The 57,671-nt window shown below is 34.0% G+C and carries 53 protein-coding genes, 6 tRNA genes and 3 rRNA genes (1 of these 62 running past the window's edge); 37 read left to right on the forward strand and 25 right to left on the reverse strand.

Annotated features, from left to right (window positions below):
• From dnaA to scpA, 11 genes are all read left to right on the forward strand, one after another.
• Entirely contained in the window at nucleotides 1-1,428 is a 1,428-nt protein-coding gene (gene dnaA, locus P2W65_RS00005; RefSeq protein WP_091492283.1) for a chromosomal replication initiator protein DnaA, read from the forward strand.
• Between the two features lie 8 nt (nucleotides 1,429-1,436).
• Entirely contained in the window at nucleotides 1,437-1,904 is a 468-nt protein-coding gene (locus tag P2W65_RS00010) for a low molecular weight protein-tyrosine-phosphatase (protein ID WP_289662590.1), read from the forward strand.
• A gap of 61 nt (nucleotides 1,905-1,965) precedes the next feature.
• Nucleotides 1,966-2,679, forward strand: a complete 714-nt coding sequence (locus P2W65_RS00015) for an SAM-dependent methyltransferase (RefSeq protein ID WP_289662591.1) — start codon at nucleotides 1,966-1,968, stop codon at nucleotides 2,677-2,679.
• Nucleotides 2,680-2,699: 20 nt separating this feature from the next.
• Complete coding sequence (locus tag P2W65_RS00020) at nucleotides 2,700-3,137, forward strand: energy transducer TonB (protein ID WP_289662592.1); 438 nt, start codon at nucleotides 2,700-2,702, stop codon at nucleotides 3,135-3,137.
• A gap of 35 nt (nucleotides 3,138-3,172) precedes the next feature.
• Nucleotides 3,173-4,300 carry a methionine aminotransferase gene (locus P2W65_RS00025; RefSeq protein ID WP_289662593.1) on the forward strand — a complete coding sequence of 376 codons (1,128 nt, stop codon included), beginning with the start codon at nucleotides 3,173-3,175 and terminating at the stop codon, nucleotides 4,298-4,300.
• A 76-nt stretch (nucleotides 4,301-4,376) separates the two neighbouring features.
• On the forward strand, nucleotides 4,377-5,258 hold the full coding sequence (locus P2W65_RS00030; protein WP_179002403.1) for an SDR family oxidoreductase: 882 nt from the start codon (nucleotides 4,377-4,379) through the stop codon (nucleotides 5,256-5,258).
• Nucleotides 5,259-5,512: 254 nt separating this feature from the next.
• Nucleotides 5,513-6,121, forward strand: a complete 609-nt coding sequence (udk, locus tag P2W65_RS00035; RefSeq protein WP_091492289.1) for a uridine kinase — start codon at nucleotides 5,513-5,515, stop codon at nucleotides 6,119-6,121.
• A gap of 157 nt (nucleotides 6,122-6,278) precedes the next feature.
• Nucleotides 6,279-6,611, forward strand: coding sequence for an FtsB family cell division protein (locus P2W65_RS00040; protein WP_091492291.1), 333 nt, complete (start codon nucleotides 6,279-6,281; stop codon nucleotides 6,609-6,611).
• Between the two features lie 14 nt (nucleotides 6,612-6,625).
• On the forward strand, nucleotides 6,626-7,990 hold the full coding sequence (locus P2W65_RS00045; RefSeq protein ID WP_289662595.1) for a methylmalonyl-CoA mutase subunit beta: 1,365 nt from the start codon (nucleotides 6,626-6,628) through the stop codon (nucleotides 7,988-7,990).
• A gap of 38 nt (nucleotides 7,991-8,028) precedes the next feature.
• Nucleotides 8,029-8,217 (forward strand): hypothetical protein, encoded by a 189-nt coding sequence (locus P2W65_RS00050; protein WP_289662597.1) that lies wholly within the window; start codon nucleotides 8,029-8,031, stop codon nucleotides 8,215-8,217.
• A 12-nt stretch (nucleotides 8,218-8,229) separates the two neighbouring features.
• Entirely contained in the window at nucleotides 8,230-10,368 is a 2,139-nt protein-coding gene (gene scpA, locus P2W65_RS00055) for a methylmalonyl-CoA mutase (RefSeq protein ID WP_289662598.1), read from the forward strand.
• A 38-nt stretch (nucleotides 10,369-10,406) separates the two neighbouring features.
• Here scpA and P2W65_RS00060 read toward each other — a convergent pair whose 3' ends face one another.
• From P2W65_RS00060 to P2W65_RS00070, 3 genes are all read right to left on the reverse strand, one after another.
• Nucleotides 10,407-11,048 (reverse strand): peptidoglycan-binding protein LysM, encoded by a 642-nt coding sequence (locus P2W65_RS00060; RefSeq protein ID WP_179002407.1) that lies wholly within the window; start codon nucleotides 11,046-11,048, stop codon nucleotides 10,407-10,409.
• A 483-nt stretch (nucleotides 11,049-11,531) separates the two neighbouring features.
• A complete protein-coding gene (mltG, locus tag P2W65_RS00065; protein ID WP_289662601.1) occupies nucleotides 11,532-12,572 on the reverse strand; it encodes an endolytic transglycosylase MltG in 1,041 nt (346 codons plus the stop codon).
• 10 nt (nucleotides 12,573-12,582) lie between these two features.
• Nucleotides 12,583-13,116 carry a GNAT family N-acetyltransferase gene (locus tag P2W65_RS00070; RefSeq protein ID WP_179002409.1) on the reverse strand — a complete coding sequence of 178 codons (534 nt, stop codon included), beginning with the start codon at nucleotides 13,114-13,116 and terminating at the stop codon, nucleotides 12,583-12,585.
• Between the two features lie 325 nt (nucleotides 13,117-13,441).
• On the opposite strand from P2W65_RS00070, the gene P2W65_RS00075 reads away from it, so the two are divergent.
• Together P2W65_RS00075 and P2W65_RS00080 are read left to right on the forward strand one after the other, a co-directional pair.
• Nucleotides 13,442-14,842 carry a trypsin-like peptidase domain-containing protein gene (locus tag P2W65_RS00075; protein WP_289662602.1) on the forward strand — a complete coding sequence of 467 codons (1,401 nt, stop codon included), beginning with the start codon at nucleotides 13,442-13,444 and terminating at the stop codon, nucleotides 14,840-14,842.
• A gap of 213 nt (nucleotides 14,843-15,055) precedes the next feature.
• The gene (locus P2W65_RS00080; RefSeq protein ID WP_289662603.1) at nucleotides 15,056-16,504 is read left to right on the forward strand and encodes a glyceraldehyde-3-phosphate dehydrogenase; all 1,449 of its coding nucleotides are present in this window, start codon (nucleotides 15,056-15,058) and stop codon (nucleotides 16,502-16,504) included.
• 59 nt (nucleotides 16,505-16,563) lie between these two features.
• Here the strand turns inward: P2W65_RS00080 and P2W65_RS00085 are convergent, their stop codons facing one another.
• Entirely contained in the window at nucleotides 16,564-17,022 is a 459-nt protein-coding gene (locus P2W65_RS00085) for an Lrp/AsnC family transcriptional regulator (RefSeq protein WP_008467950.1), read from the reverse strand.
• Between the two features lie 201 nt (nucleotides 17,023-17,223).
• Between P2W65_RS00085 and ald the strand changes: the two genes are divergently transcribed.
• Nucleotides 17,224-18,342 (forward strand): alanine dehydrogenase, encoded by a 1,119-nt coding sequence (ald, locus tag P2W65_RS00090; protein ID WP_289662607.1) that lies wholly within the window; start codon nucleotides 17,224-17,226, stop codon nucleotides 18,340-18,342.
• 127 nt (nucleotides 18,343-18,469) lie between these two features.
• On the opposite strand, the gene pafA is transcribed toward ald, so the two are convergent.
• From pafA to P2W65_RS00120, 6 genes are all read right to left on the reverse strand, one after another.
• Nucleotides 18,470-20,089 (reverse strand): alkaline phosphatase PafA, encoded by a 1,620-nt coding sequence (gene pafA, locus P2W65_RS00095; RefSeq protein WP_289662609.1) that lies wholly within the window; start codon nucleotides 20,087-20,089, stop codon nucleotides 18,470-18,472.
• Between the two features lie 346 nt (nucleotides 20,090-20,435).
• A 5S ribosomal RNA gene (rrf, locus tag P2W65_RS00100) occupies nucleotides 20,436-20,545 on the reverse strand.
• Between the two features lie 128 nt (nucleotides 20,546-20,673).
• A 23S ribosomal RNA gene (locus tag P2W65_RS00105) occupies nucleotides 20,674-23,555 on the reverse strand.
• A 134-nt stretch (nucleotides 23,556-23,689) separates the two neighbouring features.
• Nucleotides 23,690-23,763 (reverse strand) — tRNA-Ala (locus P2W65_RS00110).
• 101 nt (nucleotides 23,764-23,864) lie between these two features.
• A tRNA-Ile gene (locus P2W65_RS00115) sits at nucleotides 23,865-23,938 on the reverse strand.
• 126 nt (nucleotides 23,939-24,064) lie between these two features.
• Nucleotides 24,065-25,578 (reverse strand): 16S ribosomal RNA (locus P2W65_RS00120).
• The 16S, 23S and 5S rRNA genes sit together here with 2 tRNA genes alongside, the layout of an rRNA operon.
• A gap of 1,074 nt (nucleotides 25,579-26,652) precedes the next feature.
• On the opposite strand from P2W65_RS00120, the gene thrS reads away from it, so the two are divergent.
• From thrS to P2W65_RS00175, 11 genes are all read left to right on the forward strand, one after another.
• A complete protein-coding gene (gene thrS / locus P2W65_RS00125) occupies nucleotides 26,653-28,599 on the forward strand; it encodes a threonine--tRNA ligase (RefSeq protein WP_289662610.1) in 1,947 nt (648 codons plus the stop codon).
• A gap of 22 nt (nucleotides 28,600-28,621) precedes the next feature.
• Nucleotides 28,622-29,170: a translation initiation factor IF-3 gene (gene infC, locus P2W65_RS00130; RefSeq protein ID WP_434783363.1), complete on the forward strand. Its 549-nt coding sequence runs from the start codon at nucleotides 28,622-28,624 to the stop codon at nucleotides 29,168-29,170.
• A gap of 97 nt (nucleotides 29,171-29,267) precedes the next feature.
• Nucleotides 29,268-29,465 carry a 50S ribosomal protein L35 gene (gene rpmI / locus P2W65_RS00135; protein ID WP_026727505.1) on the forward strand — a complete coding sequence of 66 codons (198 nt, stop codon included), beginning with the start codon at nucleotides 29,268-29,270 and terminating at the stop codon, nucleotides 29,463-29,465.
• Between the two features lie 181 nt (nucleotides 29,466-29,646).
• Nucleotides 29,647-29,991, forward strand: a complete 345-nt coding sequence (gene rplT / locus P2W65_RS00140) for a 50S ribosomal protein L20 (RefSeq protein ID WP_008464948.1) — start codon at nucleotides 29,647-29,649, stop codon at nucleotides 29,989-29,991.
• Nucleotides 29,992-30,146: 155 nt separating this feature from the next.
• Nucleotides 30,147-30,719 (forward strand): Crp/Fnr family transcriptional regulator, encoded by a 573-nt coding sequence (locus P2W65_RS00145; RefSeq protein ID WP_289662619.1) that lies wholly within the window; start codon nucleotides 30,147-30,149, stop codon nucleotides 30,717-30,719.
• A 79-nt stretch (nucleotides 30,720-30,798) separates the two neighbouring features.
• Nucleotides 30,799-31,233, forward strand: a complete 435-nt coding sequence (locus P2W65_RS00150; protein WP_289662621.1) for a carboxymuconolactone decarboxylase family protein — start codon at nucleotides 30,799-30,801, stop codon at nucleotides 31,231-31,233.
• Nucleotides 31,234-31,404: 171 nt separating this feature from the next.
• The gene (locus tag P2W65_RS00155) at nucleotides 31,405-33,129 is read left to right on the forward strand and encodes a tetratricopeptide repeat-containing sensor histidine kinase (RefSeq protein WP_289662622.1); all 1,725 of its coding nucleotides are present in this window, start codon (nucleotides 31,405-31,407) and stop codon (nucleotides 33,127-33,129) included.
• Between the two features lie 92 nt (nucleotides 33,130-33,221).
• Nucleotides 33,222-34,913: an ATP-binding protein gene (locus tag P2W65_RS00160; protein WP_289662624.1), complete on the forward strand. Its 1,692-nt coding sequence runs from the start codon at nucleotides 33,222-33,224 to the stop codon at nucleotides 34,911-34,913.
• 9 nt (nucleotides 34,914-34,922) lie between these two features.
• On the forward strand, nucleotides 34,923-35,591 hold the full coding sequence (locus P2W65_RS00165; protein ID WP_289662626.1) for a DNA-binding transcriptional response regulator: 669 nt from the start codon (nucleotides 34,923-34,925) through the stop codon (nucleotides 35,589-35,591).
• A gap of 75 nt (nucleotides 35,592-35,666) precedes the next feature.
• Nucleotides 35,667-35,900, forward strand: coding sequence for a hypothetical protein (locus P2W65_RS00170; RefSeq protein WP_289662628.1), 234 nt, complete (start codon nucleotides 35,667-35,669; stop codon nucleotides 35,898-35,900).
• 69 nt (nucleotides 35,901-35,969) lie between these two features.
• Nucleotides 35,970-36,773, forward strand: a complete 804-nt coding sequence (locus P2W65_RS00175; protein WP_289662630.1) for an endonuclease/exonuclease/phosphatase family protein — start codon at nucleotides 35,970-35,972, stop codon at nucleotides 36,771-36,773.
• Between the two features lie 2 nt (nucleotides 36,774-36,775).
• On the opposite strand, the gene P2W65_RS00180 is transcribed toward P2W65_RS00175, so the two are convergent.
• The 10 genes from P2W65_RS00180 to tgt all read right to left on the reverse strand — a co-directional run bounded on the left by P2W65_RS00180 (nucleotide 36,776) and on the right by tgt (nucleotide 47,080).
• Nucleotides 36,776-38,035, reverse strand: coding sequence for an asparagine synthetase B (locus P2W65_RS00180; RefSeq protein ID WP_289662631.1), 1,260 nt, complete (start codon nucleotides 38,033-38,035; stop codon nucleotides 36,776-36,778).
• 350 nt (nucleotides 38,036-38,385) lie between these two features.
• Nucleotides 38,386-39,051: a response regulator transcription factor gene (locus P2W65_RS00185; protein WP_289662632.1), complete on the reverse strand. Its 666-nt coding sequence runs from the start codon at nucleotides 39,049-39,051 to the stop codon at nucleotides 38,386-38,388.
• A 116-nt stretch (nucleotides 39,052-39,167) separates the two neighbouring features.
• Entirely contained in the window at nucleotides 39,168-39,959 is a 792-nt protein-coding gene (locus P2W65_RS00190; RefSeq protein WP_289662633.1) for a sensor histidine kinase, read from the reverse strand.
• Between the two features lie 30 nt (nucleotides 39,960-39,989).
• Entirely contained in the window at nucleotides 39,990-40,625 is a 636-nt protein-coding gene (locus tag P2W65_RS00195) for a hypothetical protein (protein ID WP_289662635.1), read from the reverse strand.
• A gap of 16 nt (nucleotides 40,626-40,641) precedes the next feature.
• Nucleotides 40,642-40,995: a hypothetical protein gene (locus tag P2W65_RS00200; RefSeq protein WP_289662636.1), complete on the reverse strand. Its 354-nt coding sequence runs from the start codon at nucleotides 40,993-40,995 to the stop codon at nucleotides 40,642-40,644.
• A 136-nt stretch (nucleotides 40,996-41,131) separates the two neighbouring features.
• Nucleotides 41,132-42,676, reverse strand: a complete 1,545-nt coding sequence (dnaB, locus tag P2W65_RS00205; RefSeq protein WP_289662637.1) for a replicative DNA helicase — start codon at nucleotides 42,674-42,676, stop codon at nucleotides 41,132-41,134.
• A gap of 140 nt (nucleotides 42,677-42,816) precedes the next feature.
• A complete protein-coding gene (locus P2W65_RS00210; RefSeq protein ID WP_091497480.1) occupies nucleotides 42,817-43,770 on the reverse strand; it encodes an acetyl-CoA carboxylase carboxyltransferase subunit alpha in 954 nt (317 codons plus the stop codon).
• A 112-nt stretch (nucleotides 43,771-43,882) separates the two neighbouring features.
• The gene (locus tag P2W65_RS00215; protein WP_289662639.1) at nucleotides 43,883-44,773 is read right to left on the reverse strand and encodes a DMT family transporter; all 891 of its coding nucleotides are present in this window, start codon (nucleotides 44,771-44,773) and stop codon (nucleotides 43,883-43,885) included.
• Nucleotides 44,760-45,848, reverse strand: coding sequence for an LptF/LptG family permease (locus P2W65_RS00220; RefSeq protein WP_179006426.1), 1,089 nt, complete (start codon nucleotides 45,846-45,848; stop codon nucleotides 44,760-44,762). Before P2W65_RS00220 ends, P2W65_RS00215 begins: the two co-directional genes overlap by 14 nt.
• A gap of 101 nt (nucleotides 45,849-45,949) precedes the next feature.
• On the reverse strand, nucleotides 45,950-47,080 hold the full coding sequence (gene tgt / locus P2W65_RS00225; RefSeq protein WP_179006428.1) for a tRNA guanosine(34) transglycosylase Tgt: 1,131 nt from the start codon (nucleotides 47,078-47,080) through the stop codon (nucleotides 45,950-45,952).
• Nucleotides 47,081-47,522: 442 nt separating this feature from the next.
• Here tgt and P2W65_RS00230 point away from each other — a divergent pair, with 442 nt between their 5' ends.
• From P2W65_RS00230 to P2W65_RS00240, 3 genes are all read left to right on the forward strand, one after another.
• Nucleotides 47,523-47,825 (forward strand): hypothetical protein, encoded by a 303-nt coding sequence (locus P2W65_RS00230; RefSeq protein ID WP_179006430.1) that lies wholly within the window; start codon nucleotides 47,523-47,525, stop codon nucleotides 47,823-47,825.
• A 258-nt stretch (nucleotides 47,826-48,083) separates the two neighbouring features.
• Nucleotides 48,084-48,932, forward strand: a complete 849-nt coding sequence (locus P2W65_RS00235; protein ID WP_289662642.1) for a transketolase — start codon at nucleotides 48,084-48,086, stop codon at nucleotides 48,930-48,932.
• A gap of 79 nt (nucleotides 48,933-49,011) precedes the next feature.
• Nucleotides 49,012-49,965, forward strand: a complete 954-nt coding sequence (locus tag P2W65_RS00240) for a transketolase family protein (protein WP_091497466.1) — start codon at nucleotides 49,012-49,014, stop codon at nucleotides 49,963-49,965.
• A gap of 74 nt (nucleotides 49,966-50,039) precedes the next feature.
• On the opposite strand, the gene P2W65_RS00245 is transcribed toward P2W65_RS00240, so the two are convergent.
• Entirely contained in the window at nucleotides 50,040-51,017 is a 978-nt protein-coding gene (locus P2W65_RS00245) for a hypothetical protein (protein ID WP_289662644.1), read from the reverse strand.
• A 308-nt stretch (nucleotides 51,018-51,325) separates the two neighbouring features.
• A complete protein-coding gene (gene bamM, locus P2W65_RS00250; RefSeq protein WP_289662645.1) occupies nucleotides 51,326-52,504 on the reverse strand; it encodes a BamM family beta-barrel-assembly machinery protein in 1,179 nt (392 codons plus the stop codon).
• A gap of 79 nt (nucleotides 52,505-52,583) precedes the next feature.
• Here bamM and P2W65_RS00255 point away from each other — a divergent pair, with 79 nt between their 5' ends.
• Both P2W65_RS00255 and P2W65_RS00260 read left to right on the forward strand, forming a co-directional pair.
• Complete coding sequence (locus P2W65_RS00255; protein WP_289662646.1) at nucleotides 52,584-52,976, forward strand: RNA-binding S4 domain-containing protein; 393 nt, start codon at nucleotides 52,584-52,586, stop codon at nucleotides 52,974-52,976.
• Between the two features lie 132 nt (nucleotides 52,977-53,108).
• Nucleotides 53,109-53,609, forward strand: coding sequence for a phosphoribosyltransferase domain-containing protein (locus tag P2W65_RS00260; RefSeq protein ID WP_289662647.1), 501 nt, complete (start codon nucleotides 53,109-53,111; stop codon nucleotides 53,607-53,609).
• Here the strand turns inward: P2W65_RS00260 and P2W65_RS00265 are convergent.
• Nucleotides 53,601-54,119, reverse strand: a complete 519-nt coding sequence (locus P2W65_RS00265) for a shikimate kinase (protein WP_289662648.1) — start codon at nucleotides 54,117-54,119, stop codon at nucleotides 53,601-53,603. The genes P2W65_RS00260 and P2W65_RS00265 overlap by 9 nt on opposite strands.
• Before the next feature lie 126 nt (nucleotides 54,120-54,245).
• Here P2W65_RS00265 and P2W65_RS00270 point away from each other — a divergent pair.
• The 3 genes from P2W65_RS00270 (at nucleotide 54,246) to P2W65_RS00280 (ending at nucleotide 54,558) form a co-directional block, all read left to right on the forward strand.
• Nucleotides 54,246-54,318: transfer RNA gene (locus P2W65_RS00270), tRNA-Lys, on the forward strand.
• A gap of 40 nt (nucleotides 54,319-54,358) precedes the next feature.
• Nucleotides 54,359-54,431 (forward strand) — tRNA-Lys (locus P2W65_RS00275).
• 44 nt (nucleotides 54,432-54,475) lie between these two features.
• Nucleotides 54,476-54,558: transfer RNA gene (locus P2W65_RS00280), tRNA-Leu, on the forward strand.
• Nucleotides 54,559-54,663: 105 nt separating this feature from the next.
• On the opposite strand, the gene P2W65_RS00285 is transcribed toward P2W65_RS00280, so the two are convergent.
• The gene (locus P2W65_RS00285; RefSeq protein ID WP_289662649.1) at nucleotides 54,664-55,071 is read right to left on the reverse strand and encodes a hypothetical protein; all 408 of its coding nucleotides are present in this window, start codon (nucleotides 55,069-55,071) and stop codon (nucleotides 54,664-54,666) included.
• 303 nt (nucleotides 55,072-55,374) lie between these two features.
• Between P2W65_RS00285 and P2W65_RS00290 the strand changes: the two genes are divergently transcribed.
• Nucleotides 55,375-55,447, forward strand: a tRNA-Lys gene (locus P2W65_RS00290).
• 146 nt (nucleotides 55,448-55,593) lie between these two features.
• The gene (locus tag P2W65_RS00295) at nucleotides 55,594-55,989 is read left to right on the forward strand and encodes a DUF5367 domain-containing protein (protein ID WP_289662651.1); all 396 of its coding nucleotides are present in this window, start codon (nucleotides 55,594-55,596) and stop codon (nucleotides 55,987-55,989) included.
• A gap of 101 nt (nucleotides 55,990-56,090) precedes the next feature.
• Here P2W65_RS00295 and P2W65_RS00300 read toward each other — a convergent pair whose 3' ends face one another.
• Nucleotides 56,091-56,780: a hypothetical protein gene (locus P2W65_RS00300; RefSeq protein ID WP_289662652.1), complete on the reverse strand. Its 690-nt coding sequence runs from the start codon at nucleotides 56,778-56,780 to the stop codon at nucleotides 56,091-56,093.
• A gap of 171 nt (nucleotides 56,781-56,951) precedes the next feature.
• On the opposite strand from P2W65_RS00300, the gene P2W65_RS00305 reads away from it, so the two are divergent.
• Together P2W65_RS00305 and P2W65_RS00310 are read left to right on the forward strand one after the other, a co-directional pair.
• A complete protein-coding gene (locus P2W65_RS00305; RefSeq protein WP_289662654.1) occupies nucleotides 56,952-57,455 on the forward strand; it encodes a tetratricopeptide repeat protein in 504 nt (167 codons plus the stop codon).
• A 211-nt stretch (nucleotides 57,456-57,666) separates the two neighbouring features.
• Nucleotides 57,667-57,671, forward strand: the beginning of a protein-coding gene (locus P2W65_RS00310; protein ID WP_289662656.1) for a MerR family transcriptional regulator. It continues 895 nt past the right edge of the window; the window shows 5 of its 900 coding nt (coding positions 1-5); the start codon lies at nucleotides 57,667-57,669; its stop codon lies beyond the right edge, outside the window.

Below are 57,671 nucleotides of genomic sequence, written 5' to 3' on the forward strand. Positions count from 1 at the left end.
ATGACTAAAACTGCTCAATCGGTATGGGAAAACTGTTTGTCCTTTATAAAGGATAATATTCAAGACCAAGCATATAAAACTTGGTTCGAACCAATCAAATCAGTTGAGCTAACCGACAACGCATTATATATTCAAGTTCCAAGTAAATTTTTCTACGAATGGCTCGAAGAGCATTACGTAAAATTATTGAAAGTTGCGCTTACCAAAGAACTGGGAAAAAACGCAAAGTTACTCTATAAAATTAAAATGGAGAACACTTATGGAAATAAACAGCCGTTTACCGAGCAGCTGCCAAGTTCCAACAGAGTTCCAATGAAACCACAAGAGGTTGACGCTCCATTTAAAAATTTAAATCCTGAATTAAAAAATCCGTTTGTAATTCCTGGAATCAGAAATTTAAAAATTGAGTCTCAGTTAAATCCGAACTACAGTTTTGATAATTTCTTAGAAGGAGATTCAAACCGTTTGGCTCGTTCTGCAGGTATGGCTGTTGCCAATAAACCTGGAGGAACTTCATTTAATCCGTTATTGATTTTTGGAGGAGTTGGTTTAGGAAAAACGCACTTAGCGCATGCTATAGGCGTAGAAGTAAAAGATAAATACCCTGAAAAAACGGTTTTATACATTTCTGCTGAGATTTTCACACAACAATATATTGATTCGGTAAAAAAGAATAATCGTAATGATTTCATTCACTTTTACCAATTAATTGACGTTTTAATTATTGACGACGTTCAGTTCTTATCAGGTAAATCAGGAACTCAGGATGTATTCTTCCATATTTTCAACTATTTACATCAAAACGGAAAACAAGTAATCTTAACTTCAGACAAAGCTCCTGTTGACATGCAGGATATCGAACAAAGATTATTGTCCCGTTTTAAATGGGGATTATCTGCAGAATTACATCAGCCAGATTACGAAACGCGTATTTCGATCTTAAAAAACATCTTATATCGTGATGGTGTAGAAATGCCGGAAGATATTTTAGAATATGTTGCTCGTAACATTAAAAGTAACGTTAGAGAGCTTGAAGGAGCTATTATTTCGTTAATTGCTCAATCTTCTTTCAACAAAAAAGAAGTTACGATTGAATTAGCAAAAAGTGTTGTCGAGAAATTTGTTAAAAATGTAAAAAGAGAAATCTCTATCGATTATATCCAAAAAATCGTTTCAGATTATTTCCAATTAGATATCGAGACACTTCAATCTAAAACCCGAAAGAGGCACGTGGTACAAGCAAGACAATTAGCGATGTTTTTTGCTAAAAAATTCACTAAGGCTTCTTTAGCTAATATTGGTTCACAAATTGGAGACCGTGATCACGCCACTGTTCTTCATGCTTGTAAAACAGTCGATAACTTAGTTTCTACAGACAAACAATTTAAAAAGTTTGTGGAAGACATTAATAAAAAACTAACGCTTTAAGACGCATCATGCCTGTAAAAATCTTAATGGTTTGTTTAGGGAATATCTGTAGATCTCCTTTAGCAGAAGGAATTTTAGCTTCTAAATTACCTAAAGATAAATTCTTTGTCGATTCGGCAGGAACAGGTTCCTGGCATGTTGGACATTGTCCAGACAAACGCTCTATTGAAGTTGCAAAAAAATACGGCATCAATATCAGCGAACAAAAAGGAAGACAAATCAAAACCAGTGATTTTGATGAGTTTGATTACATCTATGTAATGGACAATTCCAATTTTAATGATGTAACTCACCTTGCCAAAAGACCTGAACACAAAAATAAAATTCATTTAATTCTTAATGAATTATTTCCAGACGAAAATGTAGATGTTCCAGATCCTTATTTTGGTGCTACAAACGGATTTGAAAATGTTTATCAAATGCTTGACGAAGTAACCGATATCATCGCGGATAAACTAATCAAAAAACACGCTTAACTTCAATTCAATTGTTTCTAAAACAGAAATGATTGAATTTTTTAATTTTAATCCAATACACATGAAACTTCTAGGAAAACTATATTTAATTCCAACTACAATGGGCGAAAGCGATCCAATGGACGTTTTACCACAAACTGTAAGAAGAACTATAGAAGTTATTGACCATTATATTGTTGAAAATGATAAAACTGCCAGAAAATCAATCAAAGCGGTTTATCCTGAAAAAAAACAATCTGAATTGGTGCTTTTTACCCTTAATAAACGTACCGAAACCAGCGAACATTTAGAATTCATAAAACCTTTATTAGAAGGAAAAAATATGGGTTTAATGAGTGAAGCTGGCTGTCCGGGCGTTGCAGATCCTGGTGCTGTCATTGTAAAACTGGCGCATGAAAAAGGAATTCAGGTTGTACCGTTGGTTGGGCCTTCTTCTATCCTATTGGCTATGATGGCTTCCGGAATGAACGGGCAAAGTTTTACTTTTAATGGTTATTTACCAATTGATAAAGACGAAAAGAAATCAGCAATTCGTCATTTTGAGAAATTATCTTATGACAAAAATCAATCGCAACTATTCATTGAAACTCCATACAGAAATAATAAACTGATTGAAGATCTTTTGCAGATTTTAAATCCATCAACACATTTGTGCATTGCTGCTGATATTACTTTACCAACAGAATTTATCAAAACAATGAAAATTTCGGATTGGAAGAAGTTAAAAATTGATATTGATAAACGTCCTGCGATTTTTATTATTCATAAAATGTAGACTAAACTTAAAACCACCTTATGAAAAAGCTTTTAATTTTAGTTTTGATTAGTTTTACACAAAGTGTATTTTCTCAAAGAGAAATCAGAAGAGCTCCCGAACCTCAGAAAGATCTAAATGGAAATATTATTCCTCCTAACGAAATCGACATTTATAATCCTGTCGGGATTGACGTAAAGCCTGAATTCCCTGGAGGGACACAAAAATTTCATCAATTTATAGATGAAAACTATAAAAAACCAAACAAGAAACCAACTCCTCAAGGAAAAGTATTTGCCACTTTTATTATTGAAATAAATGGTTCATTAAGTGATATAAAAATCCTCCGAGATATTGGATATGGCACTGGGGAGGAATTAGTTAGAGTTCTAAAATTATCTCCTAAATGGAAACCTGGAAAACTAAACCATAAAGAAGTCAGAACTTTGTATTCATTAGTATTTCCTGTGCAACAATAAGATTACAATTTAGCTTCCTCACTTATCCAATAACTATGAGTAAACTCCCTAACGTAACCACAAGCATTTTCACGGTAATGTCAAAAATGGCAGCCGAATACAATGCCATAAATCTTTCGCAGGGATTTCCAAACTTTCCTGTAGACGAGAGATTAACCGATATTGTAGCGAGATTAGCAAAAGAAAACGTTCACCAATATACACCAATGGCAGGTTATCCTCCATTGATGAACAAAATTGCAAAACTAACTCAGGAATCTTATAACAAAATCATCAATCCTGACTTAGAACTTTTGATAACAGCGGGTGCGACACAGGGAATTTTCACTACGATTCTGGCTTTAGTAAAAGAAAATGATGAAGTAATTATTCTAGATCCAAGTTATGATTCTTACGAATCTCCTGTTTTATTATGCAAAGCAAAACCTGTTCGGGTTGCCCTAAACGATGATTATACGCCAAATTGGGAAAGAATTGAAAAAGCTTGTTCTGAAAAGAGTAAGATGATCATCATCAATAATCCGCATAATCCGACGGGAAAAATTTTAACGGAAGCCGATTTTCTCGAATTAGAAAAAATCCTTTCCAAATATCCAGAAATCATTATTTTATCTGATGAAGTATATGAATACATCACTTTTGAAGAAAAACACATTTCTGCACACACCAAAAGTTTTCTTTTAGACCGCTGTGTAACGGTTTCCTCTTTTGGAAAATCATTTCATATCACAGGCTGGAAAATTGGTTACACGATTGCACCTGAATATTTAATGAAAGAAATCAAAAAAGTACATCAATTTTTAGTTTTCAGCGTCAATAGCATTTCGCAGTTTGCTATCAACGAATATTTAGATGTTGTTGACGTAAATTTGTTAGGGAAATTCTATCAGGAAAAAAGAGATTATTTCCAGAAACTGCTTCAAAACAGCCGATTCGAATTAAAACCCTGCGAAGGAACTTATTTTCAAGTCGCTTCTTATGCTGCCATTTCTGAGCAAGATGATGTTACTTTCTGCAAAAATTTAATAATTAATCATGGCGTTGCAGCAATCCCTATTTCAACTTTCTATTCGGATCATAAAGACCAAAAATTAATACGTTTTTGTTTTGCTAAAGATGACTTCACATTAGAGTCCGCAGCAAAAAAAATATGTGATATATAAAATTTATTGAAATTTTATAACATTATTATGCGTGCATCCTATTTTATTTAATTAATATTGCAAAAAAAGAAAAAGTATGAGCTATACAGATAAAATGTTGCGTGATGATGCTTTAAAAGGCAAAGTCATTGTCGTTACAGGCGGCGGAAGCGGTTTAGGCAAAGCTATGACCAAATATTTTCTCGAATTAGGAGCTCAAGTAGCGATAACTTCTAGAGATTTAGAGAAGTTAAAAACTACAGCTGCCGAACTGGAAAGCCAGACTGGAGGTAAATGTTTGCCTCTGCAATGTGATGTTCGTCATTACGAAGAAGTAGAAAACATGCTTCAGGAAACTTTAAAAGTTTTCGGTAAAGTTGATGTTCTTTTAAATAATGCGGCAGGAAATTTTATTTCCCCAACAGAAAGATTATCTGCAAATGCATTTGATACTGTGATAGATATCGTACTAAAAGGTTCTAAAAACTGTACACTAGCTTTTGGAAAACATTGGATCGACACCAAACAAACTTCGGCAACGATTTTAAATATTGTAACCACTTACGCTTGGACAGGATCTGCTTACGTAGTTCCTAGTGCCACTGCCAAAGCAGGAGTTTTAGCCATGACAAGAAGTCTTGCTGTAGAATGGGCAAAATACGGAATTCGTTCCAATGCCATTGCCCCTGGCCCATTCCCTACAAAAGGAGCTTGGGACAGATTATTGCCAGGAGATCTTGCTGAAAAATTTGATATGGCTAAAAAAGTACCATTAAAAAGAGTTGGAGATCATCAGGAATTAGCCAATTTGGCCGCTTACCTGGTTTCAGATTTTTCGTCTTACATCAACGGAGACGTAATTACAATTGATGGAGGAGAATGGCTGAAAGGCGCAGGACAATTCAATTTATTAGAAGCAATTCCAGAAGAACTTTGGGATCAGCTGGAAATGATGATAAAAGCAAAAAAGAATAAATAATTACAAGTGCTTACTAAATTCAGAATATTTTTTTAAAACTATACTGATTGCACGAAATCCCGAAGGTTTACTTTCGGGATTTTTTTATGCTTTTTAACCATATAAGTGATATAAGTTCAATGAAGTAAAAAAATGTTTAAAAATCTGATTGCTTAAATTTACTTCCATTACTTATATGGTTTAAAACAAACAATATGTTTAGCAATTCAGTTAAATTATTATTTTTGCGTAACAAATAATCAAACAAATATTTTATGCTCATTATTGGAATTGCAGGAGGAACTGGAAGTGGAAAAACGACAGTAGTACACCAAATCATGAATGAATTACCACATACAGAAGTTGGCGTAATTTCTCAAGATTCTTACTATAAAGAAACAACTAACTTGTCTTTTGACGAAAGAGCATTAATTAATTTTGACCATCCACGTGCGATCGATTTTGATTTGTTGGTAAATCATCTTAAAGCTTTAAAGGCAGGAGAAACAATTGACCAACCTGTTTATTCTTTTGTACAACATAACAGAACAGATGATACGGTTTCAACTCATCCAAGAAAAGTAATGATTGTCGAAGGAATTTTAATTCTAACGAATCCAGAATTACGCGATATGTTCGATATTAAAATTTTCGTTCACGCCGATTCTGACGAAAGATTAATTCGTCGTTTAAAAAGAGATATTTCAGAACGCGGAAGAGATATCGATGAAGTTTTAAACCGTTACCAAACTACCTTAAAACCTATGCACGAGCAATTTATTGAACCATCTAAGGCTTTTGCAGACATCATTATCCCGAATGACAAATACAATACAGTAGCAATTGATGTAGTTCGCGCTGTAATTAATCAGCGAATTTCATAATTTTTATCGTAAATTTAAACCATAATAATTAGGAGCTGTTTCCCGCTATTCGTTTCAATCTTTTGTGTCTCGTTAAAGAAACGAGACACAAAAGGATTTTCACTACTATCGGGGCTAGAAAAGACCAATCATATTCAAAAGAAATATTCGTTTAAAGATGAAATTTAAAAATCCATACAAAGACAAAAAATGGTTCAAATACCTAGGCAACAAATACGTTTGGGTTTTGCTCTTTTTTGTCGTTTGGATGTTATTTTTAGACAATTACTCCTATTTTGATCATCGTTTCTTAGATGAACAAATACATGAACTTGAGGATAATAAAAAATATTATCAAGAAGAAATCAAAAAAGATCAGGAACAGATCAAACAATTAAAAAATCCTGAACAAATTGAGAAATACGCCCGTGAAAAGTATTTCATGAAAAAAGACAGCGAAGATATTTATATCATTCAATTTGAAGGAGACACAATTCAAGAAAAAGAATAATCAAAAAAACTACAATGGCCACTAACCTATTCGACGATTTTAATCCGATTTCATCCAAACAATGGAAACAAAAAATTCAGTTTGAATTAGATGGAGCCGATTACAACCAAACTGTTATTTGGAATTCTCCAGAAGACATTCAGGTAAAACCATTTTATCACAGCGACGAATTTTCGAAGGTTGCCACTGTCAACACAAAAGCTTCTGATTTTAAAATCTGCCAGAATATCTTTGTTTTTGATGTTGACAAATCTATAGAAAGAGCTTTAAACACTTTAGAAAGAGGCGCAGAAAGTATTCGTTTTACCATTCAAAATGATAAAATTGATGTGCAAAAACTATTGGAAAATCTTCCTTTGGAAGATAAAACTGTTTACTTTCATTTAAGCTTTATTTCAATCGATTTCGTAAAATTATTAGATACCATTTCGATTCAGAAAAAGGCTGTTTTTTACTGCAATTTTGATCCAATCGGACAATTGGCTCGTGAAGGAAATTGGTTTATAACTTCGGAAAAAAATAATTTTGAAACTTTAGATTTACTTTTTAAAAATACAACTAACTTAAATCTCTTAAGTGTTGATTTAGGTTTATGTCAAAATTCTGGTGCCAATATTACGCAACAAATAGCTTACAGTCTAGCGCATGCTAACGAATATTTAAATCGTTATTCAGATTTTACAAAACCAATTGTTTTTCAGATTTCAGTTGGAACGAATTATTTCTTTGAAATTGCTAAACTTCGTGCGCTTAGAATGCTTTTTGATTTAATTGCCGGAGAATACAATTCTAAAATAAAATGTCATTTTTTGGTTACGCCAACAAAACGCAATAAAACAATTTACGATTACAATGTGAATATGCTTCGTACTACAACCGAATGTATGTCGGCAATTTTAGGAGGTGCTGATGCTATTGCTAATTTACCTTACGATGCTTTATATCATAAAGACAACGAATTTGGAGATCGAATTGCTAGAAATCAGCTTTTGATTTTAAAACATGAAAGTTATTTTGACAAAGTAAATAATCCAGCTGATGGAAGTTATTATATCGAAAGTTTAACAATGCAGCTGGCTGAAAAAAGCTTGAGTTTATTTAAGGAAATTGAATCCAATGGAGGTTTCTTAAAACTTTTAAACGACGGCACAATCAAAAAGAAAATTCAAGAAAGCGCCAATAAAGAGCAGGAACTATTCGATTCTAAAAAGGAAATTCTTTTGGGCACAAATAAATATCCAAACAAAGAAGACCGAATGAAACATGATTTGGAATTGTTTCCTTTTGTAAAAATAAAACCGAGAAAAACATTAATTACACCAATTATTGAGAAAAGATTGGCAGAGAAAATGGAGCAGGAAAGATTAGAATTCGAATAGAATCAAAATCAAGTCATTGAATATAAATTTAGCGCATTATGAAAAGACTTAAAAAAATCATATCAGTTGAAAACGATTCAATAACTAAAACTGAATACAAAATTCCTAAATGGCAAATTGCTGAAGTTAGGAAACGAACAGAAGATTATTTAAAAAACCCAAATAATGTCTCTAGCATCGATGAATTTTTAGAAGAAATCGAAAGAGATTTAAACGTATTTAAATAACAATATTTACAATTGAGAAAAGACCTTAAACATATAAAGTTAGAAGTGAAAAGTGAAAAGTTAGATGAACTGACGAATAACTCAGTACTTATAACTCAAAACTTCATCACTGCCGAAGGAATCGAAATCAAAAAAGACTATTCTGAAAAAGATATAGAAGAATTAGAATTTCTTGATTTCGGAGCTGGTTTTGCACCGAATTTACGCGGGCCTTATGCTACAATGTACGTAAGACGGCCGTGGACTATTCGTCAATATGCAGGATTCTCTACAGCCGAAGAAAGCAATGCTTTTTACAGAAAGAATTTAGCAGCAGGCCAAAAAGGACTTTCCATCGCATTTGATTTACCAACACACCGCGGTTACGATTCCGATCACGAAAGAGTTGTTGGCGATGTTGGAAAAGCAGGAGTAGCCATTGATTCTGTTGAAGATATGAAAATACTTTTCGATCAGATTCCGCTTGATGAAATGTCGGTATCGATGACTATGAATGGAGCCGTTTTACCTATTATGGCTTTCTATATTGTTGCTGCGGAAGAACAAGGTGTAAGTCCAGAAAAACTAGCAGGAACAATCCAAAACGATATTTTAAAGGAGTTTATGGTTAGAAATACATATATCTATCCGCCAACTCCTTCCATGAAAATAATTGCTGATATTTTTGAATTTAGCAGCAAAAAAATGCCAAAATTTAATTCTATTTCCATCTCGGGTTATCACATGCAGGAAGCTGGAGCAACTGCTGATATTGAATTAGCTTATACTTTAGCCGATGGTCTAGAATATATTAGAACCGGATTATCGACAGGAATGACTATTGATGAATTTGCTCCGAGATTATCTTTCTTTTGGGCAATTGGCATGAATCATTTTATGGAAATTGCTAAAATGAGAGCCGGCAGAATGATTTGGGCGAAACTATTACAACAGTTCAATCCTAAAAGTGATAAATCGCTGGCTTTAAGAACGCACTGTCAAACCAGCGGCTGGAGTTTAACCGAACAAGATCCTTTTAACAATGTAGCCAGAACTTGCATTGAAGCCACTGCAGCTGTTTTTGGAGGAACACAATCTTTACATACAAACGCTTTAGATGAAGCCATTGCACTTCCAACCGATTTCTCGGCAAGAATTGCCCGTAATACTCAAATTTTTCTTCAGGAAGAAACTAAAATTACCAAAACAGTAGATCCTTGGGCAGGAAGTTATTATGTAGAAAACTTAACCAATGAAATCGTTGAAAAGACTTGGAAATTAATTGAAGAAGTAGAAGAATTAGGCGGAATGACCAAAGCTATTGAAGCTGGAATTCCAAAACTTCGAATCGAAGAAGCTGCAGCAAGAAAACAAGCTCGTATTGACAGCGGACAAGACATTATTGTTGGCGTAAATAAATATCGTTTAGAAAAAGAAGACCCGTTAGATATTCTGGATGTAGATAATCAGTCCGTTCGAAGACAGCAGATAGAACGACTGGAAGAAATAAAACGAACACGAGATACTGAAAAAGTAAATAATTCACTGGAAAAATTAATCCTTTGTGCGCAAACGGGAGAAGGCAATTTATTAGAAAATGCCATTGAAGCGGCCAGAAACAGAGCAACATTAGGCGAAATCAGTAATGCATTAGAAACTGTTTTTGGTCGTTTCAAAGCGCAAATTAAATCTTTTAGCGGTGTGTATAGTGCAGCAATAAAAAATGACGAGAATTTTGAAAAAGCAAAACAACTAGCTGATGTTTTTGCTAAACAAGAAGGAAGACGTCCTAGAATTATGATTGCAAAAATGGGACAAGATGGTCACGATCGTGGTGCAAAAGTAGTCGCTACAGGTTATGCCGATGTAGGTTTTGATGTGGACATTGGGCCGTTGTTTCAAACTCCTGCTGAAGCTGCAAAACAAGCTGTCGAAAATGATGTTCATATTTTAGGTGTTTCATCTTTAGCCGCTGGTCACAAAACATTAGTGCCACAAGTAATAGAAGAACTAAAAAAACATGGACGAGAAGATATAATGGTTATTGTCGGCGGTGTAATTCCGTCGAAGGACTATCAATTCTTATTTGATGCAGGCGCTTCGGCTGTTTTTGGCCCAGGAACTAAAATAAGTGAAGCAGCAATAAAGATTTTAGAAGCTTTAATAGATTAAAAAGAAAATCCCTTTTCAAGGGGATTTTCTTTTTTCATTTAGTCGTTAACTGTGGCATTATTATCTGCTTCTATAAAAGACAGATCATAACCCGCAAAATCTCTCATATAGCTTTTCAAAGAAGTTCCGAAAGCATCTCTAAAATGTCTGCCTCCGTTATTCTTGAAAAAATTCTTTACAGAACCCGCACCACCTAAATGCGCTGCAGCTAAAATTCCAGATTCGGTAATTTCAATACCATTAATAATTTTACCTTCATACTTTTTAATTTCGTAGCGCAAAATCCATTTGTTTTTAGCTAACAAAGTAAGAAAGGCTTTTTCTTGTAGAGCAGGATCTTTTAAAAAGGCTTTGTTATCATTAATTCCAATTGCTCTTAAAGCTTTAGAACCAAATTGATATTTACCCATATAACCAAGAGTGTTTACTAGTCTGTACTGCCCTTGTGATTCTTTAAAAGCAACTGCTTCTTTAAATCCTATAAGACGATTTCCTGTGAATGGGACATTGGTAATCTTTGGATAATCCTCTTTTTCTTTCGATGGAAAAATATATTCAGATCCATCTGTTTTTTCAATTAAAAACCAAGGTTTGGTTTCATGGTTTGAGGGAATAAATCCCAAACTTAAAAATGTAATAATAACGACTAAACTCGCATAAAAATACCATTTCTTTATCATAAATTGTTTTTCTTCAAAACGCTGTCACCCTCTTGAAATTTCTACGTTGCAAAGATAAGACATTTTCAAAATATGCTTAAAACCAGCATTTTAACATTTTTGACCAAAAATTGAGATTCGCTTTCATCCCAGTTATATTAATGGATTCCAAAAGATTTTGAGATAAGATTTTCTCCTCTAAAAATTGGAAATTAGGGACAAAAAAAATTGAATTTTATATTAATTTTAAGCAAAAAAGGCTAAAAAGAAAGAAATAGATTACAATATTTTAATCATTTTTTAATCAAATTTTGAAAGCCTCATTTTGAATTTTATAAAATTCATCATTAAAAAATGGTTATTTTTTCATTACGATAAACTAAAAAATAGTCAAAATACTAATTTGACAAAATTTAATACTTACCTCCTATATATTTAAAAAAAAGGAATAAAAAAACCGAAGTAAATTGTACTTCGGTTTTGATACTATTTTTGACGTAAAAATTATCTTGTCACTCCCTGACTAGCAATCCAGTCAGAATATTTTTTTGCATTTACATTATGCTCTGCCAAAGTTGCTGCAAATTCATGATATCCAAAACGATCAACGCTTGCGCAGAAATAGATATAATCATTCTTTTCTGGATTTAAAACCGCCTCTAATGCTGTAATATCTGGCATCGCAATTGGCCCAGGAGGAAGTCCTTTATTCATATAAGTATTATATGGAGATCTCATTACCAAATCATTATAAAAAACTCTTTTAATTACTTGATCAAAATTATTATCTCGAAGTTTCAAGGCATAAATAACAGTTGGATCTGCTTGCAAAGGCATTTCTAAACGTAAACGGTTTAGGTAAACACCTGCAATACGAGGTCTTTCGTCTTTTTTAACCGACTCTTTGTGCACAATTGAAGCTAAAATTGTAGCCTGAACTGGAGTTAATCCTTGCGCCTTAGCTTTAGCTATTCTTTCTTCTGTCCAGAAATTATGATATTCTTTAATCATTTTATCACGGAACTTTTCTGCAGAAGTATTCCAATAAATTTCATAAGTATTTGGAATAAACATAGCAAAAACGTTTTCTTCATTAAAGCCATTTGCTGCAAGGAAAGTAGAATCTTTAATGGCTTTCAATAAAGACAAACTGTCCGCTTCGATTTCTGAACCAATTCTTCCTGCAAAATTTTCTAAACGTTCCTGATTGTTAAATACTAATTTAACTGGAACATTCGAACGCATTGCTCTTACCAAATCAATATTGTTCATGTCTTTCTTTAAAAGAAAACGGCCCGATTTTACATTTTCCGGATAATCTCTCTTCTCTGCAACTAACTCAAAATTATCAAAGTTTTTTACATACGGAGCTAAGATCTTTTTTACATCTGCATAGTTAGCACCAGTTGGTACATGAACGTACAATTCTTTTTCCTCGAATTTAGTATTCGAACTAAAAATTTTACTGATTAAAATAAAACCATAAATCAATAAAACTGAAATTATGGCTACGGCACTTATTGTGATTATTTTCTTTAGACTCAAAGCTTAAAATTTAAATTTGTTTATTAATTAGTTGAAAAACGGCTTCATCTTGATATTTATTATGAAGCAAAATCCAATCTTTCTTTATTCCGATTTTTTCAAAACCAAATTTAGTAAAAAGTGCGATACTAGCTGCATTTTCAACTCCTATATTTGCATACAGCTGATGAAGGTTTAAATTATAAAAAGCGTATTTAATTAAAAGCTCTAAAGCCTCAGAACCAATATTTTGCCCTTTATTTTCTTCTTTCTGAATTACAATCCCAATACCTGCCCTGTTATTTCTCGGATCAAAATCGAATAAATCTATCAATCCAAGCGCAGGAAAATCTTCATCTTGACAGATTGCCAAACGAAGTTGTTTTGCCTCATAAATATCCTGATGCGCATTTTCTAAATACTGTTTAATTAAAAAACGACTATATGGGGTTTGTGTATTGCTCACTTCCCAAATGTTCTGATCATTTTCAATGGTATAAATAAACTCTAAATCTTCTGGTTCTAGAGCCCGCAAATAAATCGTTTCTCCTTTTAATGTTATCATCTATAATATTTCTTTTTTTTACTGAAAAAGACAAATTTTTAATCAATTTGCCAATTTGTTTCCTTTGAAGATATAATCAATAAATACATAATTGTATCAAAATAAAAACAGCAATACTCTTAAATTATTACAAATGCAATTATTAATTATAAAACTACAGCTACATTCCGCTCATTTTAAAAGACAAAAATACGAACTAATAATTAAGGAAATGTTAATCATTGTTAAAGAGCGTTAAACCGTTTTTACAAATAATTTTTTGAAGTAATTTTACGTTAAATAAAACAGGAACATAAATTCTAATAACTTAATTACATATTTTAATATGAAAAGATTTTCAGCCTTATTTTTAGTGTCATTATTGAGTGGTGCTATTACTCTTGGTGCTTACAAGTTATTATTTGAAAGCAACAATTCTTTTTTTGGAAAAGGAAATTCTGTTGTAACTCTTGCCCCAAACTCTTGTGGAAAAAATGTTGGTTTAGGAGCTGAAACAGTCGATTTTACCGAAGCCGCCGACAAAACAATCCACACTGTTGTTCACGTTAAAAACGTTTCGCGAAGAACTGTTAGTAACCCAATGCTTGAATTTTTCTATGGTTATGGCGGACAGCAACAGCAAGAACAGGTAGGAACTGGTTCTGGCGTCATTATCTCTGAAGACGGATACATTGTTACGAACAATCACGTAATTAAAGATGCTACAGAAATTGAGATTACTTTAAACAACAAAAAATCATACAAGGCAAAACTAATTGGAACTGACTCTAAAATGGATATTGCTTTGTTGAAAATCAATGCTGACGAAAAACTTCCTTACACTGCGTTTGCAAATTCTGATAGTGTAAAAGTAGGAGAATGGGTATTAGCAGTTGGAAATCCGTACAATTTAACTTCAACGGTAACTGCCGGAATTGTTTCGGCGAAAGCCAGAAATTTAGACCAAAGTGGTATTCAGTCATTTATTCAAACTGATGCTGCTGTAAACCCAGGTAATAGCGGTGGAGCGTTAGTAAATGCCAGAGGAGAATTAATCGGAATTAATACAATGATTTCTTCTATGACGGGTTCATACGTTGGATATTCTTTTGCAGTCCCTTCTAATATTGCTCGAAAAATTATCGAAGATATTATGGAGTACGGAAATGTTCAAAGAGGGATTTTAGGTGTTGAAGGTGGCGAATTGAATGCAACGGCTTCTAAAGAATTAGGCGTAACTGAAACTCAAGGTTTCTATATCAATAGAGTTTCTAAAAATTCTGGTGCAGAAAAAGCTGGTTTAGGTAAAGGCGATATTATTGTAAAACTAGATGATCAAAATATCTCTACTTACGCAGATTTATCAGGATATATTAATACTAAACGTCCAAATGATGTGGTAAAAGTAACTTATATCAAAGACGGAAAAACAAAAACAGTTCCTGTAACTTTAAGTAAAAATGAATTTTACAGTGCCGAATTTAAAGGAATTGAATTAGAAAACATTGATGCTGCTGATAAGAAAAAATTCAGAATTGATTATGGTGTAAAAATCAAAAACATTACGAATGAAAACTTGATGCAATATCAAAATGAATTGCAAGGAAATATCATTCTTAGCATCGACAATGTAAAAGCTACGAATGTTGAAACTGTTTCTAAATTATTGAGTAAAAAAGACGAAGGCCAAAGTGTTCGAATCGAAATGATCAATAGAAACGGAGAGATTTTTAGAATTATTATTTAATTCACATTATTTAGTCGCAGTTACAGTTTACAGTCTGAATGTAAACTGTAACTGCGACTGAAAACTTAAAAAAAAAAGCCATCTTAAGAAATTAAGGTGGCTTTTTCATTTTCAAAAATAAATGCTAAAATAGTTTACGAAATCGATTGAAATAGATACTTTTGCGCCAAATTATAAAATAAGTGAGCGTTTTATTATTTCAATTTAACAATTATGAACAACAAATCTTTGTACCAAAAAGAGGTATCCTTACAAGTCGACCGAAGAAGAGCTGGTGTCGAATTAATCAAAATCATAAGCGATTTATGGTATGACAAATCAATAGAAATGGTTTTATTTAAAAATCAGCTCTTAGATAAAAATGTCAGCGATATTATCAATCTTCATCAATATGCTGGCGAATTTGTCGGTAAACCAATTACCATTTTCGACTCTGTTGAAATTGCGAAGGTTGTTTTATCTTTAGATCTTCCACCTGCGAAAATTGATCTCGGCAAATTAACTTACGAATATGGTTTAGAAGATGAAAAATATCCTGACGCAAGATATTTTGTTATTGATAAATTGAAAAAAGCAAAAACATCAAAAGAAATCCATCCGAAAGATGTGATTCTTTATGGTTTTGGAAGAATTGGACGTTTATTAGCAAGAGAGCTAATGTCAAAAACAGGAAAAGGAAATCAATTGCGTTTGAGAGCTATTGTAACACGTGATAAAAATGATGCAACAAGTTTGGAGAAACGAGCTTCTCTTTTGCGTTATGATTCCATACACGGGGACTTTCATGGATCTGTAATTGCTGATCCTAAAAATAATGCTTTAATTATCAACGGAACAACGGTTCATATTATAACAGCAAATTCTCCGGAAGAAATAGATTATACTCAATACGAAATTAATGAAGCCTTATTGATTGATAATACGGGAGCCTATACAACTGAAGAAGCTTTAAGGAGACATTTAGAATCAAATGGTGTTGAAAAAGTGTTGCTGACCGCTCCGGGTAAAGGCGTACCGAATATTGTTTATGGTGTAAATCAAAACGATTATAATCCTGATGAAGTTGATATTTTTTCTGCTGCATCCTGTACTACAAATGCCATAACTCCTGTTTTAAAAGTAATCGAAGATACTTTAGGCGTTGCAAAAGGGCATTTAGAAACCATTCATTCTTATACAAATGATCAGAATTTGGTAGATAATATGCATAAAAAGTACCGTCGTGGAAGAGCTGCAGCTCTAAATATGGTGATTACGGAAACAGGCGCAGGAAGTGCTGTTGCAAAAGCATTGCCTTCATTGGAAGGGAAATTGACTTCAAATGCTATTCGTGTTCCTGTACCAAACGGATCATTGGTAGTTTTAAATCTAGAAGTAAAAAAAGCGACATCAATCGCCGGGATTAATAAAATTATGAAGAAATATGCTCTGGAAGGAGAATTGGTCGAGCAAATTAAATATTCATTGAACAATGAGCTGGTATCCTCTGACATTGTAGGAACTTCTGCTCCATCCATTTATGACAGTAATGCTACGATTGTTTCGAAAGACGGGAAAAATATTGTATTGTATATCTGGTATGACAACGAATTCGGTTATAGTCATCAGGTAATTCGTCTGGCAAAATATATTGCCAAAGTAAGACGTTATACTTATTATTAATTCAACTAAACTAACTCAATTGAAAACCATCAAGACTTCTTGGTGGTTTTTTTATTCATTTAAATGGGTAAAACGGTGGTACTTTTTACTTCAGAAATTACAAAGACAGTATTTATCAAAGAAACCTCAGGTAATACAGATAATTTTTTTTGATGAAAATGATGATAACTTTCCATATCAGGAATTATAATCTTAAGCATATAATCAAAATTTCCCGATACATAATTACATTCCACAACCTCTGGCAGATTTAAAATCGACTGATTAAATCCTTCTGAAGTATCGTAAGTCTGTTTTGTTAAGGTAACCTGACAATAAACCGTCAGATTATTTCCTAATTTTTTCTTATCTAAAAGAGTAACATATTTCTCTATAATTCCATCTTTTTCAAGACGTTTTACCCGATCATGAACAGGAGTCAAAGACAAGTTTATTTTGTTTGCGATATCTTTTAAAGTGTAGTGCGCATCTTCCTGTAAAAGACGTAGGATTTTTTTGTCAATTTCATCTAAAGCCATAACGAAAACGTTTTATTAAAAACAGTCAGATTCAGTCATTTTTTCTTTTTGAAGAATATTTTTTTACCCCAAAAAGAATATTTTTCTGTAAAAGTAAAAAATAAAATAATATTTTCTTATTTATCAAGCATTAAACCATAATTTCTTCTCTATCTGTAGATTTGTAAAAACAATTTCAATAAAACAAAAAAATATAACAAAATGATAATAGGTGTTCCAAAAGAAATAAAAAATAATGAGAACAGAGTTGCTTTAACTCCTGCAGGTGTATCAGAAATGAAAAAACACGGACATACAGTTTACGTTCAAGCAACTGCTGGGTTAGGAAGTGGTTTTTCTGATGAAGAATACGCTCAAGCTGGTGCAGTAGTTTTACCAACTATTGAAGAGGTTTACGCAATTGCAGAAATGATTATTAAAGTAAAAGAGCCTATTGCTTCTGAATACCCATTAATCAAAAAAGATCAATTATTATTTACATACTTCCACTTTGCATCTTCTGAAGAATTAACTCATGCAATGTTAGAAAAAGGAGCTGTTTGTTTGGCTTATGAAACTGTAGAAAAAACAGACAGAAGTTTACCTCTTTTAGTTCCAATGTCTGAAGTTGCAGGTCGTATGGCCATTCAACAAGGAGCAAAATACCTTGAAAAACCATTAAAAGGAAGAGGAATTCTTTTAGGTGGTGTACCAGGTGTTCCGCCAGCAAAAGTACTAGTTTTAGGTGGAGGAATCGTTGGGACTCAAGCTGCAAAAATGGCTGCAGGTTTAGGAGCGCAAGTAACAATTATGGACTTAAGCTTACCTCGTTTGCGTCAATTAGACGATATCATGCCAGCTAACGTTAATACAGAAATGTCGAATCACTACAACATTACAAGAGCAATTAAAGATGCTGATTTAGTTGTTGGAGCTGTTTTAATTCCAGGAGCAAAAGCACCACACTTAATTACTCGTGACATGCTTAAATTAATGCGTCCAGGAGCTGTTGTTGTAGACGTTGCAGTTGACCAAGGTGGATGTATCGAAACTTGTACTCCAACAACACACGAAAACCCAACTTTTATAATCGATGATATCGTTCACTATTGTGTAGCTAATATGCCAGGAGCAGTTCCTTACACTTCTACATTAGCTTTAACTAATGCAACTTTACCTTATGCTGTACAATTAGCAAACAAAGGATGGGAAAAAGCATGTGCTGAAAATGAAGAATTGAAAAAAGGATTAAACATAGCTAATGGTAAAATCTTATATAAAGGAGTTGCTGAAGCTTGGAATCTTCCTTTTAACGAAGAAATAGTATTAGCAAACGCATAGGCTAATACTAAATAAGTGCTACAAATCACTATTAAAAAGGTTTTTCTTAATTGAAAAACCTTTTTTTTTTGGTATAAAAAAACCTGTTCTGAAAAAGAACAGGTTAAATAAATTTATTTAAAGAATACTATTTTTTCGAATCCAAAACTTCTTGCATCACTTTTGCTTCAGTTCCATTAGGAAAAGTAACTTTTATTTTTTGTGCGATTGTTGGAGCAATCTCAGTGATTCCTTTTTTATCATAAGACTCTCCTTTTTTAATTCCCCAACCATAAAAAATTGCTGGAACATGAGTATCATAACTCCAAATTGTACCATGAGATGTACCTGTCGCAGTATATTCAATATCTCCTGGTTTATCCACAATTACCAAATCACCATTTTGCGTAACATCATATCCTTTAGCAACAAAATTTAGAGCATAATCATTTCCTGCGTTAGCTAAAATCTCTTCCTCCGTGTAAACTCTTTTAACTTGTGGCTGAGAAATTAAAAATTCTTTGAATGCCTTTTTAACTTGAGCCAATTCCAACCCTTTATCTTTAATAATTTGTTTATTGAAGAAAACATTGAAATTCGAGTAATTCTGAATTAAATCCACTCCAAAAGTCTTAACTGAAAAATCCTGTAAACTTTTCTTAACCTCTTTAGAAGGATAATTATCTACATTATATTTACGATCTTTCAAGTAAATTACGTTTTCTGCTCCAGCATGATCAGCTGTTAGGAATAATAAATAATTTCCTTTGCCAACTGTTTTATCCAAATAAGCTAAAAAGTCAGCTATAGTTTCATCTAATCTCAAATAAGTATCCTGAAGTTCCATAGATCTTGGCCCAAGTAAATGACCAACATAATCTGTAGAAGAAAAACTAACCGTTAAAAAATCAGTGATATTATCCTTCCCTAATTCTTCTTTTTCTATAGCTCTTTTAGCAAATTCCGCCAAAAGATCATTTCCATAAGGTGTTGCACGAATAATTCCTGCATCATTCTTCTCATACATAGATTTCAGATCGTATGGAAAAACTGGTGCTGCACTTCCATACAATTTACCTTCATACGGATTATTATCTGGCAGACTTTCATTATAAACTGAAGCAGGTTTAAACAAATCCCAACCTTTATTTATGTATTTAAGGTAGTTTTTTTCATTATTGAATTCAGATACCCATTCAGGCAATTTTTCTCCATAAAAAGTACTAGAAATAAACGATCCCGTTTTGCTGTACCAGAAAGCCCAATTAGCAAAATGTCCTGCTGGTAAAATTGCACCACGGTCTTTTAAGCTCATTCCAATAACTTTTCCATTAAAGTTGGTCGCCATTCGAACTTCATCAGTAATTGTAGTGCTTTGAAGATTTTTAGGAGACATAGCGCCTTCCTCTGCAGTACCATCTCCAACAGTTTTTACACCGGCATCATCGGTACAATACATTTCTTTACCCAAAGTTCTGCTGAACCATTCATTGCCAACAATTCCGTGTGTAGCGGGAGTTGTACCAGTATATATAGAAGCATGCCCAGGTGCAGTATAAGTTGGCATATAATTGTAATGCATGTTTTGAAAAACAAAACCATTATTCATTAACTTCTTAAAACCATTTGGGGAAAAATCATCTGAAAATCGATATAAATATTCCATTTTCATTTGATCAACTACTATACCTACAACTAATTTGGGACGTTGTTGAGCACTTAAATTTGTGATAACAAAAAGTGCCAACAGTAAAATACTTTTTCTCATATTTAAATAAATAATTTAAACACAAAAATACTCATTCAAATTCTAAAATTCTAAAGTATCGATACCTAAGACCAACAATTGACCATAATTTAACAAAAATTGAATACTATATTTTAGAATAGAATTAGAGCTGAAGTAAAAAAAGATGCAGCAGAACAATCATGGCGTCTCCCTCCGTGCCGGGCTGTCTGCTGTATCTTTTGTTTTTTAAAGAAAAAAACAAAAGGATGCCGCTTCCATCCCTGACGCATCCAGTTTAAAAAGAACTTTCGGGGATTTCAGCATTAAAACAAAAAAGTGTTATAAACAAAAAAACCCCGTTTCGTAAGAAACAGGGTTTTCAAAAGAAAGGCGGCGACATACTCTCCCACAATGATGCAGTACCATCTGCGCAGGCGGGCTTAACTTCTCTGTTCGGGATGGGAAGAGGTGAGCCCCGCCGCAATAACCACCTTAAGGTTTTCAGTAATTAATATCTAATTACCTTCCGCGTGCGGACAATATTTTAACATACTGAGATAAAGAAACATAAGTTTTTTAAGAAAGTTCCTTCTCTCCCGTCTGGGACGGGAGAGAAAAATTATGTACATAAGCTTACGGATTATTAGTACTACTCGACTATGACATTACTGCCTTTACATCTATAGCCTATCAACGTGGTCATCTTCCACGATCCTTAAAAGAAATCTCATCTTGTGGTGGGTTTCGCGCTTATATGCTTTCAGCGCTTATCCCTTCCAAACGTAGCTACTCTGCGGTGCCCCTGGCGGGACAACAGATACACCAGCGGTTTGTCCAATTCGGTCCTCTCGTACTAGAATCAGATCCACTCAAATTTCTAACGCCCGCAGTAGATAGAGACCGAACTGTCTCACGACGTTCTGAACCCAGCTCGCGTGCCACTTTAATGGGCGAACAGCCCAACCCTTGGGACCTTCTCCAGCCCCAGGATGTGACGAGCCGACATCGAGGTGCCAAACCCCCCCGTCGATATGAGCTCTTGGGGGAGATCAGCCTGTTATCCCCGGCGTACCTTTTATCCTTTGAGCGATGGCCCTTCCATGCGGAACCACCGGATCACTATGCTCTACTTTCGTACCTGATCGACCTGTATGTCTCTCAGTCAAGCTCCCTTATGCCATTGCACTCTACGCACGGTTACCAAGCGTACTGAGGGAACCTTTAGAAGCCTCCGTTACTCTTTTGGAGGCGACCACCCCAGTCAAACTACCCACCAAGCAATGTCCCCCGATACTCGGGGTTAGGCCTCAGATAAACAAAGGGTTGTATTTCAACAATGACTCCAGAGCGCCTGGCGACGCCCCTTCAAAGTCTCCAACCTATCCTACACATCATTTATCCAAGGTCAATACTAAGCTATAGTAAAGGTGCACAGGGTCTTTTCGTCCCACTGCGGGTAAACGGCATCTTCACCGTTACTACAATTTCACCGAGCTCATGGCTGAGACAGTGTCCAGATCGTTACACCATTCGTGCAGGTCGGAACTTACCCGACAAGGAATTTCGCTACCTTAGGACCGTTATAGTTACGGCCGCCGTTTACTGGGGCTTCAATTCAATGCTTCTCCGAAGATAACATCTCCTCTTAACCTTCCAGCACCGGGCAGGTGTCAGGCCCTATACTTCATCTTACGATTTTGCAGAGCCCTGTGTTTTTGATAAACAGTCGCCTGGACCTCTTCACTGCGGCCACGCCTGAGCGTGGCGACCTTTCTCCCGAAGTTACAGGTCTATTTTGCCTAATTCCTTAGCCATGAATCTCTCGAGCACCTTAGGATTCTCTCCTCAACTACCTGTGTCGGTTTACGGTACTGGTACTAATTACCTGAAGTTTAGAGGTTTTTCTTGGAAGCCCTTAGGCGCACTATCTCTTTGTCCGAAGACTCCGAGTACTATCGTATTTCACCAAAACCTGCGGATTTGCCTACAGGTCTTATAGCTAGGTACTTCAACGAACTATTCCGTCAGTCCGCGGCGCTTTCATCACTCCGTCACCCCATCACAGTAATTAGTAGTACGGGAATATTAACCCGTCGGCCATCGACTGTCCCTTTCGGGTTCGCCTTAGGTCCAGACTAACCCACAGCTGATTAGCATAGCTGTGGAAACCTTAGTTTTTCGGTGTGCGGGTTTCTCGCCCGCATTATCGTTACTTATGCCTACATTTTCTTTTCTGACCGGTCCAGCATACCTTACGGCACACCTTCTGCCCTGTCAGAATGCTCCCCTACCACTTGCAGTAAACTGCAAATCCATAGCTTCGGTAATATGTTTATGCCCGATTATTATCCATGCTCGTCCGCTCGACTAGTGAGCTGTTACGCACTCTTTAAATGAATGGCTGCTTCCAAGCCAACATCCTAGCTGTCTGGGCAGACAAACCTCGTTCTTTCAACTTAACATATATTTGGGGACCTTAGCTGATGGTCTGGGTTCTTTCCCTCTCGGACTTGGACCTTAGCACCCAAGCCCTCACTGCTGGCAAACATTATACAGCATTCGGAGTTTGTCAGGAATTGGTAGGCGGTGAAGCCCCCGCATCCAATCAGTAGCTCTACCTCTGTATAACTATGTCCAGCGCTGCACCTAAATGCATTTCGGGGAGTACGAGCTATTTCCGAGTTTGATTGGCCTTTCACCCCTACCCACAGGTCATCCGAAGACTTTTCAACGTCAACCGGTTCGGTCCTCCACTGTGTGTTACCACAGCTTCAACCTGCCCATGGGTAGATCACACGGTTTCGCGTCTAACACTGCCGACTAAAGCGCCCTATTCAGACTCGCTTTCGCTGCGGATCCATACCTGAAGTACTTATCCTTGCCGGCAACGTTAACTCGTAGGCTCATTATGCAAAAGGCACGCCGTCACCCCACTTAAGGGCTCCGACCGCTTGTAAGCGCATGGTTTCAGGATCTATTTCACTCCGTTATTCACGGTTCTTTTCACCTTTCCCTCACGGTACTGGTTCACTATCGGTCTCTCAGGAGTATTTAGCCTTAGCGGATGGTCCCGCCGAATTCAGACAGGGTTTCACGTGCCCCGCCCTACTCAGGATACTGCTGTCCATTACACTTGTTGCCCATACGGGGCTGTCACCCTCTACGGCGTTCCTTTCCAGAAACTTCCGGTTCCTTGTGCATGAAGTAGCGCAGTCCTACAACCCCACCCATGCCGTAACATGGATGGTTTGGGCTAATCCGCGTTCGCTCGCCACTACTTACGGAATCACTTTTGTTTTCTTCTCCTCCGCCTACTTAGATGTTTCAGTTCAGCGGGTTTGCCCACCTATCGGTGTGCTATATCTTCAATATAGCGGGTTGCCCCATTCGGATATCTGCGGATCAGTCTGTGTGTGCCAGTCCCCGCAGCTTTTCGCAGCTTATCACGTCCTTCATCGCCTCTGAGAGCCTAGGCATCCCCCATGCGCCCTTATTTTGCTTATTGTACCAATCCTGTTAATTAAAACAGGACCGTTTTTTTTGTTTTTATTATTGCTAATAAAAACGCTTTCTACTTTCTTATTATTTTCTTATCTCAATATGTCAATGAACTTTTATTTACTTCTCTGAGTAAATTCGTGGAGAATAACGGAGTCGAACCGTTGGCCTCCTGCGTGCAAGGCAGGCGCTCTAGCCAGCTGAGCTAATCCCCCGTTTTTTCAGTATGCAGTTAACAGTTTTCAGTTAACAGTTCAAAACGGTTCACTAAAAGTGCAACTCAACCTCTAAAATTTCCTTTTCCTAAGCCAAATAGTAGTCCCGGGCAGACTCGAACTGCCGACCCCTACATTATCAGTGTAGTACTCTAACCAGCTGAGCTACGAGACTCTGTTTTACTTAAGTTTTATCATTTTTTTAAATTAACAGCAAGAGTAATACAATCTTAAATCCAAAACCTTATTTAAGGCATCTTATTTCCCTGACGTGCATCAATGCTAACGGTCAGGGCTCTAGAAAGGAGGTGTTCCAGCCGCACCTTCCGGTACGGCTACCTTGTTACGACTTAGCCCTAGTTACCAGTTTTACCCTAGGCAGCTCCTTGCGGTCACCGACTTCAGGCACCCCCAGCTTCCATGGCTTGACGGGCGGTGTGTACAAGGCCCGGGAACGTATTCACCGGATCATGGCTGATATCCGATTACTAGCGATTCCAGCTTCACGGAGTCGAGTTGCAGACTCCGATCCGAACTGTGACCGGCTTTATAGATTCGCTCCTGGTCGCCCAGTGGCTGCTCTCTGTACCGGCCATTGTAGCACGTGTGTAGCCCAAGGCGTAAGGGCCGTGATGATTTGACGTCATCCCCACCTTCCTCACAGTTTGCACTGGCAGTCTTGTTAGAGTTCCCGACTTGACTCGCTGGCAACTAACAACAGGGGTTGCGCTCGTTATAGGACTTAACCTGACACCTCACGGCACGAGCTGACGACAACCATGCAGCACCTTGTAGACTGTCTTGCGAAAGTTCTGTTTCCAAAACGGTCAGTCTGCATTTAAGCCTTGGTAAGGTTCCTCGCGTATCATCGAATTAAACCACATGCTCCACCGCTTGTGCGGGCCCCCGTCAATTCCTTTGAGTTTCAAACTTGCGTTCGTACTCCCCAGGTGGGATACTTATCACTTTCGCTTAGCCACTGAAGTTGCCCCCAACAGCTAGTATCCATCGTTTACGGCGTGGACTACCAGGGTATCTAATCCTGTTCGCTACCCACGCTTTCGTCCATCAGCGTCAATCCATCAGTAGTAACCTGCCTTCGCAATTGGTATTCCATGTAATCTCTAAGCATTTCACCGCTACACTACATATTCTAGTTACTTCCTGATAATTCAAGTCCTGCAGTATCAATGGCCGTTCCATCGTTGAGCGATGGGCTTTCACCACTGACTTACAGGACCGCCTACGGACCCTTTAAACCCAATGATTCCGGATAACGCTTGGATCCTCCGTATTACCGCGGCTGCTGGCACGGAGTTAGCCGATCCTTATTCTTACGATACCGTCAAGCCTCTACACGTAGAGGTGTTTCTTCTCGTACAAAAGCAGTTTACAATCCATAGGACCGTCATCCTGCACGCGGCATGGCTGGTTCAGGCTTGCGCCCATTGACCAATATTCCTCACTGCTGCCTCCCGTAGGAGTCTGGTCCGTGTCTCAGTACCAGTGTGGGGGATCTCCCTCTCAGGACCCCTACCCATCGTTGCCTTGGTAAGCCGTTACCTTACCAACTAGCTAATGGGACGCATGCTCATCTTTCACCGTTGTGACTTTAATAGTGTGTTGATGCCAACTCACTATACTATGAGGTATTAATCCAAATTTCTCTGGGCTATCCCTCTGTGAAAGGCAGATTGCATACGCGTTACGCACCCGTGCGCCGGTCTCTGCACCCGAAGATGCATACCCCTCGACTTGCATGTGTTAAGCCTGCCGCTAGCGTTCATCCTGAGCCAGGATCAAACTCTTCATCGTATATTTTTATATTATTTATGCGATGCCTTATCTACCGGTTCTTTCCGAATCTTACGATTCTATTACTCTTATTCTTTTCTGTTCTGAAATCTCTTTCAGAACGGCTGTCAATTCAATATGTCTACGAACGTGTATTTCTTTCTATCTCCGCCTGTATCTCAAAGCGGGTGCAAAACTAAAAATTCTTTTTGTTTCCTGCAAGGAAAATTTGAAAATTTTTGAAACTTTTTTTTCGTTTCATTTCTTCAGCATTCCCTTCCAATCTTTCAGTGAACTTCCCGTATTTGCGGGGTGCAAATGTAAAACGCTTTTCCCAATCCTGCAAGACTTTTTTAATCTTTTTTTTCGAAAATCTCTTTTCTCTTTCTGATCAGTCTCCTGCCGGTATTGCTGTGAACGTCTTCGCTTCTGCGGGTGCAAAAGTAGAACCTTTTTCCGCTTCTGCAAGCTTTTTATCCGCCTTTTTTTGTTCTTTTTACAATCTTTTTCTTAACTCACTCATAACAGCTGATTTATATGGAAAATTTTTTTGACGCTTTGTCAGTTTTTTCTGCTTTCCTTTCGTTTTTATCCATTTTCAGCCTGTTTGTCTATATAGTTTTTGAGGAGTTTTCAGCCTTAAAGGCAGTTTCCTGAAGAGAAATCAAAGTTTGAAGTTTTCCTTTCTGACAATTGTAATCTCACAAAGACGCTGAGATGCCAAATTTTTCTTCTAAAAACAGGTGTCATAGCCCCGATAGAAGTGGAAATCCTTTTGTGCCGGGGTTCGGCACAAAAGATTGGAACGGATAGCGGGATTAAGCTCCTTATTAAAATTCTAAACTTAAAAGGACTTCAACTTAGCCCGGCCTGACATATTAGCTTTTTCTATTATGCATTATAGTATACTTCTCTACTTATATATATCTATAAAAAATAAACCCGGCTGGTTTTGAAAACCTGCCGGTTGTGGGAATGAAACCGCTTCTTATTTATAATATGTTTAGGTTCTTACATAATAAAGCAATCTTATACATATATATATTGTATGTATTTTTGTAATCATGTATATTTGCATTCACAAAATTATAAACAATGATCAAGATTACTTTACCCGATGGGTCAATTAGAGAGTTCGCTCAAGGCGTAACTCCAATGGAGGTCGCTAAAAACATTAGCGAAGGTTTTGCAAGAAATGTTATTTCTGCATCTTTTAATGGTACAACTATTGAAACCGAAACTCCATTAACGACCGATGGTAATCTTATTTTATATACTTGGAATGATGCTGAAGGTAAAAAAGCTTTCTGGCATTCGACTTCACACGTAATGGCTCAAGCTCTTGAGGAACTATACCCTGGAATTAAATTAACTCTTGGACCTGCAATTGCAAATGGATTCTACTATGATGTTGATTTTGAAGATCAGAAAATTTCTGAAGCTGATTTTAAAAAGATCGAAGACCGTATTCTTGAAATCTCAAGAGGGAAATACGATTTTAAAATGCGTCCTGTAAGCAAAGCGGAAGCTTTGGAGATGTACAAAGACAATGTTTACAAAACCGAATTGATTTCAAACCTTGAAGATGGAACAATTACTTTTTGTGATCATGCAACTTTTACTGATTTATGTCGTGGTGGACATATTCCGAATACTGGAATCATTAAAGCAGTAAAAATCATGAGTGTTGCTGGCGCTTACTGGAGAGGTGACGAGAAAAACAAACAGCTGACTCGTGTTTACGGAACTTCTTTCCCTAAACAAAAAGACTTAACTGAATACCTTGAACTTCTTGAAGAAGCAAAACGCCGTGATCACCGTAAATTAGGAAAAGAGCTTGAATTGTTCGCTTTTTCTCAAAAAGTTGGCCAAGGTTTACCATTGTGGCTACCTAAAGGAGCTGCACTTAGAGAGCGTCTAGAGCAATTTCTAAAAAAGGCTCAAAAGAAAGCAGGTTATGAGCAAGTTGTTAGTCCCCATATTGGTCAGAAAGAATTATACGTTACTTCTGGTCACTATGCAAAATATGGCGCCGATAGTTTTCAGCCAATTCATACTCCAGCTGAAGGTGAAGAGTTTTTATTAAAACCAATGAACTGTCCTCACCACTGTGAAATTTACAATGTAAGACCTTGGTCATATAAAGATCTACCGAAACGTTATGCTGAATTTGGCACTGTTTATAGATATGAGCAATCTGGAGAATTGCATGGATTAACTCGTGTTAGAGGATTTACGCAAGATGATGCACATATTTTTTGTACTCCAGAACAATTAGACGAAGAATTCAAAAAAGTAATTGACCTTGTATTATATGTATTTGGTTCATTAGGTTTTGAGAACTTCACTGCTCAAATCTCATTAAGAGATCAGGAAGACAGAGAAAAATATATCGGTACAGATGAAAACTGGGAGAAAGCCGAAAACGCTATTATCAACGCGGCAAGAGACAAAGGTCTTAATACTGTTGTAGAATATGGCGAAGCTGCATTTTATGGCCCTAAACTTGATTTCATGGTAAAAGATGCATTAGGAAGGCAATGGCAATTAGGAACAATTCAGGTAGATTACAACCTTCCTGAACGTTTTGATTTGACATATAAAGGTGCTGATAATGAATTACACCGACCAGTTATGATCCACAGAGCTCCTTTTGGATCGATGGAAAGATTTATAGCTATTTTACTAGAGCACACAGCAGGAAATTTCCCACTTTGGCTAATGCCTGAACAAGCTATTATCTTGTCTTTGAGCGAGAAATACGAAAATTATGCTAAAAAAGTTTTAGATTTGCTAGAAAATCACGAAATTCGCGCCCTAATTGACAATCGAAACGAAACAATCGGCAAGAAAATTAGAGATGCAGAAATGCAAAAAATCCCATTTATGCTGATTGTAGGCGAGGAAGAAGAGAAAAATGGCACAATTTCTATTCGTCGTCACGGACAAGAAGGAAAAGGTAATATCACCGTTTCTATCGAAGAATTTGCTTCGATTGTAGACGAAGAAATAAAAAAGACATTAAAAGTATTTACAGTTTAACTTAAATTAGAAAGTCATAGCAATAAGAAGCAACAGAGGTTTTCAACCTCGAGTAGAAAAAAAAGATGCACACAGAATAAACAATCTTATTCGTGTTCCAGAGGTACGTCTTGTAGGTGAAAATATTGAGCCTGGCGTTTTTAAAATCGCAGATGCGTTACGTTTAGCTGACCAATTTGAATTGGATTTAGTTGAGATATCGCCAAACGCGGAACCGCCAGTTTGTAAGATCATGGATTACAAGAAATTTGTTTATGAACAAAAGAAAAGAGACAAAGCTTTAAAGGCAAAATCTTCTCAAGTTGTTGTTAAAGAAATTAGATTTGGGCCTCAGACTGATGAGCATGATTATGAATTTAAAAGAAAGAACGCTGAAAAATTCTTAAAAGAAGGATCAAAATTAAAAGCTTTTGTTTTCTTTAAAGGACGTTCGATTATTTACAAAGATCAAGGTCAGATTCTGTTATTACGTCTTGCTCAAGATTTAGAAGAACATGGTAAAGTTGAAGCTATGCCAGTTTTGGAAGGAAAGAGAATGATTATGTTCATTGCTCCTAAAAAGAAAAAATAGTCTCAGTTTACAGTCTCAGTGTTCAGTTAGAACCTGAGACTTTAAACTTGAAACAAAAAATATAAGTAAGTAAGAATAAATTAAAACACTAGGAAAAATGCCTAAAATGAAAACAAAATCTAGCGCTAAGAAACGTTTTAAAGTTACTGGCTCTGGAAAGATTAAAAGAAAGCATGCTTTTAAAAGTCACATCTTGACTAAAAAATCTAAAAAACGTAAATTAGCTTTGACACACTCAGCGCTAGTTCACCAAACAGATATGAAAAGCATTAAACAACAATTAAGAATTATCTAATTATTGTAAAATGTAAAATGTATAATGTAAAGTTGTTTTTGGCAATATTACAATATACCACACTACAATATACAACATAAAGAATTCTTTAGGTTAAAAAAAAATTTATATAACCTTGGAGTATGGCTTTAAGTTCCTTTGATTCAATTCAGGACGCCTGCTACAAAAACACATTAAAATTATGCCAAGATCGGTAAATTCAGTTGCTAAAAGAGCAAGAAGAAAAAAAATAATGAAGCAAGCCAAAGGTTTCTTTGGAAGACGTAAAAACGTTTGGACAGTTGCTAAGAATGCAGTAGAGAAAGCGATGAGCTACGCTTACCGCGATAGAAAACAAAACAAAAGAAATTTCCGTTCATTATGGATTCAACGTATCAACGCTGGAGCTAGATTAGAAGGAATGTCTTATTCTCAATTCATGGGGAAAGTTAAAGCTAACGGAATCGAATTGAACCGTAAAGTTCTTGCTGATTTAGCTATGAACCACCCAGAAGCTTTCAAAGCTATTCTTAATAAAGTAAAATAAACGTTTTATAAACTCAATTTAAGATTACTTACTTATTATAAAAAAGCCATTCGATATTTTTCGAATGGCTTTTTACTTTTATAATATCTCTATCTAAACTTCTTTGTAGATATAATTAAATAATAAAGTAAATTTACTTCAAAGCAAATCTTCACATGCAGAACGCAATTCTCAACCATATTCAAAAGTTTATTTCCTTAGAACCTTCAGAAATTGATATACTAGAATCATGTTTAAGCACTTCAAAAATTAAAAGAAAAGATCATGTTTTACAAGAAGGGCAAATATGCAATACGATGTATTTTATTGTAAAGGGCTGTATGAGACAATATATCATTAATACGAGAGGAACAGAACAAACGCTTCAATTTGGTGTCGAAAATTGGTGGATCACTGACTATTTAAGTTACCACAACCATACTCCTTCTCATTTTTATATTCAGGCTGTTGAAACAACAGAAGTAATTGCAATTGAAAAATCTGTTTTGGAATCTATATTAGTTCAGATTCCAAGTCTTGAAAGATACTTTAGAATTGTTGCTCAAAAAGCATTTGGAGCTGCGCAAATGAGGATTAAGTTTTTGTTTACAATGTCTGCTGAAGAACGATATAATCATTTTAAGAATCAACAACCTGATTTTGTTCAGCGTGTTCCTCAATATATGCTTGCCTCCTATCTGGATTTTTCTGCCGAATTTATGAGTAAAATCAGAGCTGGAAAAGTGTAAAACGTATTTCTTGAAGTAGTTCAAGTTTTTAAGAGTATTGATTACTGACCTTTGTAATGAACTTTTAAAACATATAAAAATGAAACCAAGAATTGTTATCCCGAATGTTGCTCCAGAAGCGTATCAAGCATTAATGAACTTAGAAAAATATATTGCTTCAACTTCATTGACTCCCGTTCATAAAGAATTAATCAAAATCCGTGCTTCACAAATTAATGGCTGTGCATTCTGTATTAACATGCATACCGCTGATGCTAGAAAACATGGTATTTCTGAACAAAGAATTTACTTGATAAGTGCATGGCGTGAAGCTGATTTTTATACAGAAGAAGAAAAAGCAATTTTAGCTTTAACGGAACAGGTGACCTTAATTGGAAATCACGTTTCTGATGATGTTTATGAAAATGCAGCTAAATTATTTGACGAAAAATATCTTGCCGAAATACTATTAGCGATCATTACAATTAACTCTTGGAACAGATTAGCAATTACTACTGGAATGCGTGCATCATAACATTATAAAGAGAATATTTACAAGCAATTAGAACTCAAAAGCCCTTATTCCTAAAGGGCTTTTTTGTATTTATATAAAAATTAGAAATTAAAAAAAATCAATTTTTAAAAATATTTCAAATTACCGTATTTATACTGTTTTAAAACTTGTAAAATTATTTACTTTTGGCGCATGATACCAAAAAGAATACGGTTTTACTTCTACCTATTTATTACTTTTTCAGCAGTTTTTTCTTGCCAGAAAAATACTGTAATAGAAAAAAAAGAAACCTACAATAAAATAAAAGTTACTAGATTGATTGCTCTAGCAAATACCTCATTTGGCGAGAATAAATTGGATAGTGCGTTTTATTACTACAACGAGGCATTATCGATGTCTTCTCCATCAAAAGATCCTGAAAATTATATTAGCACTTTAAATTATATGGCAATCATCCAGCAAAAGTATGGTGATTATGCTGGAAGTGAAACCACATTAACACAAGGATTGCCATACGTAAAATTTATCAAAGACCCACTTCTTGTATGGACTCTTTACACCACTCTTGGCAATAATTTTCTAAATACCTTTGATAACAAAAGTGCAATTTTATACTACGAAAAAACTCTAAAGCTAAATATAGAGACAGAGAAAAAATTAATTTCAAAAAACAGTATAGGGATTGCATTAATTCAAAGTGAAAAATTTAATGAAGCCCTTACTATTTTTCTTCCTTTAGAAAACACAAAAGAGGTTATCATTAACCCCAAATTTTACGGCTCTTTATTAGATAATATAGGATTGTGTTATTTTAAAATTAATAACAATCAAAGTGGATTAGATTATATGCTGAAAGGGTTAGCGATTAAAAAAAAGCTGCAAAATCCTGATGAACTGGGAAAAAGTTATCTTCATCTTGCACAATTGTATGAATCAAAAAATTCTTCTTTATCAAAAAAATATGCGATTTTAAGTTATAAAGAATTTAGTAAAACCAATCTGGCCGAAGAAAGTTTAACTGCTTTAAGGGTGATAATTAAGCACAGCTCTGATGAGGAATTTAAAACATACTCTGAATCTTATATTAGTCTAAATGACAGCATTTATATAACTGCACAAAGATCAAAGAATAACCTTTCAAAAATTAAGTATAACTCCAAACGTGAAAAAGAAGAAAATTTAAAACTGAAAACACATAGAGCCGAAAATGAACTCAAAGTGGAAAGACAGAAAAATAAAAACATTATAGCCTATATTACTATAGTACTAAGTTTGTGTATGATTTTAATTTTGTACTACTATCTAACCTCTAAAGCTAATCGCGAGAAAATTGAAGCCACTTATGATAGTGAAACCCGAATTTCTAAAAAACTTCATGATGAACTAGCAAACGATATTTATCATACAATGGCATTTGCAGAAAACAAAAATTTATCCCAAACCGAAAATAAACAGCAATTATTAAATCATTTAGACGCAATTTATTCGAGGACAAAAGATATTTCAAAAGAAAATCCTGCAATCACTACTGAAAATTATATAACATCACTTAAAGAAATGCTTTCTGGTTTTAGCACTTTACATATAAATTTAATTTTAACTGGATTGGATACTATCGATTGGAGTGAAGTGGATCAAAACAAAAAATCCACTGTCTACAGAGTATTGCAGGAGTTGCTTGTTAATATGCGAAAATACAGTGAAGCTTCTTTAGTTGGAATTAGTTTTACAAAAGACCAAAAAAACATTCTAATTAATTATGCTGATAACGGAAAAGGAATTGATACAGATAAAATTATATTTAAAAATGGGCTTTATAATGTTAAAAATCGAATTCATAAAATAAAAGGACAAATCAATATTTCTTCCAGCCCTAATCAAGGATTTAAAGTCTCTTTCAAATTTCCATTATCATGATTAAGAGCTTATTTTTATTTTTCCAGAAAAAACATATTGCCTTTTGCCTCCTTATTTTTTTCGCCATTTTAGCTATTATTCTTTCCTTAAAATTGTATAAGGAAAAAAAACAGCAACAAATACTTTTCAAAGAGAATCGTTCAGCTGCTATACAAAAATTAATACTAAAAGGAGATGCTCTTTTGGATCCTGGAAAATATGACAGCGCACTTTTCTATTTTAAAAAAGCAGCATCATTATGCAATCCCAAAGCAGATTATCCGGATGATTATGTTCAATCGTTAACAAATATTGCGGATGTCCAACAAAGATTTGGCGATTTCTATGAAGCCGAAAACACACTAACAAAGACATTACCTTATCTAGAAAAAACCACAAAAGCAAAAAATCCTGTGAATGCCTATGCATTAATGGCGCATAATTATTTTTCTATTTACGATTATGATACTGCATTGCTTTACCAGCGAAAAGCATACAAAAAGGCAATCTCTTCCTTTAGAAAATCTGACATACTAACACATATTGCTTTTATATATATTCAGCAAAAAAAATATAAACTAGCCATAAGTATATTAAGACCTCTTGCCAGACATAAGATTAGAGATAAAATTGATCCTCCAAATACCGATGTTCAATACGCAGCTCTCTTATATAATCTTGGACTTTGTTATTTACGCATTGGAGATCATAAGGAATTGGCATTTGATTGTTTTAACAAGAGTTTAGAATTAACAATCAAAACCAACAATGATTATGAATTAATTGCAAATTATTTCTCTCTTTATATCTTTTACAAGAAATACAACAACCCAGAATTAGCTAAAATTAATGCACAAAAAGCATACGAATGTGCAAAAAGAACAAAATCGACCATATACGAAATCGATATGCTGGCCAATCTAATTAAAGCTGATGATGTCAAAAATTCAAGAAAACATTTTGAAACTTATCTAGCATTAAATGATAGTGTGATTCGCAGCAGAAAAAAAGCAAAAAATCAATTTGCTACTATAATTTATGATTCCAATAAAGACAAAGAAGAAAATTTTGAGCTAAAAAATCAAAAAACACAAAAAGAATTACAGCTGCAAAGACAAAAAAATAGGAGCTATATTTCGTATGTAGTAATCTCTATAAGTTTACTTGTATTACTTTTTTTAATATTCTACATCACTACTAAAGGCAAAAGAGAAAAAAATGATGCCATATTTAAAAGCGAAATGCGAATATCCCAGAAACTACATGATGAGCTTAACTCCAATATATACCACACTTTACTATTTGTTCACGATAACAATCTAGAAAACAAAGAAAATAAGGAAATATTATTGAGTGATTTAAACAGCATTTACTCAAAAACTCGAAATATTTCAAGAGAGAACAGCAAAATACCAACTGATACACGTTACATTTTGGCCTTAAAAGAAATGATTTCAGAATATAAAAGCCATGATACAAATATTATCTTAAATGGTTTTGACCTAATTTCATGGGATTCTATTGATAAAAACAAGAAAATCATACTTTACAGAATCCTACAAGAATTATTATACTATATGAAAAAGGATAACAATTCGAATATAGTAAGCATCGTTTTAAAATTAAAAGACAAAAAATTAAACGTTTTGTATGTTGAAAACAGTAGTGAATTTGCTTCAAATCAAATTATTTTAGAAAAAAGACTACAAAATGTGGAAAACCGTATTAAAACAATAAAAGGAACTATTAATTTTGATACAACATTAGAAAAAGCCTTTAAAATAAATTTCACATTCCCTATATAAGATAAAAATATGTTTAAAAAAGTTTTAGTTGCCGAAGATTTAGATAGTATCAGCATTGCAGTTGTTCAAGTATTGGAAGATTTACAAGTTCCTGTTATTGACCATGTAAAATACTGTGACGAAGCTTTGCTTAAGATAAAAAAGGCTCTACTTGAAAAAGAACCTTATGATTTATTAATCAGCGATTTATCATTTAAATCAGATCATAGAAAGGCTGTCTTAAACAGTGGTGATGAGCTCATTGAAGCTGTAAACAAAGTACAGCCTACATTAAAGAAAATCGTCTTTTCTATTGAAGATAAAAGTTATAGAATTAAAACTCTTTTTAATGATTTAGGAATAAGTGCTTATGTTTCTAAAGGAAGAAATAGTATTACAGAACTAAAAAATGCTATTGTAAGCACTTACAATAATGAAGAAAAAATTATTTCTTCTGATTTATCCTTTAGTTTTAATGACAAGGCACTGATTGAAATTGAATCTTATGATATATCAATCTTAAAACTTCTTTCTCAAGGATATATTTTAGAAAGCATTTCTAAAGAATTTAAAGATTTATCTATAACTCCAAACGGTACAAGCAGTATTGAGAAGAGAATTAACAAATTAAAAATCTATTTCAAGGCCAATAATAATGTACATCTTATAGCTATTGCTAAAGATTTTGGCTTAGTTTAATTTGCGTATTACGGAATCCCGTAAGGAATATAAACTTAATAGATCTAAATTTGTTACAGCCCTATCAACTTACTAATGAAACCAAAAAACAAAACGATTACTTTTATTGAAAGAATCAATACAACTCAAAATAAAATTATCATGAAAACAATGTTTCTTTGTCTTTTTTTATCTATAAGCTTTGCTTATGTGTCTGAAAAAACCGGCTGGCTAGAAATCGATTGGAAAATAATCTTTATTCCTGCATTGCTTGTTTTACAAATTATAGTCATAGGAACTGCTTTAAAAAACAGATACAAAAAACATTAATAATTTCTGAGGAAGGTTTAATGTAAGTTATAGGAATTACCTATATATTTGATTTCATTTACATTTTACATGAAAAGCATTCTAAGCCCTCTTCTACTATTATTTACCTTTTTATCATTTGCACAAACCAAAGTTTTATCATGGAATATTGAAAACTTTGGCAAATCAAAATCTGATACAGAACTCAATTATATTGCAAAAAAAATTGCCGTATACGATATAATTGCTATCCAAGAAGTAGTTGCTGGATATGGAGGTGCACAAACTGTAGCTAAACTAGCTGGAATTCTAAACGAAAAAGGTACTAAATGGGATTATATCATAAGTGATCCTACAACAGGCAGCAGTTATAAAACTGAACGATATGCCTATATCTGGAAAAGTGGTAAAATTAAATTAAAAAACAAACCTTGGCTGGAGCAAAAATATCGTTTAGAGATTGATCGAGAACCTTATTTAGCAACGTTTGAAATCAATAGAAAACAAATTACGCTAGTTAACTTTCACGCCATAACTCAAAAAAAACAGCCTGAAACCGAAATCAAATTTTTCAAGTTTTTACCAAACGAATATCCCAATTTAAACTTAGTTTTCTTAGGTGATTTTAACTGTCCTGAAAAACATTCTGTATTTAATCCTCTTAAAAAAATGGGATACGATTCCGTTTTAAAGAATCAAAAGACCACACTAAAACAAAAATGTAAAAATAACATCTGCCTAGCTTCAGAGTTTGACAATATATTTTATAAATCTTCGAAGCTAAAAGCAATTAATTCAGGAATTATAAAGTTTTATGAAGATTTTGACTCTCTTCAGAATGCTAGACGAGTTTCCGATCATATTCCGATCTGGCTTGAATTCTCTCTAAACTAAAATTACGTTTTTAGTTTCTTTTTTCTTGCAGCAGGAAACAATACATTATTCAAGATCAATCTATAACCAGGCGAATTTGGATGCAAATCTAAAACTGTTGGCGGATCACCAACTTGATGCTGAAAATCTTCAGGATCATGTCCTCCAAAAAAAGTAAACATTCCTTTTCCTTTTTCGCCATGAATATATCTTGATTCTCCATTTAACTCACAGGTTCCCATAATCAAGACATTCGATTTTATCAATGAAGTATCAAATGATGTTGTCTGCCCCATAAATCCTTTCACTAATTGTGTATGATTCTGGCAAAGCATACTTGGAATTGGATCCCATTTTGCAGAAAACTCCATTAAAGTAAAGTAATCTTTATCCATCATGATTCTTCTTTTTGTCGTCATATCAATATCCGAAAACTCATAAACCTCAGGTTTTCTTTCTAAAGTGAAGTTTTTAAACGCAAAAGAATTATTATAATTTAGTTTGGATTGGTAATTGGATTCACTTGGATCTCCATCAAACATAGCTTCACAAATATCAACACCATCGGCTGCAAGTGCAATATCAAAACTATCTGTAGCAGAACACATAGCAAACATAAAACCACCGCCAACAACAAAATCCCTTATTTTTTTTGCAACAGCACCTTTTTCCTGAGATACTTTTGAATAACCTAATTTTGCAGCCAGAGCTTCAGAATCTCTTTTTTGATCTATATACCAAGGAGTATTCTTATAAGCTGCATAAAATTTCCCATATTGACCGGTAAAATCTTCATGGTGCAGATGAAGCCAATCATACATTAAAAGCTGATCACTTAAAACTTCGTCGTCGTAAATCGGGGTAAAAGGAATTTCTGCATAAGTCAGCACCAAAGTAACGGCATCATCCCAAGGCTGTTTTCCTTTTGGAGTATAAACTGCAATTTTTGGAGCTTTTTCTAAAATTACAGATTCCATATTTTGAGAAGGGCTTGAAATTTCATTTAATATTGAAGCTTCTTCACTATCTGAAATAACCTCAAAACTTACTCCTCTAATTTTACATTCTTTTCTAATTTCTTCGGCATCTGGAAGCAAAAAAGAACCGCCGCGATAATTTAAAAGCCAGCTTGCTTTATAATCTCTGCTCAAACACCAATATGTTATACCATAAGCCTTTAAATGATTCTGCTGTGTAGATTCATCCATAGGAAGTAAGATAAACGATGCTCGAGTATTAAATGTAATTAGCAGTATAAAAATGTAGAATAAACTCTTATGCATTAGAAAATTATTTTAGTAAAGATATAAAGGAAGACTTAAAAAAAAGAATGCTTACAATTTTTTCTAGCCTAACAGAATGTTAAATAGTCAAACAGGTAAAAATACCTGATTTGGAATATTGAAAAAAAAGGGTAAAAACACCTATAGTATGCTAAAATAATCTATATACATTTGCTATCCCAGATCATCAAACTAATCAATGTAAAAAAACAAACCACCATGAAGTTTAATGATAGTAATAACCAAGAAAAAGGTATGAATATAATTCAAAAAATAGGTTTATGTGTTCTTGTAGTAACAATTATATTGTATTACGTGTTGTCAATTCAATTTTTGACAGCTTAACATAATTAAATTGTCAGAACCGCTAAATCATTTTGAATAGCATATACAACAAGACCAGCAATATTTCGGGATTCTGTTTTAAGCAGTAAATTATTCCTGTGTCCTTCTACGGTTCTTGGACTTAGAAACAGCTGTTCTGCAATTTCTGCTGTTGTCTTTTGCTGGCAGATTAATTGAAGTATTTCTACTTCGCGAGGCGAAAGAAAATTAGTCTCCAGCCCACCTTTTGTATTTTTAGGAGAAACTATAGTTTCTCGAATTGTCTTTAGAACACTTTCATCATAATAGAAACCTTTCGCCGCTACTTCATTGATTGTGAGAATTAAATCCTTTGGAGTAGTGTTTTTTATCAAATAAGCTACCGCACCAACCTGAATCATATTGGCAATAAATGACTTCGTATCATAACTTGTCAAAGCGATAATCTTAATATCAGGATATGATTTTCGAATAATTTTTGTGGCTTCAACACCGTTTAGAACCGGCATTTTTAAATCCATTATAATGATGTCTGGTTTAATTTCGTTTTTATCTAACAGAGCAATAAGTTCGTCTCCGTTTGAGGCCTCAAAAATAATTTCAATATTTTCTTCCCTCTGCAATAAAAAAGAAATTCCTTTGCGAAACAAAATTTCATCATCGACTAAGGCAATTTTTATAGCAGCATTCATCTTATTTGATTTTGGTCGTTTAGTTTGGTCTGCCGAATTTACGAAATATGATTTATAAAATACTCAATTACCTTATTTTATTGATAAAAAACCTTACATAAGCCATTTTATTTAGCTTAAAAACTAAAGTTTACTACGATTCCATTGTTAATTTCGGATGTAATTTTTATTTCACCTTCTAGAAACGATATACGGCTGTCAATATTTTTCATTCCCAATCCTTTTTGATTTTCAGCATTAGTACTGTCAAAACCAACTCCATTATCTTCGTAGTCACAGGTATTTATTCCCTCTTTCTCAGAAAATGCGATCCAAATCTCTGTCGCTTTTCCATGTCGGAGTGAATTATTCATAAGTTCCTGCAGAATTCTAAAAACATGTAAATGTCTATCGATATCATTATCATCAAAATCAATCTCATTTTTATAATGTGTTTTTACAGATTTACTGCTTTCAAATTCTTCACACAGTTCTTCTATTGCTGCATTAAGTCCAAATTTTTCAAAAACAGGAGGCAATAGATTATGGGCAATTTTTCTTGAATTGTCTAATGCTTTAGTTGTCAAAGCGATTATGTTCTCTGTAATTTCAGCAGTCTCTGCTTCAGTAAGATTTGGCGCGGTTAGTAAATGACTATTTAAAGAAACAATATTTAATTTTGAACTGATATCATCATGGAGATCTTGTGCAATTCTTTTACGTTCTTCTTCTTGTGTCACAATATTTGCATGCAGCTGTTCTTTTTGGTAACGAAGCTCTAAATCTTTTTTTTCTAATTCCTTTTGAATGATTTTTTTTCTAGAAAAATAAAAGAATATAATTAACGCAACTGCAACAATTATAAAAAACAAGGAGATATACAATATAATAGCAACTAGCTCTTTATCAGGAATTGAATGGGTGTTCATATCTGTTTTCTTATGTTAGACAATTACAAACTAACTTTGTAAACTTTTTTTCGGAGAAAAACTTACTTTCCATTCAAATAGAATAATCAAATAATAAATTATAAGCAAAAAAGCATTTAACTGCCAGCTTAGATATTTCAAATCAGTGCTTAACCCTGTAGAAAGATTTCCAATTAAAAATAATACTGTACTTGCTAATAAATAAAAAACTACTGCAATACTTATATAATAGAACTTTTTACCTTCTGTAAGCATATTATAAAAATGAAGTAGCGCAAAAACAACAATAAGTAAAGATGTTAAAGTGATTTCAAACAGATTAAACTTCAAAAATTGACCAGCATCTAAAATAAATTGTATTGATAAAATCAACAGAGCAATTACTAAAGTTGTTCGAACAAACATTTTTTGAACTTTAAGATAAAATAACGAATCATAAAAGAGCCCTAATAAAATCATTTGTCCTATAAAAAAAATATTAACAAGGAATAAATTGTTTAGCTCTAAATGATAAATAACTTCCATTGAAATTTGCATTACAAAAGAGAAGCCCAAATAGAAAACAAAAAAAACATTAGCTTTTTCCTTTCGGAAAAAGCTAAATGAATATAACATAAGATTAATCAATAAAATCAAATAACTTGAATATATTAAAAAATCATCCATTCTAAAAGTGATTTAATTAATATGGAGGACTTGGACGTGCACCATCGTAAACAATTGGTATACCTTCGTTTTCGCCTTCATCTGCTCCTACTTCTGTACCGTAAACATCTACGTATTTACCCGTTTCTGGATCATATTTGGCTCCAACAAAAAGTAAAGTTTTCTCATTTTGGTCATTAATCCCAATGTAAGCACGAACAGCTTCAGTATCTAGCTTTAAAACCAGCTCTAAACTTTCTCTAGGAATTAAATAAGATTTAACTTTTTTCTTACGATCCTCAACAGAAGTATCATCATCGTATCTTTTCTCCCACTTTTCGGCAGTTGTCAAAGGCACCTTGATAGGTCCAGGAAATTTTTCTTCACTCATAATTTAAATTTGTTATTGGTTAATACTTTAAAAAAATAAATAGTTCCTTAATGGTATAGCTAAACTACTGATTTTAATTAGAAAATTAGCACAAAAACAAAAAAAAAGCCTTAAAAAATAAGGCCTTTACAATTTATTAAAATGGAACATCGCTGTCATCGTCATCATCGTTCAAATTACTGCCAAATGCTTCATTGGCTGAAGGCAGATTATTTGTCACAAACGGACTATCATCATGATTCATTTTTGACGGCAGATCGTCATAGCTACCCGAAAATTCATCAAGATTATCAAATTTCCCTAGGTGTCCTAAAAATTTCAAACGTATGTTTTCAATACCCCCATTACGGTGTTTTGCGATCATAATTTCAGCCTGACCAGCAGTTGGCGAAGCCTCTTCATCATCCCATTCCTCAATTTTGTAATATTCTGGTCGGTATAAAAACGAAACGATATCGGCATCCTGCTCAATTGCTCCAGATTCACGAAGATCCGAAAGTAAAGGACGTTTACTAGAACCACGCGTCTCAACGGCACGTGACAACTGAGAAAGTGCAATTACCGGAACGTTAAGTTCTTTTGCCAAAGCTTTTAAGTTTCGGGAAATTGTAGAAATTTCCTGCTCACGATTTCCTCCTCCTTTAGCATTTCCTCCGGCAGTCATCAACTGCAAATAATCAATAATAATAATTTTAATACCATGCTGTGACGCTAAACGACGGCATTTTGCTCTTAAATCGAAAATAGAAAGTGAAGGTGTATCATCAATAAACAAAGGCGCTTTCTCTAAATCTTTTACCTTAGTACTCAACATTGTCCATTCATGAGCCTCTAATTTTCCTGTACGCAATTTTTCTGACGACAATCCTGTTTCAGAAGAAATAAGCCTCGTAATTAACTGAACAGATGCCATCTCCAGAGAGAACAAAGCTACTCCATGTCCATATTGGATCGCAATATTTCTAGCCATAGAAAGTACAAACGCCGTCTTTCCCATCGCTGGTCTGGCCGCAATAATAATTAAATCACTCGGCTGCCATCCAGACGTTAGTTTATCTAGATTATGAAAACCAGTCTCTACACCACTTAATCCTTCTTTTTTAGAAATCTCTTCAATTTTCTTTTTAGCTTGTAAAACCAAACTCTGTGCGGTTTCGGAGCTACGCTTGATATTTCCTTGTGTAACTTCGTACAATTTAGATTCAGCTTGATCCAATAAATCAAAAACGTCTGCACTTTCATCATAGGATGCTTCAATAATTTCTGAAGAAATTCTAATCAAACTTCTTTGAATAAATTTTTGAAGAATGATACGCGAATGAAATTCGATGTGCGCCGAAGAAGCAATTTTCTGCGTAAGCTGAATTAAATAGAAATCTCCACCCGCTAAATCTAACTTTCCGTTTTTCTTTAACTGAGTCGAAACTGTTAAGATATCAATAGGCTGCGTTTCGGTAAAAAGTTGTAAAATCGCTTCAAAAATATGTTTGTGTGCGTCTTTATAAAAAGCTTCTGCCTGCAAAATATCAATTACGTCATCTACCCCTTTTTTATCAATCATCATTGCACCTAACACAGCTTCCTCCAAATCAAGAGCTTGCGGTGGCAACTTACCTTTTTCTAAGTTGATAATGGTGGTTTTGTCGACCTTTACAGGGCTTAAGTTTTTGAAATTTTCCATATAGCGAAAGTAGCAAAATTTAAAAAAAATCTGCTATCGAGTTATAACTATTAATTGTTTATAAATAATCCTGATTTGTTCATAACCAAAAAAAAATCCGAAACTGTAAGGCTTCGGATTTTAAGTCTCTTTTTATGAATTTACTCTTTATACTCGCCCATATTACTGTATTTGTCCATTCTTTGGGCAATTAAGTCGGCTGTTGATAAGTCTTTTAATTCATTATATCCTTTAGTGATGTATTCTGCAACTGTTTTAAAAGTTGTTTCGCGGTCATAGTGCGCTCCTCCTAGTGGTTCCGGAATAACATCATCTACTAATTTTTGTTTTTTCATGTCAGAAGATGTCAATTTTAAAGCTTCTGCTGCACGCTCTTTGTATTCCCAGCTCTTCCATAAAATAGAAGAGCAAGATTCTGGAGAAATTACAGAATACCAAGTATTTTCTAACATATAAACACGGTCTCCAACACCAATTCCTAAAGCTCCACCAGAAGCACCTTCACCAACAATAATTGTGATAATCGGCACTTGAAGACGAACCATTTCAAAAATATTTCTTGCGATAGCTTCTCCTTGTCCTCTTTCTTCAGCTTCTAATCCTGGATATGCACCCGGAGTATCTACCAAAGTCAAAACTGGAATTCCAAATTTCTCTGCCATTTTCATCAAACGCAAAGCTTTACGATATCCCTCTGGATTTGCCATACCAAAATTACGATACTGACGTGTTTTAGTATTAAAACCTTTTTGCTGTCCGATAATCATAAACGACTGTCCGTTTATTTTACCAAGACCACCAACCATTGCTTTATCATCTTTAAAACCTCTGTCTCCATGAAGTTCCAAAAACGTATCACCACAAATTGCTTTAATATAATCTAACGTATACGGTCTATTTGGGTGTCTTGACAATTGTACACGCTGCCAAGCAGTAAGGTTTTTGTATATATCTTTCTTGGTTTCCTCTAATTTCTTGTTGATTTCCTTGCAGGTAGGTGTTACATCAACGTCAGATTCTTTTCCAATAATAACGCACTTTTCTAGCTGTTCTTCAAGTTCTTTAATTGGAAGCTCAAAATCTAAATATTCCATGGATTTTTGAATTTTGTTTGTAAATCGAACCGCAAATATAAAAATATTATATCATTGGCGAAGTTAATTGTTATTTAAAGTATAAAAATGCATTTTAAAAATAAGGAAACTATTACAAGCTCTCTTTCTTTTTCTGATAGTGTTTAAAAACACCATTTAGGATAACGGTTATGATAATTATAACTGCTCCAATATAAAATTCCACACTCATTTTTTCTTTCCCCCCTAATATGAAATAAGCTAAAACTATTCCGTAAACAGGCTCTAAGTTCGTGGTTAGCATTACCGTATATGGCGTTAATCGCTGCATTACTTTTACTGATGCAGTAAAGGCATAGGCTGTACAAATAGAGGATAAAACCAGTAGCAAAACCCAGTTATTTAAAGACATCGTAAAGAAATCTGCCGTAAATTTTCCTTGAAATAAAAAATAAATTGAGATAAAAAAGACTCCAGCACCAAACTCATAAAAAGTGATTACTGAAGGTTCATGGTCTGAAATCAGCTTTCCATTCATTAAGGTAAACAAAACTCCTAAAATAATTGCAGCTAAAGCATAATAAACTCCCGTTAGATATTTTATTTCTACCTGAAGAATCAGTCCCAAACCTGCAATAATTACAAGACCAAAAAGAACTTCATACCACAAAACTTTACGTCCATAAAATAAAGGTTCTAGTAAAGAGGCAAAAAAAGCGCCTAGCGAAAAAATAGAAAGTGTAATGGATACATTGGAAACCTGAATGGCTTTAAAAAAGAAAATCCAGTGCAAGGCAATTAATAATCCAACAAAAATCAGTTTAAATAATTCTTTTACAGGAACTTGAAAAGATTGTTTTTTATAAGCGATAAAAGCTCCTAAAAAAATCATGGCAATAAGCATTCTATACCAAACCAGATTATTGGCATCAATAGTTATTAAAGCACCCAAAATGGCTGTAAAACCCCAGATAAAAACAATTAAGTGAAGATTTAAATAACTTTTTAAATTATCGTTTCGCATTACGTAATAGATAAACTGCTAAGATTCCGAAAACAATATTCGGGAACCAGACAGCTAATAAAGGTGAGAAAGTAGATTTTTCGGCAAGTGTACCAAAAATTTTATCAAAGAATACAAATGAGAAGGCAATCGCTATTCCGATTGCTAAGTTCGTTCCCATTCCACCGCGTCGTTTCATAGAAGAAACTGCAACAGCTATAATAGTCAAAATAAAAGCAGAAACTGGAACGCTATACTTTTTATAAAGAACAACAAGATAAGTGTTGATGTTTCCAGAGCCTCTTTTTCTTTCTTTTTCAATAAAATCGATCAGTTTGCCTAAAGTCAATGTTTCTGCGATGTAAACAACAGGGGTTAAATCGGCTAGTTCAAACTTAAAAGCTACATTTTTTTCCGGCGATTTTTCAAGCACATCATTCAATTCGCCAACTGTTCTTTTGGTGTAATCGTACAAAATGTAGGTCTTTTTTTTAGGATCCCATTTAATACGGCTTGCAGTAATTTTATAGGTTAGTTTTTCCTTTTCAAAATGCTCTAATGTAAAATTAAAGGCCGTCTTAGATTCTTCATTAAAACTGTTTACAAAAATAAAATCGTTATCATTAATCTGCCTGTAAACATTGGTATTATTACCAAGCATTTCTGCTTTTCCATTACCTTTTAAATAAGTATACCTGAAATTATTGAATCCTTCACTGGCAGCAGGAACAATAAAAAAACCCATTAAAAGCACAAATACAGACACAATAGTTGCTCCCATAATATAAGGACGCAAAAAACGTGTAAAAGAAATTCCAGAACTTAAAATCGCAATAATCTCTGTATTATTAGCCAATTTTGAAGTAAACCAAATTACAGATAAAAACAAGAATATCGGAAATAATGAATTGGCAAAATATACCGTAAAATTGTAATAATAGAGCGCAATTTCTGTAAATGGAATTTTATTCTCCAGCATTTTATTTACCTTTTCAGAAACGTCAATTACGATTCCAATCGGAATAAATAATAAAATCATTACCGAAAAAGTGGCTAAATATCTTTTTAAAATATACTTATCTATTATTGTCAGCATATATTTTTTGTTTCAAGTTTAAAAGTTTCAGGTTTCACGTTTCAAGTTTCATGTTACACTGAGCAACTTGAAACTTGAAACTAAAAAAACTTGAAACTTTTTTATAGTCTTTGACTCATATTTTTAACCATCATTTCTTTCCATGGTCTGAAATCTCCGGCTAAGATATGTTTTCTAGCTTCACGAACCAACCACATATAAAATCCAAGGTTATGAATTGTAGCGATTTGTTTTCCTAAGTATTCATTAGCTGCAAACAAGTGACGTAAATACGCTTTTGAATATTCTGTATCTACAAAAGTATGCGCCATTTCATCAATTGGAGAAAAATCTGCTTCCCATTTTTTGTTTTTGATGTTGATTGTTCCATTTGCTGTAAACAACATTCCGTTTCTTGCATTACGCGTTGGCATAACACAGTCAAACATATCAATACCTAACGCAATATTTTCAAGAATATTTATTGGAGTTCCAACTCCCATTAAGTAACGAGGTTTGTCTTCAGGAAGAATTTCGCAAACCACTTCTGTCATCGCGTACATTTCTTCTGCAGGTTCACCAACCGAAAGTCCACCAATTGCATTTCCTTGTTGTCCAGAATTAGCAATATATTCAGCCGACTGACGACGTAAATCTTTATAAGTACTTCCTTGAACAATTGGAAAAAATGTTTGTTCGTAACCGTATTTATAAGGTACCTTTTCCAAATGATTAATACAACGATCTAACCAGCGGTGTGTCATGTGCATCGAACGCTGTGCATATCTGTAATCACAAGGATAAGGCGTACATTCATCAAAAGCCATAATAATATCAGCTCCAATGGTACGCTGAATTTCCATTACATTTTCAGGAGTAAAAAAGTGATAAGATCCATCAATATGTGATTTAAACTTTACCCCTTCTTCTTTAATTTTTCTGTTTGATGAAAGAGAATATACCTGATATCCTCCCGAATCAGTCAAAATATTACGATCCCAGTTCATGAATTTATGCAATCCACCAGCTTTTTCTAAAATTTCAGTCTGCGGACGCAAATATAAATGGTATGTATTTCCAAGGATAATATCCGGATTTATTTCTTCTTTAAGTTCACGCTGGTGCACACCTTTCACAGATGCAACCGTTCCAACCGGCATAAAAATAGGCGTTTCAATTACGCCGTGATCAGTAGTTATACTCCCCGCTCTTGCTTTAGACTGCGGATCTTTTTGTAATAAATCGAACTTCATTTGTTTCTTTTTTCAGAGCGCAAAGATAGTTTAATTTCAGGAAAATTAATTAGATAATTTGTCAATTAGAAAATTAGAAAATTATTCTCATCAAGCTAAAACCTGATGTCCCCAACTTGAAACAAAGAAAACCTGAAACTTGAAACTAAAACTATTTTGGGCGTTCCCTTCAGTCGGGCTATCCGCTATATCTTTTGTTCCAGAAATTATCGTTGTTAATGAAGTCTTGACATTTGTCACAAAAGGATGCCGCTACAAACGAAGTTCACTGAACTCCAATAAAAAATAAAACTCTGTGAAGTAATCCCTAACGCAAACGGTTCTTCAAGAAAATCCATCGATAAAATCGGAATGTAAAAACTGCAGCAATCCTATTATTAAAGTATAACAAACCCATTCATTTCTTTCGTAATTTTAATATTCAACTAAAATTTTAGAAATCATGATAAACTCAGAAGATAAATTAGATGATATCAAGGACGATCAAATCGAAAAAAACCTTGAAAACATGGATTATCCAGCAAACGAAGATATTTACAATCAAGAAGAAAGATTAGAAGACATTGATCCTCAAGACATTTCTGGAGAAAGAATAATTAATAATGATAATCACGAATGGAAACAGAACAGCGATAAAATCGGCAACGATTTAGATGTTCCTGGTTCCGAGCTTGACGACGAACAAGAAGATATTGGTTCTGAAGACGAAGAAAACAATTATTACAGCGAAAGCGACACTAATTAAACCTTTTAAACCTCCTCTAAAGTTTATATCTTTTTTTTGCCACAAATTATACAGATTTAATAGATTTTAAAATCATTACAATCCGTATAATCTGTGGCAAAACTTTTGCATACAATTATCATATTTTTGCTTTTCCTCCAATTTTGATAAAAAAAGAACAAAAAAATTTAACAATTGGAACGAACTAAAGCAGAAAATCATTTGTCTCCCCACAAAATATCCGTTACTTTTGCTTCAGTTTAAAATTTTACATATAAAATGAAGCCTAACACACAACAATTAAGCGATTTAACGATCCAAGTAAGAAGAGATATTCTTAGAATGGTACATGCTGTAAACTCTGGACACCCAGGTGGTTCTTTAGGTTGTACTGAATTTTTGGTAACACTATATCAAAATATAATGGACCGCAAAGAAGGTTTTGATATGAACGGAATCGGAGAAGATTTATTCTTCCTTTCAAACGGACACATCTCTCCTGTCTTTTACAGCGTTCTAGCACGCAGCGGTTATTTTCCAGTTTCAGAATTAGCTACATTCAGATTATTAGACTCTCGTTTACAAGGGCATCCAACAACTCATGAAGGTTTACCTGGAGTTCGTATTGCGTCTGGTTCATTAGGACAAGGTTTATCTGTAGCTCTTGGAGCAGCGCAAGCTAAAAAATTAAACAAAGACAATCATATTGTTTATAGCTTACATGGTGACGGAGAATTACAAGAAGGTCAAAACTGGGAAGCTATTATGTATGCTTCTGCTAAAAAAGTAGACAACATCATCGCAACAATTGACCTTAACGGTAAACAAATTGACGGAACAACCGACGAAGTTCTGCCAATGGGAAGTCTTCGTGCTAAATTCGAAGCTTTCGACTGGGATGTTTTAGAAATTAAAGAAGGAAACAGCATCGACGCTATCATTGCTGGATTGACTGATGCTAAATCAAGAACAGGAAAAGGAAAACCAGTTTGTATATTGTTACATACAGAAATGGGTAATGGTGTAGATTTCATGATGCACACTCATGCTTGGCATGGTAAAGCACCAAACAATGATCAATTGGCTAGTGCTTTAGCTCAAAACGTTTCAACTTTAGCAGACTATTAAAAAAGTGTTCAGTCTCAGTAGATAGTTTTCAGTTTAGAAACTAAAACTACTAGAGACCCAACATCTCAAAAGATATAAAATGAAAAAATACGAAAATACAGGAAGTAAAGATACTCGTTCTGGTTTTGGAGCGGGAATGACTGAACTAGGTCAAAAAAACGAAAATGTTGTAGCATTATGTGCTGACTTAATTGGATCATTAAAATTTGATGAATTCAAAAAAAATCACCCAGAGCGTTTTTTCCAAATTGGAATCGCTGAAGCTAACATGATTGGAATCGCTGCAGGTTTAACAATTGGAGGAAAAATTCCTTTCACAGGAACTTTCGCTAACTTCTCTACAGGAAGAGTTTACGATCAAATTCGTCAATCTGTAGCTTATTCAGATAAAAATGTAAAAATCTGTGCTTCTCACGCAGGTTTAACTTTAGGAGAAGATGGTGCAACTCACCAAATTCTAGAAGATATCGGATTAATGAAAATGTTGCCAGGAATGACTGTAATCAACACTTGCGATTACAATCAAACAAAAGCAGCTACAATTGCATTAGCTGATCACCACGGACCAGCTTATTTACGTTTTGGTCGTCCAGTTGTAGCAAACTTCACTCCTGCTGATGAACCTTTCGTAATTGGAAAAGCAATTATGTTAAACGAAGGAACAGATGTTACTATTATTGCAACTGGGCACTTGGTTTGGGAAGCACTTATCGCCGCTGAAGCTTTGGAAGCAAAAGGGATTTCTGCCGAAGTAATCAACATTCACACTATCAAACCGCTGGACGAAGAAGCCATCTTAAAATCTGTTGCTAAAACGAAATGTGTTGTAACTGCTGAAGAGCACAATTATCTTGGAGGTCTTGGAGAAAGCGTTTCAGGAGTATTGGCTTTAAACAATCCAGCTCCACAAGAATTTGTAGCTGTTAAAGATAGTTTTGGTGAATCTGGAACACCAGAGCAATTAATGGAAAAATACAAATTGAACAATCAAGCTATTGTTGAAGCTGTAGAAAGAGTTATTAAAAGAAAATAGTTTTAACTATCTTATCTATAAAAAAGCCTCGAAATTAACATTTCGAGGCTTTTTCATTATACTTCCTTTTCTAATTAGAACCAAGATATATCCTGAGTCCACGTAGTCGCTGCTGGCTGAAATTGTATAGCAGGAACATTTGTAAAAGAACATGTTACTGTACCAGACACAGCAAAATAATCTGCAGGACCAGGAAGCATAACTGGTGTACCCGAATAACGAGACCCGTCTGCCAACATAATTGTATTTGCATTATCGTTTAATTGATAAGAGTAATATTCTACAAAAATAGGGTTTATAGGCCAATTTGTATATCCCGTAAATCTTACCATCACAACTCCTCCTGCATCACTATTCCATCTGCACCTCCACACAGAACAATACCTTCCTAATCTTTGAGCTCTTAAAAACATTTTTGTTGTATAAACATCTCCGTTTAAATAAATAGTTTCATTAAATAAGGTCAAAATAATCTTTCTTTCTCTTCCATCCCAATTAAAACCATACTCCCATGATTTTGATTTGTTTGCATTAATAATACTTCTTCCTGTTTCATTATTTTTGGTCTCTCCAAAAACATTACCATAAATTTTAAGATTTGATCTTTCTACCTGTAACTGCTCACTTGTTTTATTCAAATCTACAGAACTTAATTCGTAAAGATTTTGCTCATTCAACCAAAGAGTTTTACCATTTATTTTAACTTTTGAATCTTCATTAAAAATAGCACTTAAAGCATTTGAATAGATGTATTTTGAAACTTCTGTATCTTCTAAAGTTTCTTCTTGATCAATTACACTCTCATTTATTGCATTTAAAAGAGAAGAATGCTTTTTTTTAGAAATCCAAGCCTGAAGCTCTTCTCCCGTCTTTAATTTTGTCAATTCATTATACTCCGTTATAAAAGACTTATCATCTTTAAAAGAAAGAGTTGTACCGTCTAAAACCGACAATGAATTAGCAGATAAACCTTCAGCGGATTGAATTGTTTGATCCTCATTACTGCATGATAAAAGAGCAGTCATTAAAAAGAATGCTAAAATTTTTTTCATTATAAAATATTTATTTGTTATTCCTACAAATATAAATATCAAACAAAGACATTCCTTACGTAATCACGTAAAACAGTATCTTTTTTCTTATTTTAACATTATTCTAAAATAAAAAAACAAAATAAACTTACAGAAAATACAAAATATTTTTTCTAATCTTACAAAAAATGAAAAAATAGATTTTGAGTTTTTTTTTCAGAGACAGTCAACTTATAAAACATATTAAATAATAAATGTTTTACCTTTTAACAACTAAAGATTTGACATATAAAAAAAAAAGACTCGATTTAAAATTCGAGTCTTTTTTTTTATTTAATTTTTATTGGATAACTATTATCCAAATGAATTCTCTTTCTTGGGGTAGCGGTATAATCTTCCTCAGTATATTTTCTAGGATTGTTTGCCGACTCTACAGGATCTGCAGGATTTGTAAGATCGCCAGTTGGTCTTCTAGGAATTCCCCTAGGCTCTGTTTCATCTACATTAGGAGTAGCTGGATTATCTACCATTGGCTCCCAAGGATAATATAATGACACTCCAAAATAGAAAGGCTGACTGTTTAATGTTCCCCAACCAACCTGATTAGTTGGCTTAGTAATTTCAAATCTAGTAGTAAAACCATCTCCGTCATCATCAAAGTCAACAAAATCAGCAATACCATCTCCATCTGTATCATCAATCAATTCTTTTGGAGGGTTTGGATATTTAGTTGTGTTTCTAAAATCATACAAATAACCATCTCCGTTAAGGTCTTCTAAATAATCTGGAACGCCATCGCCAGCAAAGATTCTTCCTGAACTTGTAGAAGTATACTCATTATCCATTCGCTGCAGATCAAACAATTTGAAAGTGAAATATAGCGGTGTATAAGCAGGAATAGATCCTCTACCTGAGTAATACCCCATACCTGATGGCAAAAACATAACACCAGCACCATAATCGGCATAAGTGATTACACCATCATTCCCTGTAGTAGAAGTTCCTGTCTTAAATTTAGGAAAAATCTCTGACCAACCCTCTACCACTGTATTCGCATTTGCATATGGAAATAAATTAGCCGTAAAAGGAAGTCCATAAGAAGAATCAACAAGAGCGTTATCCAAAAAATAACAAGAATAAGCTGCTGAAATTTTATCGGTATTTGTTGGAGACTGTCCAGAACCTTCTCTCAACACCAAATAATACACCTTATAAGTAATAGCATCACTATAAACATCTCTGCTCAATAATTTATAAGTCTGTTGATCCCAAATAGAAGTTTGTGTGCCGCCAGCAGGAATTTTTGATATCTTAACATCAAAATCAGCTGTGACATTTTCAATATAATTGGTTTTCAAAAATTTCACAATTGAATCATTATCTGCATTATACTGTTCTTGATAATCTCTCAACGGAGTTACCACTGTATCATCATCATCCTTTTTACTACAAGAAGCGATGGCAATACCAGCCAGTAATAAAACAAAATAATATTTAAATTTATTCATTATTATCATTTTTTTAGGTGCGCAAGATACAATATTGATTTATTTTTGTAAAGAATTTAACTTGGATTTTAGAAAAATTATGAGAGTCGATAAATACTTATGGTGCGTTCGTTATTACAAAACGAGAAACATGGTTACAGAGGCCTGCAAAAAAAACCATATTACTGTAAATGGACAGGTTGCAAAACCGTCTAAAGAAGTTTTTCCTACTGACCGAATTACCTTCAGAAAAGATCAAATTACTCAGATAATAACCGTTTTAGATATTCCTGAAAGTCGTGTCGGTGCAAAACTAGTAGATATTTACCGTAAAAACGAAACTCCACCGGAAGCATACGCACATTTAGAACTTCTAAAGCTATCAAAAGAACATTATAGAAAAAGCGGCACAGGAAGACCAACCAAAAAAGACCGAAGAGATATTGATGAATATGGAAATGAAATCTTTGATGAAGATGAAGAGACAGAATAAAATCTAATTTTTCAAATTCCAATTCTTTTCCAAAATCCAATTTCAAAATAGTTCCAATCAATAAGAAATTTGGAATTTGGAATTTTAATATTCTAATTTTTTAAAATTTGTACTTTAGCAAAAAAATAAATCATGAGCAATAATATCATCTTAACAAACCAGGAAATCGAACACAAAATAAAACGTATCGCTTATCAAATCTACGAAACTTTTGTTGACGAAGAAGAAGTCATTATTGCCGGAATAGCTTCTAACGGATTTCTATTTGCAAAAAAAATAGCTTCTGCTTTAAGCAGCATTTCTACTTTAAAAGTTTCTATCTGCGAAGTAAAAGTAAACAAACAAAGTCCTCAGGACGCTATACAAACTTCATTAAGCCCAGAAGAATACTCTAACAAAGGATTAGTTCTGGTTGATGATGTACTAAACTCTGGCACAACATTGATCTATGCTGTTCGTCATTTTTTAGATGTACCGCTAAAAAAATTCAAAACAGCAGTACTCGTTGACAGAAATCATAAAAAATACCCTGTAAAAGCAGACTTTAAGGGCATTTCTCTTTCAACTTCATTATTAGAGCATGTTCAAGTTGTTTTCGACTCCGAAAACGGAAACTATGCTTCTTTAAGTTAAAACCTGTATGATATCCTGAACCGTTTCTTCGACAGATCTATCATCAACTACAACTTTATGTTTGGCCTGATTGTAGTAAAAACTTCTGTCGAATAAATGTTTCGCGATAAACTCTCTCATTTCTTCCTCGTTCATATTCGCGATTAAAGGACGTTTACTCTTATTATAAACTAATCTATTATATAAAGTATCGATTGATGCTTTTAAATAGATTGAATCAACATTTTCTCCTTTTAGCAATTCATGATTATTAGCATAACATGGAGTCCCTCCACCCAATCCGATAATATTATTTTCGTCAGATTGCAATAATTCGACAAATATTTCATGTTCTAATTTTCGAAAATAGATCTCTCCGTGCTTCTCAAAAATCTCATTTATGGACATTTTTGCTCTTTCTTCGATAATTTTATCCAAATCTAAGAACGGAATATTTGTGATTTTTGACAAATTTTGAGCGATTGTCGACTTTCCGCAACCCATATAACCTAACAATACAATTTTCTTCATACTAATAAAACCTTATAAACTAAGCAATTGGAAATTTTTCCAAAAAAAAGACAAATTTATAATAAAATTGCTTGCAAACTTCAAAATAAACTCCTTATATTTGCACCCGCATTCAAGAAATTAAATGACTCGATAGCTCAGTCGGTAGAGCACATCACTTTTAATGATGGGGTCCTGGGTTCGAGCCCCAGTCGGGTCACAAATTTTGTGATTAACAGATTAAATTTCTTGAAAGCAATGACTCGATAGCTCAGTCGGTAGAGCACATCACTTTTAATGATGGGGTCCTGGGTTCGAGCCCCAGTCGGGTCACAAAAGGTCGAGTAATTTATTTTACTTGACCTTTTTTCATTTTTGGCCATGTGGAGAAACGGTAGACTCGCCATCTTGAGGGGGTGGTGCTCGTAAGGGCGTGAGGGTTCAAATCCCTCCATGGTCACTAAAAAATTAAAAAGCCTAAGAATATTGATTCTCGGGCTTTTTTTTATAGTTTGAAAATTTTGTAGATAAAAATAATTTTTATAGGTGCATTTTTTTTCGCCTCTTATAGATAAATCGTTGCCATTCCCAATAACAGAATGATGCAAAAAGATAAGAAAGCTAATTTTATTGACTGCTTACATAAAATGTACATTTCATAAAGCTCTTTATTTTTCAAGTTTTCAAAATCTTCATTCTTCGAAAGTACTCCTATATCAACAATTTCGCCAATATCAGCTGAAATCCCATAATTAACAACATGTTTTTGGAATAAATCAGGATATTTTTTTTTAAGCACCCTACTAAAATCTTCTAATTTATTACGAAAGTTAAATATAAAAATGGGAAAAGTTGGAATTCCAAAAACAATTGGAGCAAAATTTTTAATAGGCTTTGAAAAAACAAACAACCAGATTATACTAACTACAAGTATCGAATAAAAGCATATCAGAGTTTTGGATGATTTGCTCATTCTACAATTTAGGTTTTAAAATTATATTTTATTTTTTCAGTTTTGGTACGCAACAAAAATTAAGCCCATCAGAGTATTCTCTGTGCAAATTTAGACTACACAACTACACATACATCATTTAAAATATTTAAATCTTCCTATAAAGATTCTAATCCTTCTCCTTCAAGATTACAAAAAAAAAAAATCAAGAATCTATTTTACTGTAAAATAAGTCATTAGAAATTATTCTAAAAATCATTTCAAAAAACACTTGAAAAACTAAATAAAGTGCTTATCTTTGCACCCTCATTGAAGAAAACAAAAGACTCGATAGCTCAGTCGGTAGAGCACATCACTTTTAATGATGGGGTCCTGGGTTCGAGCCCCAGTCGGGTCACAAAAAAGCAACTTTTAAAAGTTGCTTTTTTTATACCTTGTAATTTGTAAGTTTGTAATCAAAAAACTAAAGCTTAAAACTAGAACTGCAGAAATCACAAACAAACCATCTGCAATTCAAGACAATAACCAATTTATTGATTCCCAATGAAGACATATAAAGATAATTACCTTCTGATTAGTTTTATTGTTGGTTTTTTAGTGTGGTTTACAGCCACTATCTTATTCAGAATTGCAGGTCACTATTTTTTTATAGTTGACAATCCCTTAATAATGCTTGTATTGTATATCATTCTCATCCCAGTATTAGGCTTCATCTCAACCTCAGTCTTTAACAAATTTAACCTAAACAATCCTGAAAGTATAAAAGCGGCAGTCGCCATGGTTTTACCAGGAATGTTGCTGGATACGTTATGCATACAGTTTTTTGAAAAGTTATTTCTCAATATGCCTGAAAGCTACAGCAAAACTTTCGCTTCATGGCTAATGTTTGCATATTCTGTTGTTTTACTTTTTGGGCTTTTTCGAAAAAATAAAAAATAGATCGAAATAAAACTTCTTTTTACCACTGCCCAAAAGACACTATAATTCATTTTCTTTTAAAATCTTTACTTTAAAAACAGAAACGGCATAGTGACTAAAAATCAGATTTTTAACAATTTATTTTCATACAACAATTCTAACTGCGTTTCTCTCATATCAATTCCCACAATAAAACCAAGCTTGTTCTTGTATGCAACATCCAGTAATTCAAGGAAAGTGTCTGCCCGTTCATTATCTTCAAAATGCAAATTTTCTTTGTCGTAAAAAAGAAGTTCTACATCTTCATATGTAATCCAATTTGCAATTCCCATTCTGTCTTGAGACAAAAAATCATTCCAATTATCAAGCTCTCCAATGATGTCACAAGAAAGAGTTTTTATAGGAATATTAAAATTTCGGGATACTCCACCCTTACCCAGCCCTAAATGCGGATTATAGTCAGCACAAGTCTTAAAAATATAATATTCCAGGAATTTGCAAAACTCATAATGACCATCGAGCTTTCCTATAAAACTAATCTGAGCATCATAATTACTAATCTTGTGAAATTCATGATAAATTTTAAAGGACTCATCAAGAGAATTTGAAATGGAAACAATTTTTCTAATATTCTCTTCAATAAGACTATTGATTTTTTCCTCAGAGAAACGAGAAATACCTCCAACAAGATAATATTTCAAAAATTCCCGACAAGCTTCGGTCAAATCTCCAATTTCTCCTTTTAATTCTGGAACCACTTTACTATAAAATTTCTTATCGTCAAATAAATGCAGACTGCACCAATATCCCATTTTAATAATTTTATTACGAATGTATAAATAATATACTCCGCCTAACACATCCTCTTTCCATCAAATGTTTAATTTTTCTAATGATAATTTAAAAAAGAAATTCTCCCACAAAATAAAAACTTTCCTAAATTCGTTTAAAAAATAATTAATCACTAATCCCAAATTAGTCCTATGAAAAACCTACTATTATTATCATCTATCCTGATGATGACATGCTCTGTGTGGGCACAATCTGCCACCGGTTATTTTGACAAAGCCATGAAAAAAGCTGAAGCCGGAAACACCAAAGGTGCTATCGCCGACTACACCAAAGCCATCAGCATGAATTCTAAATTTGCCGAAGCCTATCAAAATCGCGGTGTGGCAAAATACAAACTAAACGATTTAAAAGGAGCTGAAGCCGATTTCAGCAAAACAATCGAATTAGACAACATGAATGCCGATGCATTTACTGGAAGAGCCAATGTGTATTACAAATTAAAAAACTACAAAAACGCTATAGACGACTGCACTTCTTCTTTAGGTCTCAACCCAAAAGATTATATCGCTTACAATTTAAGAGGCTTGGCCTATAACGAAAATGGCGATAAAAAAAATGCCTGTAAAGATTTCACTAAAGCAATTGAATTAGGAAGTCAAAGCGCCATAAAAAACAAAGCGAATTACTGCAAATAACAAAACTCAAAACAAAAGCAGCCTTCATTATTTTACTTGAAGGCTGTTTTTGTTTTATTGTCAAAGTAATAATTTTCCTAAGAAAAAAATACCTGATTTTAGGTAAAAAATATATTTTAAATACATAAACATCTAATCTTCTATCTTTTTAATGTGGTTTTAAGGTTGTTTATTAGATTTTGTTTTACATTTGTCGACCTAATCGCGAAAAATGAT

This window comes from Flavobacterium panacagri (genome assembly GCF_030378165.1).
Classification (GTDB): Bacteria; Bacteroidota; Bacteroidia; order Flavobacteriales; family Flavobacteriaceae; genus Flavobacterium; species Flavobacterium panacagri.

Bases quoted from the DNA above. Each gene is read 5' to 3' on its own strand.
- bamM (WP_289662645.1), bottom strand. From the start codon at position 52,504: ATGAATAAATTTAAATATTATTTTGTTTTATTACTGGCTGGTATTGCC.
- ald (WP_289662607.1), top strand. From the start codon at position 17,224: ATGATAATAGGTGTTCCAAAAGAAATAAAAAATAATGAGAACAGAGTT.
- P2W65_RS00045 (WP_289662595.1), top strand. From the start codon at position 6,626: ATGGCCACTAACCTATTCGACGATTTTAATCCGATTTCATCCAAACAA.
- dnaB (WP_289662637.1), bottom strand. From the start codon at position 42,676: ATGGAAAATTTCAAAAACTTAAGCCCTGTAAAGGTCGACAAAACCACC.
- P2W65_RS00295 (WP_289662651.1), top strand. From the start codon at position 55,594: ATGAAGACATATAAAGATAATTACCTTCTGATTAGTTTTATTGTTGGT.
- P2W65_RS00085 (WP_008467950.1), bottom strand. From the start codon at position 17,022: ATGGCTTTAGATGAAATTGACAAAAAAATCCTACGTCTTTTACAGGAA.
- P2W65_RS00050 (WP_289662597.1), top strand. From the start codon at position 8,029: ATGAAAAGACTTAAAAAAATCATATCAGTTGAAAACGATTCAATAACT.
- rpmI (WP_026727505.1), top strand. From the start codon at position 29,268: ATGCCTAAAATGAAAACAAAATCTAGCGCTAAGAAACGTTTTAAAGTT.
- P2W65_RS00195 (WP_289662635.1), bottom strand. From the start codon at position 40,625: ATGGATGATTTTTTAATATATTCAAGTTATTTGATTTTATTGATTAAT.
- P2W65_RS00015 (WP_289662591.1), top strand. From the start codon at position 1,966: ATGAAACTTCTAGGAAAACTATATTTAATTCCAACTACAATGGGCGAA.
- P2W65_RS00020 (WP_289662592.1), top strand. From the start codon at position 2,700: ATGAAAAAGCTTTTAATTTTAGTTTTGATTAGTTTTACACAAAGTGTA.
- pafA (WP_289662609.1), bottom strand. From the start codon at position 20,089: ATGAGAAAAAGTATTTTACTGTTGGCACTTTTTGTTATCACAAATTTA.
- P2W65_RS00155 (WP_289662622.1), top strand. From the start codon at position 31,405: ATGATACCAAAAAGAATACGGTTTTACTTCTACCTATTTATTACTTTT.
- P2W65_RS00070 (WP_179002409.1), bottom strand. From the start codon at position 13,116: ATGATAACATTAAAAGGAGAAACGATTTATTTGCGGGCTCTAGAACCA.
- P2W65_RS00255 (WP_289662646.1), top strand. From the start codon at position 52,584: ATGAGAGTCGATAAATACTTATGGTGCGTTCGTTATTACAAAACGAGA.
- tgt (WP_179006428.1), bottom strand. From the start codon at position 47,080: ATGAAGTTCGATTTATTACAAAAAGATCCGCAGTCTAAAGCAAGAGCG.
- P2W65_RS00215 (WP_289662639.1), bottom strand. From the start codon at position 44,773: ATGCGAAACGATAATTTAAAAAGTTATTTAAATCTTCACTTAATTGTT.
- P2W65_RS00220 (WP_179006426.1), bottom strand. From the start codon at position 45,848: ATGCTGACAATAATAGATAAGTATATTTTAAAAAGATATTTAGCCACT.
- P2W65_RS00165 (WP_289662626.1), top strand. From the start codon at position 34,923: ATGTTTAAAAAAGTTTTAGTTGCCGAAGATTTAGATAGTATCAGCATT.
- rplT (WP_008464948.1), top strand. From the start codon at position 29,647: ATGCCAAGATCGGTAAATTCAGTTGCTAAAAGAGCAAGAAGAAAAAAA.
- P2W65_RS00175 (WP_289662630.1), top strand. From the start codon at position 35,970: ATGAAAAGCATTCTAAGCCCTCTTCTACTATTATTTACCTTTTTATCA.
- P2W65_RS00305 (WP_289662654.1), top strand. From the start codon at position 56,952: ATGAAAAACCTACTATTATTATCATCTATCCTGATGATGACATGCTCT.
- P2W65_RS00240 (WP_091497466.1), top strand. From the start codon at position 49,012: ATGAAAAAATACGAAAATACAGGAAGTAAAGATACTCGTTCTGGTTTT.
- P2W65_RS00245 (WP_289662644.1), bottom strand. From the start codon at position 51,017: ATGAAAAAAATTTTAGCATTCTTTTTAATGACTGCTCTTTTATCATGC.
- P2W65_RS00075 (WP_289662602.1), top strand. From the start codon at position 13,442: ATGAAAAGATTTTCAGCCTTATTTTTAGTGTCATTATTGAGTGGTGCT.
- P2W65_RS00150 (WP_289662621.1), top strand. From the start codon at position 30,799: ATGAAACCAAGAATTGTTATCCCGAATGTTGCTCCAGAAGCGTATCAA.
- P2W65_RS00190 (WP_289662633.1), bottom strand. From the start codon at position 39,959: ATGAACACCCATTCAATTCCTGATAAAGAGCTAGTTGCTATTATATTG.
- P2W65_RS00230 (WP_179006430.1), top strand. From the start codon at position 47,523: ATGATAAACTCAGAAGATAAATTAGATGATATCAAGGACGATCAAATC.
- P2W65_RS00260 (WP_289662647.1), top strand. From the start codon at position 53,109: ATGAGCAATAATATCATCTTAACAAACCAGGAAATCGAACACAAAATA.
- P2W65_RS00210 (WP_091497480.1), bottom strand. From the start codon at position 43,770: ATGGAATATTTAGATTTTGAGCTTCCAATTAAAGAACTTGAAGAACAG.
- P2W65_RS00265 (WP_289662648.1), bottom strand. From the start codon at position 54,119: ATGAAGAAAATTGTATTGTTAGGTTATATGGGTTGCGGAAAGTCGACA.
- dnaA (WP_091492283.1), top strand. From the start codon at position 1: ATGACTAAAACTGCTCAATCGGTATGGGAAAACTGTTTGTCCTTTATA.
- P2W65_RS00180 (WP_289662631.1), bottom strand. From the start codon at position 38,035: ATGCATAAGAGTTTATTCTACATTTTTATACTGCTAATTACATTTAAT.
- P2W65_RS00145 (WP_289662619.1), top strand. From the start codon at position 30,147: ATGCAGAACGCAATTCTCAACCATATTCAAAAGTTTATTTCCTTAGAA.
- P2W65_RS00300 (WP_289662652.1), bottom strand. From the start codon at position 56,780: ATGGGATATTGGTGCAGTCTGCATTTATTTGACGATAAGAAATTTTAT.
- P2W65_RS00040 (WP_091492291.1), top strand. From the start codon at position 6,279: ATGAAATTTAAAAATCCATACAAAGACAAAAAATGGTTCAAATACCTA.
- P2W65_RS00185 (WP_289662632.1), bottom strand. From the start codon at position 39,051: ATGAATGCTGCTATAAAAATTGCCTTAGTCGATGATGAAATTTTGTTT.
- P2W65_RS00170 (WP_289662628.1), top strand. From the start codon at position 35,667: ATGAAACCAAAAAACAAAACGATTACTTTTATTGAAAGAATCAATACA.
- P2W65_RS00060 (WP_179002407.1), bottom strand. From the start codon at position 11,048: ATGATAAAGAAATGGTATTTTTATGCGAGTTTAGTCGTTATTATTACA.
- P2W65_RS00285 (WP_289662649.1), bottom strand. From the start codon at position 55,071: ATGAGCAAATCATCCAAAACTCTGATATGCTTTTATTCGATACTTGTA.
- P2W65_RS00025 (WP_289662593.1), top strand. From the start codon at position 3,173: ATGAGTAAACTCCCTAACGTAACCACAAGCATTTTCACGGTAATGTCA.
- udk (WP_091492289.1), top strand. From the start codon at position 5,513: ATGCTCATTATTGGAATTGCAGGAGGAACTGGAAGTGGAAAAACGACA.
- thrS (WP_289662610.1), top strand. From the start codon at position 26,653: ATGATCAAGATTACTTTACCCGATGGGTCAATTAGAGAGTTCGCTCAA.
- P2W65_RS00030 (WP_179002403.1), top strand. From the start codon at position 4,377: ATGAGCTATACAGATAAAATGTTGCGTGATGATGCTTTAAAAGGCAAA.
- P2W65_RS00080 (WP_289662603.1), top strand. From the start codon at position 15,056: ATGAACAACAAATCTTTGTACCAAAAAGAGGTATCCTTACAAGTCGAC.
- P2W65_RS00200 (WP_289662636.1), bottom strand. From the start codon at position 40,995: ATGAGTGAAGAAAAATTTCCTGGACCTATCAAGGTGCCTTTGACAACT.
- P2W65_RS00235 (WP_289662642.1), top strand. From the start codon at position 48,084: ATGAAGCCTAACACACAACAATTAAGCGATTTAACGATCCAAGTAAGA.
- P2W65_RS00010 (WP_289662590.1), top strand. From the start codon at position 1,437: ATGCCTGTAAAAATCTTAATGGTTTGTTTAGGGAATATCTGTAGATCT.